59 protein-coding genes and 3 pseudogenes (1 of these 62 only partly in view) are annotated in these 55,086 nt (G+C 64.6%); 27 read left to right on the top strand and 35 right to left on the bottom strand.

All coding sequences use genetic code 11. From position 1 onward, the window contains the following. From G4G93_RS25910 to G4G93_RS25850, 13 genes are all read right to left on the bottom strand, one after another. Positions 1-259, bottom strand: the 5' portion of a protein-coding gene (locus G4G93_RS25910; protein ID WP_165088692.1) for a replication protein RepA. 785 nt of this gene lie to the left of the window's left edge; only the first 259 of its 1,044 coding nucleotides appear in the window; its start codon is at positions 257-259; its stop codon lies beyond the left edge, outside the window. Positions 260-1,190: 931 nt separating this feature from the next. After that, complete coding sequence (locus G4G93_RS25905) at positions 1,191-2,483, bottom strand: hypothetical protein (protein WP_048442894.1); 1,293 nt, start codon at positions 2,481-2,483, stop codon at positions 1,191-1,193. Between the two features lie 3 nt (positions 2,484-2,486). Next, on the bottom strand, positions 2,487-4,775 hold the full coding sequence (locus G4G93_RS25900) for a DotA/TraY family protein (RefSeq protein ID WP_048442893.1): 2,289 nt from the start codon (positions 4,773-4,775) through the stop codon (positions 2,487-2,489). Between the two features lie 9 nt (positions 4,776-4,784). After that, positions 4,785-5,780: a hypothetical protein gene (locus G4G93_RS25895; RefSeq protein ID WP_048442892.1), complete on the bottom strand. Its 996-nt coding sequence runs from the start codon at positions 5,778-5,780 to the stop codon at positions 4,785-4,787. After that, the gene (locus tag G4G93_RS25890; RefSeq protein ID WP_048442891.1) at positions 5,777-6,799 is read right to left on the bottom strand and encodes a hypothetical protein; all 1,023 of its coding nucleotides are present in this window, start codon (positions 6,797-6,799) and stop codon (positions 5,777-5,779) included. Before G4G93_RS25890 ends, G4G93_RS25895 begins: the two co-directional genes overlap by 4 nt. Continuing rightward, positions 6,796-7,560 (bottom strand): hypothetical protein, encoded by a 765-nt coding sequence (locus G4G93_RS25885; RefSeq protein WP_048442890.1) that lies wholly within the window; start codon positions 7,558-7,560, stop codon positions 6,796-6,798. The genes G4G93_RS25890 and G4G93_RS25885 overlap by 4 nt, the downstream gene beginning before the upstream one ends. Then, the gene (locus tag G4G93_RS25880) at positions 7,557-8,507 is read right to left on the bottom strand and encodes a M23 family metallopeptidase (protein WP_083469038.1); all 951 of its coding nucleotides are present in this window, start codon (positions 8,505-8,507) and stop codon (positions 7,557-7,559) included. Before G4G93_RS25880 ends, G4G93_RS25885 begins: the two co-directional genes overlap by 4 nt. Beyond that, positions 8,504-8,917, bottom strand: coding sequence for a hypothetical protein (locus G4G93_RS25875; protein ID WP_157080484.1), 414 nt, complete (start codon positions 8,915-8,917; stop codon positions 8,504-8,506). Before G4G93_RS25875 ends, G4G93_RS25880 begins: the two co-directional genes overlap by 4 nt. Next, complete coding sequence (locus G4G93_RS25870; protein ID WP_048442888.1) at positions 8,914-9,591, bottom strand: hypothetical protein; 678 nt, start codon at positions 9,589-9,591, stop codon at positions 8,914-8,916. Before G4G93_RS25870 ends, G4G93_RS25875 begins: the two co-directional genes overlap by 4 nt. Beyond that, positions 9,576-9,821, bottom strand: a complete 246-nt coding sequence (locus G4G93_RS25865) for a hypothetical protein (protein ID WP_048442887.1) — start codon at positions 9,819-9,821, stop codon at positions 9,576-9,578. The genes G4G93_RS25870 and G4G93_RS25865 overlap by 16 nt, the downstream gene beginning before the upstream one ends. Continuing rightward, positions 9,818-10,447 (bottom strand): YcbK family protein, encoded by a 630-nt coding sequence (locus G4G93_RS25860; RefSeq protein ID WP_048442886.1) that lies wholly within the window; start codon positions 10,445-10,447, stop codon positions 9,818-9,820. The genes G4G93_RS25865 and G4G93_RS25860 overlap by 4 nt, the downstream gene beginning before the upstream one ends. Continuing rightward, positions 10,428-11,609, bottom strand: a complete 1,182-nt coding sequence (locus tag G4G93_RS25855; protein ID WP_048442885.1) for a type IV pilus twitching motility protein PilT — start codon at positions 11,607-11,609, stop codon at positions 10,428-10,430. The genes G4G93_RS25860 and G4G93_RS25855 overlap by 20 nt, the downstream gene beginning before the upstream one ends. A 3-nt stretch (positions 11,610-11,612) precedes the next feature. Continuing rightward, positions 11,613-12,749 carry a type IV secretory system conjugative DNA transfer family protein gene (locus G4G93_RS25850; protein WP_048442884.1) on the bottom strand — a complete coding sequence of 379 codons (1,137 nt, stop codon included), beginning with the start codon at positions 12,747-12,749 and terminating at the stop codon, positions 11,613-11,615. A gap of 262 nt (positions 12,750-13,011) precedes the next feature. Between G4G93_RS25850 and G4G93_RS25845 the strand changes: the two genes are divergently transcribed. Then, positions 13,012-13,512: a hypothetical protein gene (locus G4G93_RS25845; RefSeq protein ID WP_232389515.1), complete on the top strand. Its 501-nt coding sequence runs from the start codon at positions 13,012-13,014 to the stop codon at positions 13,510-13,512. 56 nt (positions 13,513-13,568) lie between these two features. Here the strand turns inward: G4G93_RS25845 and G4G93_RS25840 are convergent, their stop codons facing one another. Next, the gene (locus G4G93_RS25840; RefSeq protein ID WP_232389516.1) at positions 13,569-14,135 is read right to left on the bottom strand and encodes a hypothetical protein; all 567 of its coding nucleotides are present in this window, start codon (positions 14,133-14,135) and stop codon (positions 13,569-13,571) included. Further along, positions 14,135-14,485, bottom strand: coding sequence for a hypothetical protein (locus tag G4G93_RS25835; protein ID WP_157080483.1), 351 nt, complete (start codon positions 14,483-14,485; stop codon positions 14,135-14,137). Before G4G93_RS25835 ends, G4G93_RS25840 begins: the two co-directional genes overlap by 1 nt. 485 nt (positions 14,486-14,970) lie before the next feature. Between G4G93_RS25835 and G4G93_RS36100 the strand changes: the two genes are divergently transcribed. The 9 genes from G4G93_RS36100 (at position 14,971) to G4G93_RS25790 (ending at position 22,993) form a co-directional block, all read left to right on the top strand. Continuing rightward, positions 14,971-15,486, top strand: coding sequence for a hypothetical protein (locus G4G93_RS36100; RefSeq protein WP_232389517.1), 516 nt, complete (start codon positions 14,971-14,973; stop codon positions 15,484-15,486). Positions 15,487-15,490: 4 nt separating this feature from the next. Continuing rightward, positions 15,491-15,778, top strand: coding sequence for a hypothetical protein (locus tag G4G93_RS25825; protein WP_048442881.1), 288 nt, complete (start codon positions 15,491-15,493; stop codon positions 15,776-15,778). Beyond that, complete coding sequence (locus G4G93_RS25820) at positions 15,775-16,431, top strand: DotI/IcmL family type IV secretion protein (protein ID WP_048442880.1); 657 nt, start codon at positions 15,775-15,777, stop codon at positions 16,429-16,431. Before G4G93_RS25825 ends, G4G93_RS25820 begins: the two co-directional genes overlap by 4 nt. 245 nt (positions 16,432-16,676) lie before the next feature. Continuing rightward, positions 16,677-17,537, top strand: a complete 861-nt coding sequence (locus G4G93_RS25815; RefSeq protein ID WP_232389518.1) for a DotH/IcmK family type IV secretion protein — start codon at positions 16,677-16,679, stop codon at positions 17,535-17,537. Between the two features lie 18 nt (positions 17,538-17,555). Then, entirely contained in the window at positions 17,556-18,827 is a 1,272-nt protein-coding gene (locus G4G93_RS25810) for a DotG/IcmE/VirB10 family protein (protein ID WP_232389523.1), read from the top strand. Continuing rightward, positions 18,827-19,081 (top strand): hypothetical protein, encoded by a 255-nt coding sequence (locus G4G93_RS25805; protein WP_048442877.1) that lies wholly within the window; start codon positions 18,827-18,829, stop codon positions 19,079-19,081. The genes G4G93_RS25810 and G4G93_RS25805 overlap by 1 nt, the downstream gene beginning before the upstream one ends. 10 nt (positions 19,082-19,091) lie before the next feature. Further along, on the top strand, positions 19,092-19,598 hold the full coding sequence (locus G4G93_RS25800; RefSeq protein ID WP_232389519.1) for a hypothetical protein: 507 nt from the start codon (positions 19,092-19,094) through the stop codon (positions 19,596-19,598). Then, a complete protein-coding gene (locus tag G4G93_RS25795; protein WP_048442875.1) occupies positions 19,595-22,582 on the top strand; it encodes a hypothetical protein in 2,988 nt (995 codons plus the stop codon). The genes G4G93_RS25800 and G4G93_RS25795 overlap by 4 nt, the downstream gene beginning before the upstream one ends. 60 nt (positions 22,583-22,642) lie before the next feature. Continuing rightward, entirely contained in the window at positions 22,643-22,993 is a 351-nt protein-coding gene (locus G4G93_RS25790) for a hypothetical protein (protein WP_048442900.1), read from the top strand. Between the two features lie 102 nt (positions 22,994-23,095). Here the strand turns inward: G4G93_RS25790 and G4G93_RS25785 are convergent, their stop codons facing one another. The 4 genes from G4G93_RS25785 to traA all read right to left on the bottom strand — a co-directional run bounded on the left by G4G93_RS25785 (position 23,096) and on the right by traA (position 29,548). After that, positions 23,096-24,013, bottom strand: a complete 918-nt coding sequence (locus tag G4G93_RS25785; protein ID WP_048442874.1) for a hypothetical protein — start codon at positions 24,011-24,013, stop codon at positions 23,096-23,098. After that, positions 24,010-25,314 carry a Fic/DOC family protein gene (locus G4G93_RS25780; RefSeq protein ID WP_048442873.1) on the bottom strand — a complete coding sequence of 435 codons (1,305 nt, stop codon included), beginning with the start codon at positions 25,312-25,314 and terminating at the stop codon, positions 24,010-24,012. The genes G4G93_RS25785 and G4G93_RS25780 overlap by 4 nt, the downstream gene beginning before the upstream one ends. Next, positions 25,311-25,592 (bottom strand): hypothetical protein, encoded by a 282-nt coding sequence (locus G4G93_RS25775; RefSeq protein ID WP_048442872.1) that lies wholly within the window; start codon positions 25,590-25,592, stop codon positions 25,311-25,313. Before G4G93_RS25775 ends, G4G93_RS25780 begins: the two co-directional genes overlap by 4 nt. A 149-nt stretch (positions 25,593-25,741) precedes the next feature. Beyond that, positions 25,742-29,548, bottom strand: a complete 3,807-nt coding sequence (traA, locus tag G4G93_RS25770; RefSeq protein ID WP_048442871.1) for a Ti-type conjugative transfer relaxase TraA — start codon at positions 29,546-29,548, stop codon at positions 25,742-25,744. A 516-nt stretch (positions 29,549-30,064) separates the two neighbouring features. Between traA and G4G93_RS25765 the strand changes: the two genes are divergently transcribed. From G4G93_RS25765 to G4G93_RS25755, 3 genes are read left to right on the top strand one after another with little or no spacing between them, the layout of a single operon-like run. After that, entirely contained in the window at positions 30,065-30,343 is a 279-nt protein-coding gene (locus G4G93_RS25765; RefSeq protein ID WP_083469037.1) for a TraC family protein, read from the top strand. After that, complete coding sequence (locus G4G93_RS25760) at positions 30,327-30,524, top strand: conjugal transfer protein TraD (RefSeq protein WP_048442870.1); 198 nt, start codon at positions 30,327-30,329, stop codon at positions 30,522-30,524. The genes G4G93_RS25765 and G4G93_RS25760 overlap by 17 nt, the downstream gene beginning before the upstream one ends. Next, positions 30,521-32,521: a conjugal transfer protein TraG gene (locus tag G4G93_RS25755; protein WP_048442869.1), complete on the top strand. Its 2,001-nt coding sequence runs from the start codon at positions 30,521-30,523 to the stop codon at positions 32,519-32,521. The genes G4G93_RS25760 and G4G93_RS25755 overlap by 4 nt, the downstream gene beginning before the upstream one ends. A 317-nt stretch (positions 32,522-32,838) precedes the next feature. Here G4G93_RS25755 and G4G93_RS25750 read toward each other — a convergent pair whose 3' ends face one another. The 8 genes and pseudogenes from G4G93_RS25750 to G4G93_RS25715 form a co-directional block, all read right to left on the bottom strand. Further along, positions 32,839-33,027: a hypothetical protein gene (locus G4G93_RS25750; RefSeq protein ID WP_048442868.1), complete on the bottom strand. Its 189-nt coding sequence runs from the start codon at positions 33,025-33,027 to the stop codon at positions 32,839-32,841. A 1,092-nt stretch (positions 33,028-34,119) separates the two neighbouring features. Next, on the bottom strand, positions 34,120-34,299 hold the full coding sequence (locus G4G93_RS25745; RefSeq protein ID WP_048442867.1) for a hypothetical protein: 180 nt from the start codon (positions 34,297-34,299) through the stop codon (positions 34,120-34,122). A gap of 243 nt (positions 34,300-34,542) precedes the next feature. Continuing rightward, entirely contained in the window at positions 34,543-34,797 is a 255-nt protein-coding gene (locus G4G93_RS25740) for a type II toxin-antitoxin system Phd/YefM family antitoxin (protein WP_048442866.1), read from the bottom strand. Positions 34,798-35,063: 266 nt separating this feature from the next. Then, positions 35,064-35,498, bottom strand: a pseudogene (locus G4G93_RS36095) (hypothetical protein). Positions 35,499-35,636: 138 nt separating this feature from the next. After that, complete coding sequence (locus tag G4G93_RS36800; RefSeq protein WP_409513829.1) at positions 35,637-35,939, bottom strand: GCG_CRPN prefix-to-repeats domain-containing protein; 303 nt, start codon at positions 35,937-35,939, stop codon at positions 35,637-35,639. A gap of 139 nt (positions 35,940-36,078) precedes the next feature. Further along, complete coding sequence (locus tag G4G93_RS25725; RefSeq protein WP_232389521.1) at positions 36,079-36,510, bottom strand: MliC family protein; 432 nt, start codon at positions 36,508-36,510, stop codon at positions 36,079-36,081. 8 nt (positions 36,511-36,518) lie between these two features. After that, positions 36,519-37,514 (bottom strand): alpha/beta fold hydrolase, encoded by a 996-nt coding sequence (locus G4G93_RS25720; protein ID WP_232389522.1) that lies wholly within the window; start codon positions 37,512-37,514, stop codon positions 36,519-36,521. Between the two features lie 1,241 nt (positions 37,515-38,755). After that, positions 38,756-39,223 (bottom strand): GyrI-like domain-containing protein, encoded by a 468-nt coding sequence (locus G4G93_RS25715; RefSeq protein ID WP_053080210.1) that lies wholly within the window; start codon positions 39,221-39,223, stop codon positions 38,756-38,758. Positions 39,224-39,338: 115 nt separating this feature from the next. Between G4G93_RS25715 and G4G93_RS25710 the strand changes: the two genes are divergently transcribed. Then, a complete protein-coding gene (locus G4G93_RS25710; protein ID WP_048442864.1) occupies positions 39,339-39,650 on the top strand; it encodes an ArsR/SmtB family transcription factor in 312 nt (103 codons plus the stop codon). A 41-nt stretch (positions 39,651-39,691) separates the two neighbouring features. Here G4G93_RS25710 and G4G93_RS25705 read toward each other — a convergent pair whose 3' ends face one another. Beyond that, positions 39,692-40,198: a MucR family transcriptional regulator gene (locus G4G93_RS25705; protein WP_048442863.1), complete on the bottom strand. Its 507-nt coding sequence runs from the start codon at positions 40,196-40,198 to the stop codon at positions 39,692-39,694. Between the two features lie 198 nt (positions 40,199-40,396). Then, positions 40,397-40,642 (bottom strand): hypothetical protein, encoded by a 246-nt coding sequence (locus G4G93_RS25700; protein WP_048442898.1) that lies wholly within the window; start codon positions 40,640-40,642, stop codon positions 40,397-40,399. 186 nt (positions 40,643-40,828) lie between these two features. On the opposite strand from G4G93_RS25700, the gene G4G93_RS25695 reads away from it, so the two are divergent. The 4 genes from G4G93_RS25695 to G4G93_RS25680 all read left to right on the top strand — a co-directional run bounded on the left by G4G93_RS25695 (position 40,829) and on the right by G4G93_RS25680 (position 43,439). Next, a complete protein-coding gene (locus tag G4G93_RS25695; RefSeq protein ID WP_063838464.1) occupies positions 40,829-41,248 on the top strand; it encodes a hypothetical protein in 420 nt (139 codons plus the stop codon). Between the two features lie 28 nt (positions 41,249-41,276). Continuing rightward, positions 41,277-41,732, top strand: coding sequence for a hypothetical protein (locus G4G93_RS25690; RefSeq protein ID WP_048442862.1), 456 nt, complete (start codon positions 41,277-41,279; stop codon positions 41,730-41,732). Between the two features lie 124 nt (positions 41,733-41,856). Next, the gene (locus G4G93_RS25685; protein WP_053080208.1) at positions 41,857-42,747 is read left to right on the top strand and encodes a cache domain-containing protein; all 891 of its coding nucleotides are present in this window, start codon (positions 41,857-41,859) and stop codon (positions 42,745-42,747) included. Next, positions 42,741-43,439 carry a GGDEF domain-containing protein gene (locus tag G4G93_RS25680; RefSeq protein WP_053080205.1) on the top strand — a complete coding sequence of 233 codons (699 nt, stop codon included), beginning with the start codon at positions 42,741-42,743 and terminating at the stop codon, positions 43,437-43,439. The genes G4G93_RS25685 and G4G93_RS25680 overlap by 7 nt, the downstream gene beginning before the upstream one ends. On the opposite strand, the gene G4G93_RS25675 is transcribed toward G4G93_RS25680, so the two are convergent. Genes G4G93_RS25675 through G4G93_RS25660 form a run of 4 tightly spaced genes read right to left on the bottom strand, consistent with a single transcriptional unit; the run spans position 43,383 to position 45,643 of the window. Then, positions 43,383-44,315 (bottom strand): ImmA/IrrE family metallo-endopeptidase, encoded by a 933-nt coding sequence (locus G4G93_RS25675; RefSeq protein WP_165088690.1) that lies wholly within the window; start codon positions 44,313-44,315, stop codon positions 43,383-43,385. The two genes, G4G93_RS25680 and G4G93_RS25675, sit on opposite strands and share 57 nt — an antisense overlap. Next, positions 44,312-44,782, bottom strand: coding sequence for a helix-turn-helix transcriptional regulator (locus G4G93_RS25670; RefSeq protein ID WP_083469295.1), 471 nt, complete (start codon positions 44,780-44,782; stop codon positions 44,312-44,314). Before G4G93_RS25670 ends, G4G93_RS25675 begins: the two co-directional genes overlap by 4 nt. 34 nt (positions 44,783-44,816) lie before the next feature. Beyond that, positions 44,817-45,434 (bottom strand): GNAT family N-acetyltransferase, encoded by a 618-nt coding sequence (locus G4G93_RS25665; RefSeq protein WP_048445575.1) that lies wholly within the window; start codon positions 45,432-45,434, stop codon positions 44,817-44,819. Continuing rightward, positions 45,434-45,643, bottom strand: a complete 210-nt coding sequence (locus G4G93_RS25660) for a transcriptional regulator (protein ID WP_048445576.1) — start codon at positions 45,641-45,643, stop codon at positions 45,434-45,436. The genes G4G93_RS25665 and G4G93_RS25660 overlap by 1 nt, the downstream gene beginning before the upstream one ends. Positions 45,644-45,813: 170 nt before the next feature. Here G4G93_RS25660 and G4G93_RS25655 point away from each other — a divergent pair, with 170 nt between their 5' ends. Genes G4G93_RS25655 through G4G93_RS25640 form a run of 4 tightly spaced genes read left to right on the top strand, consistent with a single transcriptional unit; the run spans position 45,814 to position 49,813 of the window. After that, entirely contained in the window at positions 45,814-46,779 is a 966-nt protein-coding gene (locus G4G93_RS25655) for a CBASS oligonucleotide cyclase (protein WP_165088688.1), read from the top strand. A gap of 8 nt (positions 46,780-46,787) precedes the next feature. Next, positions 46,788-47,303 (top strand): hypothetical protein, encoded by a 516-nt coding sequence (locus G4G93_RS25650; RefSeq protein ID WP_048445589.1) that lies wholly within the window; start codon positions 46,788-46,790, stop codon positions 47,301-47,303. After that, the gene (locus G4G93_RS25645; RefSeq protein WP_048445577.1) at positions 47,303-48,244 is read left to right on the top strand and encodes an AAA family ATPase; all 942 of its coding nucleotides are present in this window, start codon (positions 47,303-47,305) and stop codon (positions 48,242-48,244) included. The genes G4G93_RS25650 and G4G93_RS25645 overlap by 1 nt, the downstream gene beginning before the upstream one ends. 9 nt (positions 48,245-48,253) lie before the next feature. Next, complete coding sequence (locus G4G93_RS25640) at positions 48,254-49,813, top strand: SAVED domain-containing protein (RefSeq protein WP_048445578.1); 1,560 nt, start codon at positions 48,254-48,256, stop codon at positions 49,811-49,813. A 65-nt stretch (positions 49,814-49,878) separates the two neighbouring features. On the opposite strand, the gene G4G93_RS25635 is transcribed toward G4G93_RS25640, so the two are convergent. Then, the gene (locus tag G4G93_RS25635; protein WP_048445579.1) at positions 49,879-51,051 is read right to left on the bottom strand and encodes a site-specific integrase; all 1,173 of its coding nucleotides are present in this window, start codon (positions 51,049-51,051) and stop codon (positions 49,879-49,881) included. Between the two features lie 178 nt (positions 51,052-51,229). On the opposite strand from G4G93_RS25635, the gene G4G93_RS25630 reads away from it, so the two are divergent. The 4 genes and pseudogenes from G4G93_RS25630 to G4G93_RS25615 all read left to right on the top strand — a co-directional run bounded on the left by G4G93_RS25630 (position 51,230) and on the right by G4G93_RS25615 (position 54,065). Beyond that, a complete protein-coding gene (locus tag G4G93_RS25630; protein WP_048445580.1) occupies positions 51,230-52,330 on the top strand; it encodes an RHE_PE00001 family protein in 1,101 nt (366 codons plus the stop codon). 217 nt (positions 52,331-52,547) lie between these two features. Next, positions 52,548-53,084 (top strand): MucR family transcriptional regulator, encoded by a 537-nt coding sequence (locus tag G4G93_RS25625; protein ID WP_048445581.1) that lies wholly within the window; start codon positions 52,548-52,550, stop codon positions 53,082-53,084. A 343-nt stretch (positions 53,085-53,427) separates the two neighbouring features. After that, a pseudogene (locus G4G93_RS36480) lies at positions 53,428-53,604 on the top strand (methyl-accepting chemotaxis protein); the annotation flags it as partial. Between the two features lie 26 nt (positions 53,605-53,630). Beyond that, entirely contained in the window at positions 53,631-54,065 is a 435-nt protein-coding gene (locus G4G93_RS25615; RefSeq protein WP_053080425.1) for a TAXI family TRAP transporter solute-binding subunit, read from the top strand. An 85-nt stretch (positions 54,066-54,150) separates the two neighbouring features. Here G4G93_RS25615 and G4G93_RS25610 read toward each other — a convergent pair whose 3' ends face one another. Next, entirely contained in the window at positions 54,151-54,633 is a 483-nt protein-coding gene (locus tag G4G93_RS25610; RefSeq protein ID WP_048445582.1) for a hypothetical protein, read from the bottom strand. 269 nt (positions 54,634-54,902) lie between these two features. Here G4G93_RS25610 and G4G93_RS25605 point away from each other — a divergent pair. Continuing rightward, a pseudogene (locus G4G93_RS25605) lies at positions 54,903-55,086 on the top strand (IS21 family transposase); the annotation flags it as partial.

The raw sequence follows: 55,086 nt of genomic DNA, 5'->3' as shown, positions 1-55,086 counted from the left end.
CCATCTCCATCCAGCGATCGCCGGCGCTGCGCCGCGGATCACGCGCCTCGGTGGCCAACCACATCGAGAGGAGGCGGGCTTTGGGCCCGAAAGGCACCCCAACCTCGATCTGACACCCGTTGGGCAGAACGAAGCGGGCTGGCTCGACGGTCAGTGAGAACCGGCCGTCACGCCGGCTCCACGGTTCCATCGTGTTCTTTGGGCGGCGGAGCGGAAGCCCGGCGATGCAGAAGCCCTTGTGGAGGAAAGACACATCCATGCGGCCTTCGACGGCTGGGCCGACGCTCTGCCGCGACCCAGTCGTCACACTCTCAGGGTGTAGCAGGCTCTGCTCCCACAGGCTCAACTGGCGGGCTTCTGCGGCATTCATGGCCGGCCTCGATCTCCTCGTGCCAATCGAACGGCAACCTGGAGCTTATCAGGCGGGAGTCGCCGCCCATACGCAATCTTCGGTTTTCCGAATTTTGATGTGGCGAACGGGAATTTTTACAAAACTCAGCGCAGGAGCGCCATTCCCGGAGCCTGTCAGGCCTCGCCGGCATCCGTCCTTCGTGCCGAAGGTGTAAAAAATCAGCGCCTCGGGGAGCCCATTTGGCAAAACTCAGCGGGATCCGCGCCATATCGCTCCTCAAATGGGCTCCGGATCCCGCCCGATCACAGGACAATCGCTCCTGCACGCTGATTTTTGTAAGCCCCCGCAAGATCGCCGCGACGGTAGGCCTCCGGACGCGGCCGGCGCTCCGCTGAATATTTTCATCGCTGGCTCAACCGCGCTGATTTTTGTAAGTGGGCGCCCGCCAGCGCGGCCTAAGAGCGCCCCGCCCTTCGAGGTGTCGTACTTCCGACCATGAGCCGGACTCGGTTTGGTTGCTCCGCGGGTAGTTCCTACCTCAGTTAGGCTTGCATGCGGCTGTACAGGGCTGCGGTTGTCGCGACGCTGCCGAAGCAGTATCGAATAGGTAGACTGAAGGCCAGATTACCCATTCAAAGCCGATGAAACGGTACATATTCGGCCGCTACAAACATGCCTTGCTCGAAAATTAACATGTTCACGCATCTTTGATCAATTTGAGATGACAATATCTTAGATTTAACTGTATATATCTAACATTTCATTATTTTGATTTTATCAAATTTTTAAATATATTCGTACACTGTGCATAGATCATCGTTTTTTATAAATTGGCAAATTAGAGATTGGTTCCTGCTGGAAGCGTGATGTCCAACACAAATGGACAATCCTTAATTGTAGAGATGATCTTACCGGTGCTGGGCTTGGTAGCGAGCGCAGTCGGTCTCTCCTGGATGCGCAGAGCACCGATTTTCCGGGTCGCCTTGTCAATGTGACTGACCGGTCTCGCTGGGAGGGAGAGGCTGCTGATCGCGCCCGCCTTCATGGCAGCGGCCCGAAAGCGCCTTGCTGAACCACCCGACAAGGTCTCAGGATAGACCACGTGAATGAGGCTGTTCGCGCCGTGGCCTGGTCGGTCCTCCGCAAGAGCTTCAATGCAGCGCGCGATCACGAGCGCAGTGGTGAGGGGGGAGGAAGGGCGGATGCAGACCAACCCGCCGGCCGAGATAGCCGAGCGCAGCTCGAAGCCATCAGAGAGCGAAACGCTTTTGAGGCTGGCAATCTCCACCGCGTGAGCTGCGAGGGCTTTGCGCCCGACCTCACGCTTCTCCTTCACGATGTCACGGAGCGGTTTGATCGCCGCCTTGAGGGCGGCACCGTCGGCGGACGAGAGCTGCGCAGCGCTGGCCTCCCCTCGGCCGATTTCGTACTCACCTCTAACTAGACGATCGAGTGCGGCTTCGTCGACGAAGGCTGGGTAGAGCTCAAACGGGTTCTTCTTGTGGCGGGCGCCGAGCATTATGAGGATCGGCATGAGCGCCGCGTGCAGAGCGCTGGCCTCGGGCACCAGGCGCAGATCCGCGACGGCTGCAGCCAGGGTCGAGGGCGCGATCCGCAGCGGTGGGGTTGGCACGACCTTGAAGTCGATGGAGTAGATCTCGTTGTCCCGCCCGAAGGGTCTTGCCACGTCGGCAAGTTGGCCAGATAGCATCTCCTCGTCCTCGGTGTCATGCTGAATGATGATGGCGCCAATGCAATTGGCACAGGCGCCGAAGACGAGGCTGCTGATCGCCATCTTGTGCCAAGTCGGGGTATTGCCTTCTAAGGACAGGCCCTGAACGAGGTCTTGGCGTCGAAGCCAAACCTGGCCCGTGGCAGCAAGGCCAATCGGCCAGGTGGCGTCGCCGCGCAGACGCGTGGTGTCGTCGCGGTAGCCACGTCGTCCAAGATGGAGAGGCACGCGTGCCGGCGCCCGCCAAGTGCGCCAGCCATAGGTGAAGTGGTGCAAGAAGCGGTATCCGGCGTAGGCCAGGATCACTTCGGGCACGAACGGGGCGGCGATCGCCGACAGGGAGAGGGCAGTCGCAATCCCGAAATGCGTCGCGACTTCTTTAGGTGTAGCATCGTTCATCGATTACAATCCCTTACCCTTGTCCTGGCCGCGTATCAGCGAAAGCATGGTCTTGCCGGACTGGCGCGAGCCTAACATTGTGCCAGAGACCAAGGCGCCAGCTGTTCTGCTCGCGTTTCTGCTTAGGATCTGGTTGGGCGAGGTCGGCATGAAGATGCCGGCCGCGGCCATCGCAGTCGTGTTCCCTGTGCGGCGTTCGATCTGCGCACCGACCCATGACAACACGGTCTCAGGCAACGCGCTGATCTGGCCGGCGGACAGCATTACAATCGAGAACAGGATGACGGCGTAGACGAACAGCCCAGCGGTCCCGACCATCGCGTAGGCGATAGTGCCGTCGGGCGAGATCATCGCGAGCGCCCCTCGGAAGAAGATGTTGGTGATGTCGATGCCTACCCGCATCAGCAGGAGTGAAACGAGCAGACCGATCACAATGAGGGGTGGACGGAGCAGGATGCCGAGGAAGAATATGTAGCCCTGACCGCTGTTGCCGACGAAGCTATCGGAGCGGGCCGGCATGAACTTGGTGAGGAGCCAGATCGGTACGGCGATCATCGCCTCAGCAACAACGAGAAACCAGTTGAAGGTCGCCATTAGAAAATGGACGATGACGACGAATGGTACGAGGCCGACCAGCATGAAAGCGGCCGCGAACAGGATAGTAGCTAGAAAATATAAGAAGCCAGAAGCCCTCTCGAGTCCTTGTTGCGTTACGTGTGCAACCGGGTGTTTCAGTAACCCCAAACCCCACCCGACAAAGTCGGATCCGGCACCTGCCCCCGTCGCTGCGAGACCCCAATTCGCAATGCTCTGGCCGATCTCCTGCACCTCGAGGATTGGATCTTTCCACGACCCGCTCTCGGGCCTGCTGATGACGCTGAGCACGCCCGAGTAGATGGCCGAGAGTGCCCTCGCGAACTGGCTGGGCGGGTCTGCTTGCGCGGCCGGATCATCGCTGGTGATGCGCGCGACGCTGCCTGAGCCCTGCGCGGCGATGTAACCGCTGAACGTCCCGACGTAAGTGACGTTGCGCTGCGCCTCCTCGACGAGCGGCCAGTAGGCGCTGTGGCCGAGAGAGGGCATGTAGGTGGTGATACTGGCCGGGGGCACTGCCCTTACGGAGGCGCTCGGACCGGCGGAGGCGGCCAAGAGCTTGGCTTGAACGAGGCTCATCGAGCGCTGCCACATTGCGGCAGAGAGCCAGCCGTTCTCTGTGGAGTTCGAAAGGTAGTTGCGAAGCGCTTGGTTTAGTTGATTGTTGCTACTCTGAGTCAAGATTTGGTTGACGCTGCTATATGCTGAGTCGACCGCCTCCTTGATACGGTTTTTGATTGACTCGTCGTCGCGGCTGCCGGACATGATGGTCGTGGCGATCCCGCTCGCGGCCCTGTCGAGGCCGCCGATCGCCGCCTGAAACGCGCGCTGACTCTGTTGCTCAGCCAGAGCGATCAGGGTTGCTGTCGTGCTGGCGTCATTAGCGTCGTCGAAGTTCACACTGATCTTCTGGTGCTCGTAGATCACAGACCCACAGAGGTTGTTTGATCTGCGGAAATACCCGTTAGAATCAGCAAAATAGTAGGTTGTCGTTTGCGGGCTCCACGATCCGAAACTTCCTCTATCGACGATGGTTCGGGAGACGATCGACGCGGCATTGTTCCGACCTGAGACGTTGTTGGCATATTGCTGCAACGATTGGGCACAGACGTGGCCATAGAGGCGTCCTTCCAGCACCTTGGCGAGGTTGCCGCGCAGAGCGAAGTCGCCGAGCGCCTGGGCCGGCTGGGTGAGCGTGCCGTACATGCCGGTGAGCTGGGTCCCAGCGACTCGGGTCCAGAGGGTGTCGCCAAAGCCCGAGCCCCAGACCGCGATCTGCACTACCAAGATCTGTACGAGTGACAATCCGGACTTGATCGGCAGGCTGAGGATCGCGCCGGTCATAACCCGCAGGAGGGTGTACTTGGTGCTCGATTGCCGCCCGAATGCCTGGCCGTCGTTTGCCGTGTCGGCGACCATCGAGTAGAGCAGGTAGCAGCCAAGGATCGTCGAGAGGATCAGGCAGCCAACGTTGAAGTACCCCAAGGCGACGGTGAGCGGCCGGTCGTCGGTGCAGGTGGCGGCGGTCCACACGCCATCGACCACGCAGCCAAGGAGCTTGCGCAGGTTGATGAGCGCCAGGTCGTTCTGGACCGGCGTGAACATCTCCTTGCCCGTTGTCTGGCTCTGGGCGGCCGTCGCGGCCGCAAGAAGGCCGAAGCTGCCAGCGCTGGTGGCGGTGGCGGTCCTGCGAAGCATGGGAGTTCCCTACAGGTTGCCGCCTGCTTGAGTGGCCAGGATGGTGCCAAACACCGCCGAGGTGCGGGCCTGCTGCTCGATGAGCTGCTGGCGCAGCGCCAGCGACATCGAACGCATGCGCGTGAGCTCGATCAGGAGCCCATGTTCGGACTGGCCGGCGAGCCCGGCCGACCACGCCTCGTACTGAGGCCCGCCGCCGTACTGGCTAATGAGCATGTCGAGCTGCGCGAGGGGGGAGGGGGTGGCACTGCCGACTTCGTGACCCTCGGCGATCGACATCGCCCGCACGGCACTGAGCGAGACGAGGGCGGGCGAGCGCAGGGCCTCGACCCGGCGCGCGCGCAGCATCATCAGGTCGGCCTCGGAGCCCGGCATCGCGGCGGTGGGCTTGGGCATCGGCAGGCCGGCCATCGCCTGGATGACGCTCTTGCGGTCGTCGTCGCTGGCGGAGGGATCGAGGAGCACGGTGGCGTCGGTCTTGGTCGGATCCTGTAAGCGGTCGCGGGTCGCCTGCTGGACCGGAACGTTCTTGCCCGGCGCCACGTCGAGGCCGCGGTAGGTCTCTCGGCCAATCATGATGACGTTGCCCATGGCGCGGTTGGTCGAGTTCATCAGGTCGATCGAGCCGCAGGCGTTCACGCCCTGACCGGTATCGATCGAGTATTGCTCGCGGGCATCCACCAGGGCGCGGCGTTGGGCGACCTGGGACAGGCTGGCGGCGACGGCCTGCTGGGTGTTGCTGACGAGGTTCACCTCGCGCTCGCCGTTGGTTGAGGTCTGCGCCGTCTGGACCTTCATGGCCGAGAGAAGCATTTCGAGGGTGAGGCTGCGTTGCGTGGCGATGTTGGTGCCCATCGTGGCCACTCGGGTGGTCAGGGTGGCGGTGGCGCTGTTGTGGCCCGCGATCCAGATCGGGTCGGCCACAAAGCAGGTCTGCGCCGTTGCCGACGCGGCGAGGGCGCAAGTGAGGGCGGCGACGGACGCGGCGATGAGAAGCTGCTTCATGGCGTCTGGAAGCTCGCTGGGCTGGCGGACCCGCGGCCAGGCGCGGCGACGCTGTTCGAGATGCGGGCGTTGACCATGGCGAGCAGCAGCGCTGCGGCGGTGGCCTCGGTGCGCATCCCACGCTTGATCTGGTGGGCGACGAGGGCGAGGTTGGCCGCCTCCATCCGCACCGCGTCCTGGATGATGCCGCGGTCGTGCTGGCCGGCCACACCCGCCGCCCACGCCGCACCGCCGTCGTTGCCCTGCCAGTGGCTCGAGAGGGTCCGGGCCTGCGCGATCGGGCCGTCGGTCCGGTAATCGGCGGCAATGTCGGCGAGCACGCTGGCCGTCATCGAGCGATAGGTATCGCGGCCGGTCTTCTCCAGCCGGGCAAGGTCGTTGGTGGCGCTCGCGCCGGAGTTGCGCGGCTGCGGGTCGGGCGGGCCGACGATCGCGTTGATGAACCGCGAGGCTGCCGCGGTGTCGCCACTGTAGAGGGAGGCACCGTCGGGGGCGTCGCCGCTCTTCACGTCGGCGACCCAGTCCTTCGGATCGGCGTAACGGCCGGGCTGGGACCGGACCGGCGCGACGATCTGCTGGCGGATGGCCGTGGAACCCATCATCGCTGTAAAGAGGGCCTGGGCCTTAATATTCGACCCGCACGGATCGTAGCCGATGGAGCCGTAGCGGTGGGCGGCGAACGCTACGGCCTGGCGCTGCTCCTGAGTGACAACGGTAGTGGCGAGCGCCTCGCTGGATGCCCGGAAGCCATTCGAGACCTGGTCGGATCCGGCCGCCGACTGCGCAGTCAGGACCTTGACGGCGGACAGAAGGCGAGCCCGCTCAGCGATCTCTTGGGCGACCAGGGCGGCCTCGGTAGTGGTGATCGCGCCGGTGATGGCTGTGGTGAGGGCCGAGGTGGCAACGTTGACGCGCGCTTCGACCCCGAAGCAGGTCTGAGCCTTGGCCGGGGCGACGACACTGATCGCCACAATGACGGCGTTTAAGCCCCCGACCGCAGGCAGGCGAAACCGGGTCATGGCGTGCCTCCCTGGCGGCTGTCACCGCCCATGCCGCCTACGATCACGCCAACGAGGCTGGCCCGGGCGCTACTCATGATCGCGCCATGGCGAAGAGCACGGACGAGGGCGGCATCCTCCTCAGCGGTGGCAGGGTTGGGCTTTACCGTGGGCAGGGGGGCGACGACATCGAGGTAGTCGGCCGCGGTCATCACCTCCTCGCCGCCGTAGTCGCGATTGAACAGCCAGGGCGCGGCGTCCGAGTCGCCGGCGCCAAAGCCTCCTGGCTTGGCGCCGGTGCACCAGCCGGTGTCCTGCTCGGAGGGCGAACAGTAGAAGGTGCGGCGCTGCTCGAGGGTGGCGCCCGTGCGCTCGGCGGCGTCACCGCCGTTGGTCATCCAGCGCTGGTCGGCCGAGCGGAAGGCTTGGCGGACCTTCGTCGCGGAAGCAGCGCTATCACGCTCCTGCGAGAGACCGAGAGCGAGCGTGCAGGCGGCATAGCCCGTGCCGGTATCGTAGCCGTACTGGTGCTGGGCCCGGGCAAGGCGCAGGGCGTTGTCCTGGCTCACCAGGGTCGAGGCAGTGGCCTCGGCTGCCGCCTTGTGGCCGTTGGTGGTCTGGAGCGCAGTGGCGCTCGATTGCACGCCGGACACCTTCATGCCGGACAAAAGGCGCTGCAGGGAGATCTCCCATTGCGGGAGAATCCCCTGTGCCTGGACCGGGGACGCGAGGGCAGCGGCGAGGACGGCGCTCGCCGGAAGGAGGAGGTGCAGCCGCGTCACGGTTTGCTCTCCATGGACCGGGCATCCAGGGCGTAGAGAGCGACGAGCTGGGCGAGCGCGGCATCCATCTGCGCATCGTAGTCGAGGGTATTGGCGGTCAGCTCGACCGCGTTGATCCGGGCGAGTTCGATGTAGAGGCTGCGGTTCGGCTGGTTGGCGACTTTGACCGCGTGGTCCTCGGATCCACTGGCCTTCTCGGCCGCGCTGGCGATAGCTTTCTGCTGAGATTGGGTGTCGGACCGCGACACGGTCTCGCTGACGGCGCCCTCGTTGGCGCCGGGCGAGCAGGTCTTGGGCAGAGTCGTGTCGCGTGGCCCGCCCGCCATGTCTGGGTATTTGTTGGAGATTGGGAGCTGGCGGGGCAGGAATGGCTCAGGATTGACGTAGTACCAAGCATCCGGGACAGCAGATTTTATCGCATCGGCGGTGAGAGGACTGGCGCCCTTGCCAGAATACATCTTCCAGACGCGACCGTTGGTACTGGTTGTTGAGATGGCGCTACCCTTGAGGAGCGTGCCGAGATGGAGATGGGGGGCACATTGCTTCATGCCCTTGCACCCCATCGTGCCGACCTGATCGCCGGCGGCAACCTGACCAGATTGTCCTTCTTTAAGCGTTGTCGTGTTCATATGTAAATAAAGAAACCGCGTATCTCCAGAAACAACATCAGCGATGATGCCGCCGCCTCCGAAATGATGGTACAAAATACTTCCGGCCGATCCGGAATGAATTGGGGTCCCCGCACCTTCACTGTTTACGATGTCCATACCTTGGTGATAACCGGCCGAAGCACCTGGCCGGCCGGATCTATTGACCCCGTAAGGCGAAGAAACCCGCTGACCTGACGGCTTCATGATGTCGGCCGAGAGGCAGGTGCCGGCCCATGCCGTACCCTGCGAGAGGCCAAGCGCGATCAACGCGAAAGCTAGTGCGGCAGCGCGGATCATCGACCACCCTCCGACTTACGCGCGCAAAGCTCGTGTTCGCTGTTGTTGAACAGTATCTTCTTCGGGCTGATGAATTTGAGAGAAAATGAATCATCATTTTCGTTATCTGGACTCTCGCGCATTCCTTGAGGAATGTGAGCATCCCAGTCGCATTTGGTGTCGATAAAAACTATACCCCTGCCCTGTCGTCTGATTTTGAGAATTTTGCATCTGGCTTCGCCGCGAATAGCCTCTTGGTCGATGCGTTGGATCAGCCGATCTTTCTCGATTGTAAGCGACGGCCTCTTGCAGCCCGTTGGAGAGACAGGTGAGTATGCCCAGTCGCCGACTGGAAGAGAGAGTTTCTCGGCCCGCGCAGAGCCAACGGCAGTCAGGAACAGGGTTGCGGAGAGGAAAGCCGCACGGATCATTGGAACATGCCTCCGAAATTGTCCCTAGACGGCGCCGGGGCCGAGATGACCGGAGCGGCAGCCGGAACTGAAGCGCCTTGCTGCACTACGACGGGAGACGCACTCTGCGGTGTCTGGCTCAAGTTGAGCGCCGAGCCGAACGCCGAGTTCTGAATGAGATTGTACGACCCGATGCCGCTGATGTTCGGAATGGCGATCGGCGAGATCGAGCCGTTGAGCTGCCGGAACAAGTCGCCGGTGATCGAGCTCTGGAAGCTCGTCATCTGTTGGTTAATGCTGCGGATCGTGTCCCGGAGTTGATCGTCGAGGATCTGGCACACCTGCCGCTTGGCCGCGTCGATCACGGACGAGATCAGGCTCGTCGCCGCCGAGGTGAGGAACCCCGACAGGTCGGGGATCAGGTTCGACAGGTCGAACCGCTTGAGCAGGTCCCCGGCGATACAGCTGTTCGGGCCGTTGAAGAAGCTCGACGGATTGACCTTGGCGGCGTCGATCAGGGCGATCTGGCGCTGTACGGCGGCGTCGGCCGCCTGCCGCACCAGGCAATTATTGCCGGTTGACTGAGCTGCGGCCGGGGCAGCACCGGCGAGCGCGAGCCCGCCGAGGAGGACGGCGAGGCGCAGCGAGGTCCGCATCCGGATCCGGAGCGGGGTCGGTTCTAGAAAGCGGGCCATTTGCCACCCTCGATAAATTTCGACCAGATATACTTGAGGAACCGCATCGGCCCCATCTTGCGATGATTGCAATACGCAAGGAACGCGGCGTACAAAGCCATGGCGATGAACGTGTAGCGGCTCAAGCCCGTTACGATCAGCAGGGGGAAGAAAGCCGCGATGCTGCCGTGCATTCCAAAGAACCGCAGCGGCACGGCTGACCACCGCCACGGGAGATGGCGATCACTCATGCGGGCTCCTCAGGCTTGGTGATCGGCGTGCCTGGCACCGCCTGCGCGGCTGGCGGCGCCTTGCGTCCGCCGGCCCAAGCGCGCGCCTGGCCGATGTCGAGGTGGCAGAACGAGGGGTAGATCCCGACGCCGCCGCGACCGCACAGCGCGCCGGCGAGGGCGACCGCGTCCGGGCCGTAGCCAGGCGCTTTCAGGTCGACCGCACGGCCGGCCAGATGCAGCGAGCCTCGGGCGGCGCCCTCGAGGCCGGCGTTGTGCTGGGGCGTGCGATAGCCCGAGGTGACGATCAGCGGCACCACGGCGCCGTGGACCGCGCTCATCGCGCCCTGGACCGCAGCGAGGAGGTCGAACAGGCGCGGGTCGATCCAGACCGCCGCGCTGGCGTCCCGGACATCGCGCAGGAGCCAGGACAGCAGCAGGAGGTCGCGCGCGTTGTAGCCATCTGGCGTCCGGACGATTGCGCTCACTTCCTCGCCGGTTCCCTCGCGCCGCAGCCACAGCCGCACGGGCAGCGGGAATGCGGCCGAACCGACAAGCGCTGAGGCGTAGGCCCGGTCGAGCCCGCAGGCGGGCAGGGCAGCGAGTGCCGCGAGGCCGGTAAGGAGGCTACGCCGCGAGACGGGCATCGCGGTATCCGTAGCGGTCGAGAACGCGGCGGGCGGTCTTGACATCGATCGCGCCCTGCTCGACGGCTGCCATGACGGTGACCCGCATCGAGCGGCCGTCCTCGCCGCGCCCGATGATCGTGCGCAAGGTATCGACGGCGTCGGCCATACCGCCGCGCGCCACCTCGCGGCGGACCCGGTCGGTGAGAACCTGCCATTCGCGCAGGCAGACACGGCCGCCGCCGACCCGCGGGACCAGGAGTTGCGAAACGAGGAGGTGGGTGCTGGCCAGGACGTCGTGGAAAGCCTGGACCTGGAGGTCGGCTGGGAACTTCAACGTCAAGCGCCTCAGGATGTGGGCGACATCGTTGGCATGGGTGGTGGTATAGATCGGGTGGCCGGTCTGGGCCGCCTCGACGCTGGCCAGGATCGTGTCCATGTCGCGCAGCTCGCCCACCATGATGAGGGCGGGCTTGCGGCGCAGCGAGTTGCGCACGCCGGCGGCGAACGAGGGCAGGTGCAGGCCGATCTCGTGCTGCATGACGGTGCAGGTCGCCGACGGCACGTTTTCGAACACGAACTCGACCGGGGCTTCATAAGTCAGCACGTTGCCGTGGATCGGCGTCTCCTCCTCGAGGATCCGTCGCAACAGGGCGGCAAGGGTCGTGGTCTTCCCCGAGCCGGTCTCGCCGGCGACGATCACGGCGCCTTGGGCAGGCGTCGACTCGGCGACGACGTCGCCGTCGATCTCGAGACCGGCAACGGTCGGCGGCTCGGCCGGGATGTGGCGGCACACGATCTGCACGCCGACGTCGCCTTCGTAGTAGCCGGCAGTCACGTTGATGCGGAACCGGTGCCGGATCGGCTCGCCGTCTCGGCCGGCGCCAGCCCGGTCCTCAATGGTGATGGCGCGATCGAAGTCCTGGCCCGAGTAAAGCTTCGACATGATCGAGTCGGTCGAGGTCAGCTCGGTCGCGATCCGCGCCAGCGTCGACGGCTGGAGCCAGACCCGGGTCAACGCGCAGAGGTGGCCGTGGACGGACGCCAGCGCTGGCCGGCCGGACTGGAAAATCACGTCGCTGGCGTCGATCGCGACGGCATGGACGAGGAGGCGGCACACATCATCTCGGCCGTGCACGATGATGTTGTCCTCAGGGTAGCGGGTGGCGCCAGTCCAGAGCATGGCTCACTCAGCAGCAGAAGCGGCCGCGGCGGCCGCGGTGCGCTGGAATTTTGGGGCGACGACAATCTTTAGGAGCCGCGGCTCGACTGCGGCCGACCGGCCGTCTCGGCCGACCTTGAGGGAGGTGGCGCGGGCTTTGAGGATCGGCAGGCTGACCGCGCCCTGCGCGGCGAGATCGTGGTAGCGGCGCATGCCGGAGAAATCCCGCTCGAGCCGCGCCAAGCCGTCGTCGAAGGCGGCCCGGGCCTGCGCTACGCCGACCTCTAGCCCGCCCTTGTAGCCGACGTCCCAATTAGCCTGCTCCACATCCCCTCTGGGTGGCGTCCAGGTAGTCTTGGCCTCCGGAGGCGGTGTCACGGTGAGGTAGTCGCGCCAGTTCGGCGGCTGCACCGTGACCCGCGCGTCGCGCAGGATCTCGAAGCTCCCGAGCGTGGTGACGAGGAGGGAGCGGGTCAGGGTCTGGCGCGCCTCGCGCAACTCCGACATCACCGGAGCGACGATGTCGGGCCCGACCATCACCGTCGGGAAGGGGTAGCGGGCGTCGAGGCGGGCGGAGATCTCGGGCGTGTCGAGGTAGGCGGCGATGCGCCTTGACTCGTCGCGGTAGCCGTCCTGGATCCCGGCCGTGCGTGCCGTGCGCTGGACCACCTTGGTCGGGCGGTTGGCGTCGCCGAAGACTCCGGCCGAGTAGCGGCTGAAGTCGGAATTGGCCGGGTGTGGCGGCGCGGGCGCCGGCTGGTTGTCGCCGACGTTGGACGGGAAGGGCTGGCTGTCCCCCCCGGGCAGGTACCGCGGACCATTGGCAATGGCGCTGAGGGCGTTGGCCTGGGCGATGCCGGCGGGGCCGTAGTAGCCCAGGGGCGGATACCCACCGTAGCCGGGAGCAGCGTAGCCGCCATAGCCAGAAGCTCCATAGCCCCCGTAACCGCCATATCCAGGAGCAGAGTAGCCGGGCCCGTAGCCGCCGTAGACCGGGGCCGCGTAGCCGCCATAGGCACCCCCGTACCCCGCACCGTAGCCGGTCACGACCGGAGCGCAGGCGGCCGGGTTCTGGGCACAGAACGTGTTGGCGATTTGGGCCGCGGCCGGTTGAGCTGCGAGGCACAGGGCGGTGGAGAGGAACCATCCCTTCAGGCGCATGGCGTTAGATCTCGTGCTCGCGTAGCTTGGCATCGACATGGTCCGAGGTACTGTTGCCCGCACTGACGCACGCTTGAAGTGTAGCTGACATTCCTACCAGCATTATAATCAATCGAACAAGAGATATGATGCGATAACGATCCATAATAGCACCCATAATGTTTTTATTTATGTTGATTCTGCCGCAGCGGCCCGTATTGTCCCGCAAGACAGGACGCAGAAACATCCTGGACGAGTGGGAGCCATGGGGATCAGGTCGTTTATGAGTGAACGGCTCGCGCGCAGGGTCGGGCCGGAGCACCGAAGCTTCGCGAGCATCACCGGAATGGTCCTCGGCGGCACCCGCGCCATCTGCCCGGACTGCCGGCGCGGCCAGCTCGTGGGCGTTCCCGACGGGCTCGACCTGCGCAGATGCGACAACCCGAAATGCGGCGCCGAATACTCGCTGGCCGAGCTCGGCCGTACCTTCGCCCTGGAGGGCGCCGACATGCGCGAGTTGGCGGCTCATGAGCGCCAGCAGGCCTTCACGCTGTTCGTGGGAGCCGAAGTTATCGGCGTGGCGGCAGCCGCCTGGGCGGTCTACGCGCATTCCTGGCTTACGCTGCTTGGTGCGCTGCTCCTGTGTATCGTGATCTGCGCCGCAGCGATGGTATCGCGCTACCGGGCCTGGCAGCTCGAGCAGGGAAGGATGTTCGAAGCGCGGGCCCCGCTTGGCGCCTTTCTGGCCGCCGAACTCGGCGGCCGTTTTCGCCGCAGCCGTTGAGACCCGGACCAAGTGGTCTGGTACCAGCATCAGCAGAGCAGGGAGCAGGGGCATCCTCAGCCCCCGATCATCGTGCAGACGTTCGAGAACGACACGTCCATCTTGATCGTGTTGCTCACGAGCTGCGCTACGTCGTTCACGAAAAATGCCAGCGTGCCTCCGACGAGATAGAGGAACGCCGAGTCCGGGCCGCCGTGCTGGCCACTCGTAGCGTGGTAGAGCTTTAAGCCGGCGATGAGCCAGGCGAGCGCGCCGAGGCACATGAAGAAGTAGGTAATGGCGAGCTTGATCTGCTCGCAGATCGGGCCGCGCGGCGACGCGCCGTAATTGAACATGCTGAAAGTGACATCGCCGCCCAGAACGAAGCTATTAGCGAACTTCCAGAGCAGAACCGGCGCGACGATCATCGCGCTTCCCAGCGCGAGCTTGCCAACGGCCGCGTCAACCGTCACCGGCCGGTTGGAGAATTTGTATTCGCCGGCTGCCACATTGTAGAGGGCGTAGAGACCGGACGTGCCATACCAGATACCGAGCAGGGAGATGCTCAGGAATATTAGGTTGACAACGAGGGGGAACACCTCGCTCAACGAAACAAGCAAACTGCCGAGATCTGGAATGTTCATTAATGCACCTTTTTAGAACCGTTCGATAGATATTCCAACCGCTCCAACCGTTCTTCCAAGGCGTTCAAACGCTCCCTCAACTCCTCCATTTTCAGATTTGTAGGATCGATATCGAGATCCGGATGTCGATAAGGACGTCTCTCATCAGCTCTCCCATCATGATACTCGAATTTCGATCTGCTCTTCTTCTGATGTTCAGGCGCTGCCGGCTGAGAGGCAGCTTGTTGCGGCGCAAAAAGAAGCCCCAACTCAAGCAGCAGCGCAACGGTTGTGCTTGCCAACCAACGATTGAATTCTCTTTTCTGATTCGTTTCTACTATCTCCCGCTCACACTGCTGCCCACATTTCATGACATTTTCTCTAACATGTTTGATCGTATATCGTCTAATACACGACATATAAGCGCGTATTTGCCGACTTGATTAAATATATATTCCATAGTGTGACGCGTATTTGACGTCATAATGACTCCGATTTTCGCCGCTTAAAGTCGATGATTCCAGCACTCATTGACATGCCGCGCGCATTTTCGCAATAAGTGCCTTGCGTACGAGTTCATCGACTCTCATAAGGCATCCACAGCATGGAGACCGCTGCAAAACACTTGGCATGGGCCGGATCGTTGGTTGCATGTGTCTATCTTGCCACAAGCCATAACTGGGTTCCGGTCCAGATCCAGATCTCTGCAAATGCGCCTAATCAACCTGTGGCAGGACCTGCACCCGCAGTCCCTGCGGCGCTCCCTGCAACCTTGCCGACTGGTCAGTTAGTTCTTGCCTCGCCGGCGGTGGGCTCTGCCTCCCCGCAGGCTGTGCAGCCCTCCAATCAGTCTGCCGTGAACGCGGCCTACGCCACGATTGAGGACGCGAAGGTCGCCCGGCAGGTGATGGAGTCACTGGGCAAGCTCGACGCCGTCACGGACATCCCGGCCGGGACGCCGGTGGGACAGGTCGCGACGATCTTCTTCGATCCCCGCTGCCCGTACTGCCATGCCGCGTTCACCGCCCTGCACGGGCGGATCGCGGCGCGGTGGGTGCCGATCGTCGTCTTGGGCGAGCCCGAGGCCGGCAACCGCATGGCGGCTGCGATCCTCTCCAGCCCTGATCGGGTGGCGGCGCTCAAGAACGCCTTTGCCACCAAGATCGCGCCGGCCGAGGCAGCCAGCCCCGAGACCACCGCTAAGCTCGCCGAGAACAAGGAGGCCTTCGCGGCGATCTTTGCCGCGGCGCCGCAGTTGCGACCCGGAGTTCCAACCATGTTCGTGCCACGGCCGGACGGGCGGCTCGCGATCATGGTGGGGTACGAGGCGGGCGACGATGCCAAGCTGCGCTCGGTCCTGACCGGAAGCTGAGCCGATGGCCCGCCGCGCATCGATCGGGGCATTCAGCTTGCCCTCGGCCCAAGGATGCTTGTCGCCCTCGGCGTTGGCCGACCGTCTGACCAGCTACGCGCGTGCCTCGGCGTTCCTCGCGGGTGCCGTGTTCGCCTCGCTGATGGCGATGATGTGGCTGACCTACGTGTGTCTCAAACGGGCCGACGTGATCCCCTACGTCGCCGACGGCGGGGTTTTCGGCTGCGAGGTGAGGACCGTGGTCGCTCCTCGACCTCTTTTGCTGGAGCAAACTGGACAGTCCGAGCCATGAAGTCGGCCGAGCGTATCTCCCGCGAGGTCGATGCCGGCCGGATGATGCTGCGGAATCAGTGGTACTGGATCCTGCTGCTCTCCATGTTCCTGTGCCTGTCCCTCGTCGTTAATCTGCTGCTGTTCTACAACGCGTTCTACCGCTACCCGATCAAGCAGTTCATTTGGACGTCTGACGCCCAAGCCGTCTGCGAAGCGATCCCGCTCTCCGAGCCCAACATCAGCCAGGCACGGCTGAAGGAATTCGCGGTCTCCTCGGCCGTCGAGCTGAACTCCTACGACTATGCCAACTGGCGCGCGCTCATCAACAACGCTCTCAGCCAATCGTTCACCCCCAAAGGACGCGACCGCTACCGCGCCGCCCTCCAAGAGAGCGGGATCATTCAGAAGGTCGTTCTCGGCTACCAAACCGTGTCGGCCGTCACCACGGATCCGGCCAACATCGCCGAAGAAGGCAAAACATCCGGTCGTTACTACTGGCGCGTCGAGGTTCCACTGCAAATATTCTATCGTACCAACGTCGAGACCAAGGTCGAGCGGCGTGTGCTCGAGATGACGATCGTGCGGATCGATCCCTCGCCAATCAACCCGAACGGCATCGCGGTCGACTCGGTGATCTCGACACAGCAACTGACCAACCAGGTAGGGCCATGATGCGAGTGTGGGCCTCGGGCTGCCTGGTCGCGGCTGCCGTCTGGGCGGTTCCCGCCGCACACGCGCAGGAAGTCGGACCGCCGGCGGGGTCGGCCGGAGGACCCGGTGTGCGGCGCCCGGCCGGCGTGCCTCCGGCAGGTCTTTCGCCAGCCAGCGCTCCGCCCGTGGGAGCGGCGACGGCGCAGGCGCCCCCTCCTGCCCCTCGGCCATTGACGCCAGCCGAACTCGAAGAGTTGCGCCAGCGCATGCTGGGCAGCACGAAGGGCGTGATCCTGAAACCCGGCGAAATCTCGGAGATCCGCCGCGCGGTGCAGGACGCGCAGGGAGCCGGGACCTTCCCGGGCCGCGACGGGCGGATGCCGCGGCCCGAGCCCCGGCTGCTGAACGTGACGCAGGAGGTCAGCCGGGCGGCGCCGGAGACGCTGCACCTCGCCTACGGGGTAGTCTCGCCGATCACCTTCGTCGACACCAAGGGCGCGCCCTGGCCGATCGCGTCGGTCGCCTACGATCCACGCCTGTTCGCGCAGGACGGGACCGGGTGCGGCCAGGATACCGCGATGGGCGCGACGCAGGTCGCGCCCGCGGCGGGCGCGGACCGGCCCACCTCGATCAACCTGATGCCGTGCCGGTTCGACACCTGGGGCAACATCCTGATCCGGCTGGAGAACATCTCATATCCGATCCCCCTGATGATCCTCTCCGGGTCGAGCGAGACGGTGGACATCCCCGTCACCGTGCGGGTCGCCGGCACCTCACCGCTTGTGCTGGTCAAGGTGGCGTCTGCCAGCCCCGGCCAGGCCCGCAAGGGCGGAGGGCGGCCTGCGGGTCCGGCCGCCGGACCACCCGACACGACGGCGTTGCTGCACCTGTTCGGCGCCGGCACGCCCCCGGCCGGGGCGCAGGCTCTCGTGGCCAACGGGGCCCAGGCCTGGCTCTACCGCGAGCGGATGTACGTGCGCGTCCAGGGCACGCTGGTGAGCCCGCAGCCGGTCGCCTCGGCCGAGGCTGCAGCGGGGTTCCGCGTCTACGAGTTCCTGCGTCCGGCCTCGCGCCTCGTCGCCGAGCGGGGCGACGGCGCCGAGACCGCCATCAGCATCGAGTTCTAGGAGGTGGCCTTGCTCGATATGAAGACGTCAGCTGCGCTCGGTGGCGTCGTCCTGGTGGTGGCACTCGGGTCGGCGGCGTTCATCCTCTCCGACGCGCCGGGGATCGACCGGGGTGCCGGCGGCGCCTCCGAAATCCGGGGCCAGACCCCAACCCCTCAGAACGACATGATGAAGCCTGTCGGCAAGGCCGAAGCCGACCGCCGCGCCGGCGTCAACCGGCAGGCGGCCGACGACAAGGCCAGCGCCGGCAAGCACTACGTGGCCCCGGCCGTGGTCGCCGAGAGCCGGGGCGCGCAGCTCGGCGAGATGCCGGACGCGAACCCGGAACCGAAACCCGCCGAGCCGTCCCCGCCCCCACCACAGCCCCAGATCGTCTACGTCGACCGCGACGTGGTTCACACCGTCTACAAGGATGCGCCGGTTCAGGCGACAGCCGACCCTGCGCAGGTCGCGGCGATCAACGAGCAAATCCAGGCGCTCTTAAAGCCGAGCCCGGGTGGGTTCCTGGTGCGGAGCTTCGCCAAGGGCGAGCGGCCCAAGCCCCCTGAGCCGCGGGCTGCCGCGGCGCCGGTGGTGACCGGCCCGTTCGGGTCTGGCATCCGGCATGCGACCGTGGCGCGCGCCGGCGACGTCGCCTACGCGGTGCTCGATAGAGGCTTCAACAGCGACGATCCGGGCGCGCCGATCTTTGCCACCATCGTCGATCTCGACGAGCGTCAGCAGCCTGGGCCCCTCAACGGCATCAGGCTGATGGGTCAGATCGTCTACTCGCAGACGCAGGCCGCGATCCGCTTCACCACCATGATCCTGCAGGACGGCCGCCAGGGGCCGATGCAGGCGATCGCGATCACCGTCGACCAGGCGCGCACCGGCGTGGCAGAGGACGTCGACACTCACGTTCTTGAGCGCTACGGCGGCCTCGTCATCGCTGGTCTGCTTCAGGGCGTGGGCCAGGTCGGCCAGCAGCTCACCCAGCTCAACACCCAGACGGTGGTGGGCAACGGCTTTGCCGTTCAGTCGGGCCGCAACATCGACTGGCTGACCGCCGGCATGGGCGCGGCCTTGCCGGTGGGACAAGCCATGACCTCCGCCGCAGCGCGGTCGTTCAGCCGTCCCCCAACCCTGTCCTCACCAATCAACTTCCCCGTAGGCATCGTGTTCTTGCAGCCGGTTGTGGTGCCGCTCGATGCTGCCCGGGTCGCGGCCGGCAGCGGGTTCGGGTCCGAACCCGCCCTCAGCGCAGGCTATCGGCCGGAGAGCCTGTCGGTCTCCAACGTTAGGAGGCCGTGATGGGCGGATCCAAGGGTATCGCCGACGTGCTGCGCGGGCTGATCGAGCTCATGCCGGTCCTGGCCTGGCTCCTGATCGTCCTGGCTGCCATCACCGGCATCTTCCTCTCCGGATACGCCCTGGTGCGGGTCTACCAAGCGAACACGTCGGCCGACGGCACGGCAGGAAACTGGATCGTTGCGGCGATCATCGGCAGCGCGATGACCTGCGTCACAGTCGTGATCGCCCAGCTTTCCTTTTACTTCACCGACTGATTGCGCAGCCTTGACCTCGGAACTCAGCGCGATGAAAGACGGAATTCGGCACCTGCTCGACAGGCTCACGGCCAACGCCGCCCTCTATCTTGTCGATCACCCCGTGGTGAGCCAGGCGGCAATCGCTCTCACGCTCGCCATCGGCTGCTTCGTCGTCTTTGCGGCGCCGGGTTGGGCCCGCCTCGTCTGCACCGATCCGAGCTTGCGCCGGGTGCTGCATGTCAGCGGGTTAAGTGCGGGCGGATGCCTCATCCTGACCGGCCTGTTTTACGACAGTCTTCTTAGAGGGCTCGGCGGTGCGATCACGTCTCGTCCGCTGATGTACGTCTACTATCCGGCCTGCATGATGCTGTCGTGCGGCGCGATGGTGTTTGCCGGGTTCCAGCTCTTCTGTGCGCTGCACGTCCGTCCGACTCCTCTGCTGCGCGCCGCCATTCCAGGTCTGCTCGGCGCCTGGCTCTTCGCCCTGTCGGTGCCGGTTTACCAGTTTGCCGTTATCCTGGGACTTAATCGATGAGGACGGCCGACAAGTTCTGCGATCTCGCAGGCTTCGATCCGGAGCGCGAGGAAGCGGTCGTCTACGCCCATGACGGCTCGCAGCTCACCCTGATCGAGATCGACGGCACCCGCTCGATCATCTCGGGCGAGGACTACCTCATCAACGTGGTCGAGCGCTTCGCCGGCGGGGTCGCCCAGATCCTGAAGCGACCGGGCCACCAGATCACGATCTCCTACGAGTCCTCGCTCAACACCGCCCGGATCCTCGACCCCTTCGTCGCGCAGCAGGGCCGGCGCGCCCGCCAGAAGGGCCTGTCGGTCGAGGCCCTGATCGAGGAGGGCCGCACGGTGCTCGAGGGCCGGGCGCGGGCCGAGACGATCCTGCTCGCCGCCTGGACCCGGCCGACCGCCGGGACGCCCGACGAGGTCCGAAAGGAGCAGCGCGAGAACCGCCGGGCCTGGCAGGCACTGCCCCCGGCCCGGGACGCCCAGAACCCCTACCTGCATCTCGGCTCGATCGCGGGGCCGCATGGCGCCTTCGTGCGCCGGATCATGGAGGCGCTGGGCGAGGCGCGCCTGCAAGGACGCATCCTCTCGCCCGATGGCCAGCGGCGCCGGCGCGATCTGGAGCAGATCCGGGCGGCGGTGCTCTACCACGAGACCCCGGACGGCTGGACCCCCTACGGACCGGGGACACGACGTTATCCAGGAGCAAAGGAGCAGCACGACGACGACGTCTCGGAGTTCTTCACCCCGACGGTCGCCCGGCAGATCATGACGTCGAACGCCGAGGCCACCAACAACATGCGCGCCCTCGACATGGGCGGACGCCGCTATGCGCTCGCGGTCATGCGGATGTTCCCCTCGACCATCCTGCCGTTCAACCGGCTGCTCGAGACGCTGCTGGAGAGCGCATCGAAAACAGCCGACATGCCGTTCAGGGTGTGCTTCCACCTCGAGGCGCTGCGCGACGCCGATATCGGTTTCCGGCTCAAGAAGGTGGTGGCGGGGCTCCTCGCTTTCGCATCTCCCACCAACAAGAACCTGTTCCGAGCGCTGCGCGAACTCGAAGACGTCGTCGACAAGGATGGCGAGGCCATCGTTAAGGGCCGCGTCATCGCTACGACCTGGACCGAGCCGGGCGAGGATCCGGGGCTCCTGGAACGGCGGCGCTCCTACTTGATGAGCGGGATGATGACTTGGGGCGAGGCCGTGATCTCCGACGCCCCCCACAATCCATTACGCGCGCTCTGCGAGACTGTCCCGGGCATGACGGTGAAGGCCGAGGTGCCGCCGGGCTCGATCGCGCCGCTGGGTGATCTTGCCGCCATGCTGCCGTTCCACCGCACCGCGGGGGTGTTCAAGCAGGGCCAGAGCATGCTGCTGACGCCCGACGGCAAGCCGGTGCCCTACGAGGCGCTCTCGGCCGAGCAGCTGTTCTGGCTCACCCTCATCTACGCCACGCCGGGTTCGGGCAAGTCGGTGTTGATGAACCGGCTCAACGTCGAGTTCACGGCCTTCAGCGCCGGCGCCGCGCTGCCGTACCTCGCCGTGATCGACGTTGGCGTCAGCTCCAGCGGTTTCATCGAGCTGGTGCGCAACGCGCTGCCGCCCGAGCGGCGACACGAGGCGTACTACGTGCGCCTCCTCAACACCGCGGACTACGCCGTCAACCCGTTCGACCTCGGTCTCGGCCGGCGCACGCCGCTCGAGCGCGAGCGGACCTTCATCGAGAACTTCCTGGCGACGCTCCTCAATGTGTCGAGCGCGGAAGTTGCACTCCTGATCCCGCGCCTCATTTCGCGCCTCTACCAGCTCAAGAGCGACCTCGAATTCTCGTCCTCCCCTTCGGTCTACCAGCCGAACGTCGATCCGGAGCTCGACCGCATCATCGCGCACGACCGGATCGAGGTGAGCGGACGGACGCGCTGGTGGCGCGTCGTCGACGCCCTGATGGAGCGCCGACTCTACGCGGCAGCCCAGCGCGCGCAGCGTCATGCGATGCCGGTGCTGGAGGATCTCGCTCGGGTGCTCGGCGAGCCGATCATGGCGCAGGACTTCACGCCCGAGCTGATCCGCTCGGTGCAGCGCTCTCTCGAGGCGGCAATCGAGAAGTTCCCGATCTTCGCCCGCCCGACCCGGCTCGACCTCGGCGAAGCCAGGGTGGTATCGATCGACCTTCAGGACGTTGCCCTGCGCCACAAATCGCTCGAGGCCGAGCGCAACAACGCGCTGATGTTCATGATCGCGCGGCACGTCTATCTGTCGAAGATTTCCGGATTTGCCGACGAGATCCCGAAGATGGATTTTCCCGCGGATGATGCGATCCGCGCGGAATACGTACGGTACTGGGAAGCGCGCTACCATCAGGTGGCCGAGACGCCTAAGCGCCTGTGCATGGACGAGTACCACCTGACTGGTGGGGTCGAGACGATCGCCAAGCAGGTGAAGTCCGACGCCCGCGAGGGCCGCAAATGGGGTCTGGAACTGATCTTGGTCAGCCAACTCCTGGCGGATTTCGACACGCTCGCAGACATGGCCTCAACGGTCTTGGTGCTTAACGCCGACTCGAACGAGATCCGCGAGCAGGCTCGCAAGACCTTCGGCTTCGATGTGGCGGTGAAATCCGCGCTTGAGCGTCAGGTGCACGGCCCGCAGGGCCGGCGCGGCGCCAATCTGCTCGCTCGGTTCAAGCTCCGCGAGGAGGAGCGCTGGATTGTACTCAACAATTCGCTCGGGCCCCGAATGCTGTGGGCCCTGACCACCAAGGCAGAGGATCGCTTGGTGCGAGACGAACTGTACCGTCGGATGGCGGTCAACGAGGCGCTGCGCATCCTGGCTGTCCGTTTTCCTGATGGTACCGCCATCGAGACATGGGGCCGGGTGGCCGCGTTGGCGCGGTTCGGTGAGGACCGGATCGCCAAGACGATCGTCGATCAAGTGCTGGGGGAGATCATGAGCGAGGCTCAGACCCCGATCGACAGATCCAGAACCGCTTCATGACAATGGAGGCTTTTTGTGAATTACAAGCATGTCCAGTATCGGGTGCTCGCGAGCGCTACCATGCTGACCATGAGCGCGATGTCGGCTTTGGGTCAGGGCACCACCGGCGATCCATCGGCACCGCTGGATATTCTCAAGACGGCGCGGCAGAAGGCACAATCGTCTCAGCTCAACGCGTCCAGCATCGCGCAGGGCGGCAACAACGCCGGCATCGTCTTCACGATCCTGTTTGCGGTGGTCGGCATCGGGCTTGCCGGCATTTCCGGCGTGAAGCTTTACAAGAGTTCGCAGGACGACAACGCTCGCGAGGACGTCGGCCGGTCGCTGATGGGGCTTATCGTCGGCTCAGGCATCACCATCCTGGGCGTGATCATCGGGGTCGTGACGACTTACATGACCGGTAATACCTGACACGGAGAACCGACGCCAAGCAGAGGCTGCGTGACGAACCCTCTGCTCGGCAATCCACACGATTATGGCGCTGTATTTATGCCAATCCGGCCGTCGTGAGCTTCACCCGTAGTCGGTAATCCGTGACTGCAGGCTCGGGTCGACGTGACGAAGCCAAGCATAATCCGGGAAGAACAAGCGGTTTACCGCAAGCGCCATGGCGGCCAGTGCCGCAATGGCATCCGCCAGGTCTTCGGTGCTGCCGAGCATCCCATGGACCTGGTTGAGCGCTCGCATGTCCCGTCCGGCCTGATCGGTGAGCGCGACCAGCATATGGCCGTGCAGAACCGACACGATGCTTGCCGGCACCTCGGCTTTCGGATCTCCAGCATAGCCGTTAGCTGCGATCCTGGCGGCTTTGAGGACGGCGTTACGGACCTCGCGGTCCCTGAGTGGCGCCGCCGCGTCGATCGTCAGGAAGAGCACGGCAGCCAGATGCCAGGGGACGTCATCAACGATCGTTTCCACCGCTCGGGCGTCGCGTAGGTCGCGCAGCGCCGTGAATGGATTGGCCGCCGGCGCGAGGACCGAGTTGACCGGCTCCCGTTCCGCGACGGGTGGCCTCACCAGGCGATCGGCCGGAACGAACCGCTGGCTGATCGCGTCGTGCGCGAAGCCGTCGCGGGGCGCCATGATGATGACCTCGATGTGCTCCCGGCTGCGCTTGCGCCAGGCGAGATAGCCGATGAGCGCCGTGAGCAGGGACGCCACCAAGCCGAAGCTGACGCTCGATTTGTAGATCGACACGAATGCGAAGGGCTGGCCGGCCGGCATGGTGGTGAAGTACCGACCCCATTCCGTGAACCGCCACAGGGTGGCCGTCTCGGCAAGGCGAATGCCGGCGTAGACGCGCCCGAGGATCGGCGAGAGGCTCCACCAGACGAGGCCGAGCATGGCCAGTGTGGCCATGCCGAGCACGCCGGCACCGACGATCCTGCCGGCGCTTCCAGTCGCCGCTGGCTTGCGATGCAGCGCGGTCATACCGAGCGTCCGAGCTGCGGCTCGTCGCGGCCGAGCGTCTCCTGCTGGGCGAGCGCCATCTGCAGCCGGTCGTCCGCGACCACGGCCTTGAACAGCGGTTGGAGCACGGCGCGGATTTCCGCCAGGTCCTGGTTGGGAGGCAGCAGGCTCCTGGCTTCGCCAACACTGCCCTCGACCAGCAGGGCCGAGCCCTGGTGGCCGAACCGCTCGATCAGGCTCTGGTCGATCCGGCGCACCTCGGCGACCAGCTGTGGCTCGGCGGCGATCTCCCTGGGCGCACGGGTCTGCAAGGCCTCCGCCAGGGTGTCGCTCGGACCGGGGATCTCGATCCGGTTGCGTGCCGCATCCTCCGGTCCCTGACCGGCGAGCAGCAGGTAGGTCGCCGGTATCAGGACGCGGCTGGTGACCTGAATTCGCACTGCCTCCTCGCGCGACTGGGTGCGATCAAGGCGCTCGCCTTCGGCGAGTACGCGTACGTCGACGCGCTGGTTGTTCTCCGGCATCGTGTGGAAGGAGTGCAGCGGCACCGCCGAGATCTGGCGTGCCTCGCGCACGAGGGCGTGGCGGTAGCTCGTCCCAACCACCTGTCCGCGGACCTGGGTACCGGGCTCGGGCAGGACGATGCGCGGAGCGCCCATCAGGCGCGTTGCCTCGAACGCCTCGGCGGAGAGGCGCCCGAGCACCGGGTGGGCGCGCTGCTCCTCCGAATACCTCGCATTGCGGACCATCTCGGAGAAGGTCCGGATCTGGCCGCGGGTGGCGAGCACCAGGGCGTCGCGGGTCTCGCGCGGCACCCGATTGATGAGGGCTTGGTCGAGAGGCTGATTGTGGTGCCGGGCGTACTGCTCCATGAACGCCAGCAGGGTGCGAGTATTGCCCTTACGGAAGGGGTGAGCTTGCCAGAGCGCCGCCATGGTCTGGGCGAAGCGGATCGCCGGCCGGCTCTCCTTGAGGTTCCCCGGCTCCTCCCGCTTCAGGCTGGCCAGGGCAACCGTCATATGCTGCTCGATCGCGGCCGGCGGACTGTAGGCGACGCTGCGGCCGTTGAGAGCGGCCTCCGGCTCTCGCAGCTCGACCATGCGAGTCTCGCCCGCCCAAGGATAGATCTCGCCAAATAGCCGCTTGTGAACGGCCGCGAAGTGCGCCTGGTCGAAGTTGCCCAGGGCGGGCTCCTTCTGCATCTGGCGCAGCGCCCGGAACGAGACGAACTGCTCGCGCTCGGCCAGGGCCTCCGGATCCCGGATCTCGGCCCGGTTACGCAGGACGTTGGTGCCGTCGTAGACGTAGGGATCGGCGCTCATGCGGCCGCTCCGCGAGTGCGACGCGCGTCGAGGGCTTGGAACGCCTCGTCCCCAGTCACCAGCCCAGCCTCCGCCAGCAGGGCTCCGAGCTGCACGCGCAAGGGCATCTCGTTGCCCGAGCCACGCATGATCGCGACAGCCTGCTCGTCCTCGGCGGTGGTGAGAGCGGTGACGAAGGGGCTAAGCTCACGCTCGTCGACGCCCGCGGCGATGGCCTGAAGCAGGGTCACGGCGTCCTCGCGCTGGGTCACGAGCGCCGGCAGGTCGGATAAGCGCATGGTGTCGTTCCTTCAAAAACAGCCCGGCCGCATCCGGCTTCGGGCAAGGCCTCTCGATCCAGCTTCCGACGGCCCAAAACTCGGATGTCCTCCTGCCTACCCTTACCCATCGTTGCTCCGGCGCCAATACGACCACCGTGGCGTCCGCATCACAGCGACAGGCCGAGGTCCTGTCCCCTGTCAAGATCCTGACGCTGGCTCTCGGCCTGCTGCAGGTCCTGGGTCTGCTGCTGGAGCTGCGCTCGAAGCACGAGTTCATCCAGGGTGCCGTCCTTGACGTAGCTGGCGACGTATCCGCCGCCGCTGAGGATCTCGCGCTCCTCGGGCGTGAGCCACTGATCCGGGCCAAGTCCCTCCGCCGGCGAATGGCCGATCGCGCCATTCGCGCCGAAGCGGCGCCCGACTGCCTCGGCGAAGGCGAGCACCTCGGCCCGCAGCTCGGGGGTCGCGACCGCTTCCACGACCGCATCGTCGAGCGCTTTCGTCGCCGGCATGCGACTGACCTTGGCCAGCGCGGCGGCCGCGATCGGAGACACGCCCGGCACCTCGATCAGCAGGCGTTTGCGGTACTGCATCTCCGCCGCACGGCCCTTCTCGGCCGAAGTCTCGAACTGCCCCTTGAGGTTGTTGGCTGCCGTCAGGGCTTGCGCGAAGGCGGCCTCGGCTTTCGCCCGTTCCTCCTTGTCCGCCTTCGGAATGAACCAGCCCTTTCGCCCGCGTAAGCCCCCATGCGGTTCGGGGTCGGACAGCAGGGCCTCGACCCGTGCGGAATAGACCTCCCAGGGCTGGCGCAGCTCGGCGACGATCGCCTTGTAGAGCGGACCAGGGTTCACGACCGCCATCTTCAGGCGGCGTTGCAGCGCATCCAGCGTCAGCTTCAGATGCGTGTTTGGATCGACACGGTCGTAGAGGGCCTGCCGGATGGTCTTCTCGTCGAAGGAAACGGCGGCGAGGAACGGCTTGAGTGATGCCGGTAGGCCCGTTCTTGAGGGGGCTTCCGGTGCAGCATTCACCGCAGCAGCGACAGCCTCCGATGCGGCCTTGACGGCGGCGGACGGACGAGCGGCGGCCAAGGTATTCCAGGCCGCAGTAAGGCGTGTCGCGAGGCCGTAGAGCCGGCGCCACTGTGTCTCGGCCTTGCGCACCATCTCTCGGGCACGCTTCACCAGAGCAGGCGTGAGGGCGGCGTGACCATTGAGGCCGCGCCGCTCGGCGAAAGCCGATGCCAGAGCCCGCAGATCCTGCGGACGGACCCGATCGGCGGTCTCGGTCTCAGACCGCTCCAGTCGCCTCAGGGCGACCTCGATCGCTGCCAGTGCCGGGGACACGGACACGTCGATGGTGGGCTGTTTTGCCGACGCGTCGCGCTCGGCCGCGTGCGGAGCAGCTCCGACCTCGACGACCGCAGATCCCGAACTCTCTCTGGTCAGCGCCTCGGCTTCGAGCCGGTTTGCCAGCGCCGCGATCCCAGCCGCCATCCGGCCGGCATCGAGCACCGGCGCTGCCCGCTCGCGATCTCGGACGGTCTCGCCGTCCATCGCTTCCGGCGGCTGGGTCAACGACACCGCAGCCTCGCGGAACGCGGCCTCGCTGGCGTGATCCAGTGTCGAGGCTTTCGAGCCGTCCCGCGACAGCCGTCGCGCCAAGCCGTCGAGGGCAGCCGCGTCGAGAACGTCCGTTGACGGTGCGACGCCGAACTTGGCACGACGCCAGTCCGGCACGAAGTCGGCGTGCGCGCCGTGCAGGACCACGCTGTGGCGGTGGCGCGTCATCGCGACGTAGCCGAGGTGCCGATCCATGCCGGGGGTGACGAGCACATGCACCCGGTCGAGCGTCGCGCCCTGGGATTTATGCACGGTCGCAGCGTAGCCGTGGTCGAGGTTGCGATAGGCCTCAGCCCGCACCTCGATCCGCTCACCGTCGCCAGTCCCATTCCGATCGAGCTTGACCACCAGCCGGCCGCTCGACGCCGTCTCGACGGTGGCCAGCATGCCGTTCTTCACGCCGAGCGAGCGGTCGTTCTCCAAGAACAGCACCCGGTCGCCGGGAGCGAACATCCGCTCGCCGCGCGCCGTGACGAACCGGGCCTCGTCGGCCAGCATCCCGTCGGCTTTGAGGGCCGATCGGGCCATGGTGTTGAGGGCGAGGACGTCGGCGTTGGTCTGGGCCAGGATCAGCGTTTCGCTCGTTCCTCCGTCCGGCTTCCGGCCGAGGTAGTCCGGTTTCCAGGCCGCGATCAGGGCCTCGCGCGCACCCTCGCGATTGGGCGAGAACCGGATCATCCCAGCCTCGCGATAGACGCCGAGCGCTGCTGCCGCCTCGCCGCGGGCGAAGGCCACGCTTGCGCGCCGCATGGCCGGAGACACCTGGCGCCAGATCTCGGACAGCTCGGCGTAGCCGATCGTCTCCGTGATCGCCCTAAACCCGGCGCCGGCCTCGATCGGCTGGAGCTGCATGGCGTCGCCCACCAGCACCAGTTTGGCCCCGCGCCGCTCGACCTCCTGGACGATCCGCGAGAGCTGCTCGGAGGCGACCATGCCGGCCTCGTCGAGCACGAAGACGTCACCGGGTCTCAGCAGGTCACGGTCGTTCTTCCAGGCGAGCTCCCACGAGGCGAGCGTGCGGCTCGCGATACCGGCGCTGCGCTCCAAACCCTCCGCTGCCTTGCCGGCAAGAGCCCCACCGATGACGCGGTAGCCGGCACCGATCCAGGCGGCGCGTGCGACGCCGAGCATGGTCGACTTGCCCGCGCCGGCAAAACCCACCACCGCCGCGATCCGGTCCGGCGTCGTGACGTGGCGGACCGCCTCGCGCTGCTCCTCGGACAGCTCCGGGCGGGTGGCGAAGGCACGCGCCAGTGCGGGCTGGGCCACGTGATGGCCCTGGTCGGCGTAGAGCCGGCCGGTCGCGGCCTGCATCAGGACCTCGGCACGCAGGAGCGCCCGCGTGGTCCAGCGGGCCGGCGACACCACCCGGCCGCTCTCGGGATCGAACACCTCCTCTGCCACCGCAACGAGTTCAGACGATTGACCGAGCCTGAGGCGGACCGCATCGAACGCCACCGGATCGTCGATGTAGCGGAACACTGCCCGCGCGAGATCGCGTTCATCGAACACACTCTTCTCGCGAGTCAGGATCGGCAGCAGGGTCGAGGGATCCTCGATGATGGCCTGCGCATTGCGGCGGCGCTTCTGCTTCTCCGCCTCGACACGGTCGGAGACCTTGCCGAGCGCGGCCATGTTCACCGCGTGGACGCCGATGTGCTCGGTCGGCTCGATGCGGATCCCGGCCTCGACGTGCGAGCGGTGGTCGATGCGCCGATCAAGCCCGGCGGCCGCAAGGTGCAGGTTCGTCGTCTCCGCCCACGATCGGCGCCAGTCGACGAGGTGCTTCATCGGCCCGGCCAGCCGTTCGTAGCGGGGCTTGCCGTCCTCGCGGTAGAGGACGTTGCCGTCGCGGTCACGGGCGAAGTCAAACTTAGCCGCGAAGCCGTCATCGGTCAGCTTCCTGAGCGGGACCATGACGTGGATGTGCGGGTTGTCCGGTGCATCGTGCAGGGCCCAATCGGCGACCATGCCGTTCTGGGTGATCGCGTTCTCGATCCAGTCGCGGGCGAGTGCCACGTTCTGCTCGACCGTCAGCTCGAGTGGCAGCGCGATGTTCATCTCCATCGCGAAGCCGGTGCCCTTCTGCCCCTCCTTCCGCTCGACGGCGTTCCACAGAAAGGCCGAGGCACCGTTCTCGCTGCGCCCGTCAATGGCTGTTTGAAACCAAGCCGGAACCCGGGCCGGCAAGCTCAATTCGGTGTGGGTGACGTGCTGCTTGCCCTCGTAGGAGATGACCTTGCCGTCGCTCTCGCGGGTCATGGTCGCGGCGCGCCGGTAGGCGGCTGAGGCGACGGCGCTCTTGCCGGCGCCACTGCTGATGACCTGAGCCGAGAGGTGATAGATGGCCAAGTGCGGATTTCCTGAGCTTGGCCATTAGCAGCTTGCGAGGGGAAATGCAAATTTCCCCATAAGTGCGCCCCTTCGTAAAACTCAGGCGACTTTGCGGAGGCGCTGCGCGCCGCAGCTCCGGCTCAAAGAGGCCCCTTTGGGGCCAGTCCATCCGACCGGCGAAGCCGAGCAGTGCGGCTGTCTTACCGGACCTGCCTCGGGGAGATGGGATGTGCGGCGGTGAGGGTGCGAAAGGATCGATTTCCATCAGAACGCCGGGCTCTGCAGCTGGCCCAAGTGCTCCTCCGACCACGGGCGAGGCGACGGATATCAGCGGGCCGGCGCCGGAAGGCAGGGGCTTGATGGTCGACTGAGAGCCCAGCCTTTGCCACGAGGAGCGCGCTCGTTGGTGTGATACCAGAACCACGGGTAGTGTCTCACAACCTCGGATGGTATCGCATCCTTTCACGTTGCGGTTGCTGATCTGCGTGCCGGTGTTAACCGTCACCTCTTCAACCGAGAGGGAAGAGTGTATCCATGGCTCGATCCAAGTCGCGCGAGACGATCGTCAACGAGATTGCGGCGCTTCAAGCCAAACTCAAAGCTCACGACAAGGCCGAGTGCGAGCGGATCGGACAGCTGGCGATCAAGGCCGGCATCGGCTCGATCGACATCTCGGACGAGGCCCTGACACAGGAGTTCCAAACCATCGTCACCCGATTTCGTGCGGCAAACCCGGAGGTGGCGCAGCCAAAGGCAAAGGGACGTCGAGGCTCTGGACACACTGAAGAGGGAGCTGATGACCAAGCGGCATGACGAGCGGAAGGCTGACGCCTACCGCAAGATCCTGCTCGGCGGCCTCGTCATCAAAGCCGGTCTCGCTGACCTGCCGAGCAACGTCCTGCTCGGCCTCCTGATCGAGGGTCGTGAGCGCACGCGCGACCCCGACGTCGTCGAGCAATTCGCTCAGCGAGGGGACAAGGAGTTCAAGAAATGAAGTGGGTTTACGCCACCCTCATCGTCGCGATCGGGCTCGCGCTGCATATCGGGATCAGCCTGTTCCTCGCGCCGCTCGTAGGGGCGATCTACGTGGTGGAGCCGGGGCACTCGATGATGCTCCATGCCATGCGCGTGGCCGCGGTGGCGTTGCCCGCACTCGTCCTGTTCGCCGCCGCCGGCCTTACCCGACCGGGCGATAGTGGGCGCGTCGTTGCCGCGTGCGTGTCCCTGTTCCTGATCGGCTTGTGCGCCTGGACGGTACGCGAGGAGATCGCCCGGCTGACCGCTCTCAACCCCGGCGCAGATGCCCGCGCCTTGATGCGTCGAGCCGACGTTCCGTTGTTCTGCGCTGTCATGTTCGCGGGCTTTGTCGCCTTCATCACGCCGCTCGTGTCCCTGGTCCGGGTCAAGAAAACCACGCGCGGCTACAACAAGCCGATCCGCTCGAAATCCGCTGCCTACGGCGACGCGGAATGGGCGACGATGAAGCTCGCCGGCGAGCTGTTTCCCGAGGACGGCGACCTGGTGCTCGGCGAGCGCTATCGCCCCGATCTTGACCAGAAGAGCACGTCTCGGGTGTTCAAGCCGAACGACCCTAAGACCTGGGGCTCGGGGGGCAGGATGCCGATGATGGGCTTCAACTGCGATATCGGCTCGACCCACGGTCTCGTGTTCTCCGGATCGGGCGGGTTCAAAACCACCGGCACGGTCATTCCGATGCTGCTGTCGTGGCCGGGAAATGCGGTGGTGCTCGACCCCTCGACCGAGCTGCACCCGATGCTCGCGGAATACCGGGGAAATTTCCGTGGTGCGGGCGTCGAACGCCGCGTTCATTGCATCACGCCCAAGAACCCGATGAGCGGCTTTAACGTGCTCGACTGGATCGGCCGGGGCGAGACCTCGGCCGAGAACGACATCTCAGCCGTGGTCGGCTGGATCGCCACCGGACCGGTCAAACGGGACGATCCGAAGGACTTCTTCCGCAACTCGGCCTTGCAGCTCCTACGCGGAGTCCTCGCCTACATCTGCCTCAACCGATCGTTCAACGAAAAGCCACGCACGCTGCGCACCCTGCGCGAGCTGATCTCCGAGCCCGAACCGGACTTCCTGGAGCGGTTGAGCAAGATCTTGCGGGCCGAGGACGACGGCTCGTTCGCCAAGCTGGCGCTCGGGCCTTTCAAGAGCATGACGCCGCAGACGTTCTCGGGTGTCTATGCCACGGCAGCCGACCTGACGAACTGGCTTAGCTTCAAGGAATATGCCGCGATCGTATCGGACGGGGAGTTCTCCAGCCTCGATCTCGTCGACGACGATATCGACGTTTTCATCGCGATCGACCTCCAGACGCTGCAGAATTTTGCGGGCTTGGCGCGGGTCATCATCGGCGGGCTGATGAACGCGCTCTATCACGCCAATGGCGAGATCAAGGACCGGGTCGCCTTCCTCCTCGACGAGGCGGCACGGCTCGGGAACATGAGCCTGATCGAGGTCGCCCGCGACGCTGGCCGCAAGTACGGCATCACGCTCGTGATGGTGTACCAATCGCTCGGCCAGCTGCGGCAGCAATGGGGGGGCGACAAGGACGCCGTGTCCGCCTGGTTCGAGTCGACCGCGTGGCAGAGCTTCTCCGCGATCACCGACATCGACACCGCCAAATGGCTATCCGAGCGCTGCGGGTATTACACCCAGGAGCTCATCTCCTACAGCCAGCAGGCGCGCACCGGCGGCAAGGGCTCGGGTGGGATGAGCCTGTCGGCATCGACGTCGCTCCAGAAGCGGGCGCTCATCATGCCCGACGAGATCATCACGATGCGGCGCGACGAGCAGATCCTGCTCGTCGGTGGCGTTGAGCCGATCCGGTGCGGGCGAGCGATTTACTTCCGGCGCGCCGACATGAGGAAGCTGGTTGGTGCGAACCGCTTCCATACTCGCGACGCGCAGGACGAAACTGATGCCGAAAGCGAGATTGGGCTGGAGGAAAGGGAAGCAGCCTGATGGCCGCTCGCAGCAGCGCGAGCTGCGGTGAAACCCGTCCGCGCGGACGGTTCGGCGGCCGCTCGCATGGGGGCTGACGAAGGCTTTTTCACGCGCGGCACGAACCAGGGTGATGCTTAGCCTCGACCGACGAGTTGAAGGCCGCCAGTTAAGCGGCCCAGGGGGTCTAGCCCTCTGGAGTGTGGGTCGGCACAGGCCGGCGATCCGGCCGAGTATGGCAGGGCGGGCGGCCGGGATCACGGCCTTGGCGCGGACCGCTGGCCAGAACCGGCGTAGAAACAGTATCTGGGCGATCTCGCAGGCCTCGTAGGCGTCCTTCACAGCCAGAGGCCGTCGGCGTCGCTGCCGCCGCAGGCCGCCGTCATGGCCTGGCGCAAGGCAGTCGCCTCAATCGCACGGCCTTCCGCGAGAAGCTCGGCGAGATGCATCCCGGCCTGGAGGATCGCGGCCGGGCCCGGGATAGGATCGAGGGCGATGAAGTGCTTGGTGATGATCGAGACGTCCACGGGACGGCCTGTCGGGCTCACGCCGGACCGCAAGGCTCTCTCTCGCGCTCGCGCCGGCTCAATCCCTGCCGGCCTTTTCTGCCTCTCGATCCCCGCTCGGATATGCTGAGGCAGAGTGTTGGAGACACAACCGCCAAATCGCTCACGTTCAGAACAGGTGAGGGGAATTTTAGGTCGTCGGAATATTTAATAATGTTACAAAGTCATATTATTAATATCAGAAATCGAAACCGTGTCGCACTCTGATCAACGGATCTGCACAGGCATCGAGCAGATGCTCGCCCTCACCCTATTGGATCCACTAACCTCGACAATGATCCACTTTAGTGGAAGATGATCAGATCTCGTGTATCTAATTCTATGGTCCAAGCTTGGTGAACTCAATCCAAACTGGCGGCGCAAACGCCCTTTGAAGCGTTGAGGCCACCGGCAGCCCAGCGCCAGACGATCGGGTTGAAGCTAAGGCCTTGCTGCCTTGAGTCCGGTTTTTACGGCGGGCCACCAAGTCATCTTGACTGCAGGCGACCGTGCATCGCGTCAGCGACCGTTACCCAAAGGGACGAAACCGCGCAGCGGGTTCGGGGAGCTGCCGCAGGCGGCGAGTAGGGCGCGGCCCGTAGGGGACGCCCTTCTGGAACTCAAAACTCTATGAGCCCGACGACGCAACGTCTTCGGCAGTGTAGCCCGCTTCGTCCCGAGAAGTTTCGATGCAGTCGCATCTTAGAGCTACACAAGGGCCGTCTATCGGTAGCGCATGCCATGGGTCCCCTCAGCGTGGTGCTCCCGGGATGCCAACTCTGCCCGATCGCCAGCGGGTCGAGCTCGCGATCCCGGCCTACCTCCTCCACGCGCTCACCGCCGCGCCTGGCGTGTTCGTCCGACCGACCCGGATCTGGTAGCGAGAGCTGAGGCTGACCACTATCGGGGTTGCTGCGGGAGAGCGGGTCGTCCACCACCGGCCGGGCACATATCGGTAGAATATCAATTTCAGAGCGATCTGCGGTCGCATGGTCCGGCCGCTTCGGTCCTGCACTGCCACTGACGGCGGGCAGATCGCAGGACAGAGCTTCGATCCTGGCAGAGCCTGAGGCTTCAGCGCTCGCGCTGAACCATTCGCACTTGGCGGGCACGGATCAGCTCGGCCATGGTCTGCAGCACCACCCGCATGAAGGCTGGGCTGAACCGGCCGTAGGCATAGCGCAGGGGATATGTCTCCAGCGGCACGAGGTGGAACGAGCCCGGCATGACGTCGCTGTTGGCCTCGTCGAGCATGATCCAGCAGGGACGATCGCCCGTAAGCTTAAGCCGGCGTCGCTCGATCTCCGGCACCGCGACCGCGGTCCGACAGGCGTGGGCTTCTGGGTGGTAGTCGGGAAGACCACCGCGGCCCCGGGGCCGACATTGACCGGCACAACGAGGCAGACGGGCCGGTCCTTGCGCCCCTCCCGCTCGCCGCGGTCGTGCTCGCGGGGTCAGAGGAAGCTGTAGCGGACGACGAGTCCGGTTTCCGGAGGTTCAGTCGTCGCCGCCGTGCTCCCGCTCGTAGGCCTCCGCAGCTTGCAAGAGGCCGTCGCGAAGGTCATCGGGCATGGTAGCGAGGGTGAAGGCGCGGCGCGGGTCGCTCGGGCCACGCAGGGCCTCGTAATGCTCCAGGCTCATCAGCACGAACCGGGGCTTGCTGCGCCGAGTGATGACTACGGGTGCGCGCTGAGCGGCGTCAGTGACTTCGCCCACCTGCTTATTGAGATCCGCGGTCGTGAACGAACGCATGTGATTGCCTCCTGATCCCTGAAATCCATATATCATGGAAAGTATGGACCATAATACCGGATGGTGTCCGGAGGGGACGCCCCTCTGGAGGGGGTGGGTCGGCGTGTCTTTCTTGTTGCCCTGCCAAACGATGCGGCCGCCCTGTCAAATCGCCACGAATCCGCCGTCCTTCGGCATTGGCAGCCTTGAACGGGGACGCGTCCTAGATCGCCTACCACGAGCGTAGGGCAGCCTCTTAACTCGGGACAGGTGTGCCACGACGCACCTCAGTTCGCGGGATACGGCCCGTGAAAGAGATCTCCCATCGCCTTACGCCGAAACAGAGTGCGCCAGCGCCGCCGTTGATGCTCGTCGCGATCGTGGAGCATGTGACAGCGCTGGCAGAAGGCCGCGAGGTTGGCGTCCTCGTTGTTCGTGGTGTCGTGGTCGCGATGGGCAGCGGCCAGCACCACCTTGGTAATGCGAACGTGGCCGAGCAGGTCCTCGTTGCGCAGCCGCTGCCGGAGCTTGCGACCCTGGCCGTCACGCCAACTCGCAATCTCAGGATCCCACCAGCGACCGTCACCGAGGTGAAAGACCCGCTGAAGATGTGGCCGGCCGCACTCATCACACCGGCCCTACGCTCGGCGGAAGCGGATGACCGCCGAGAGCTGGGGCCAGTCGATAGGATAGAAGAAGCGGTGCTCCCGCCGGATCGGCATCCCTGCTCCTCGGCCAGAGCGCTGCAGTCGAGCCGGAGAGTAGCCGAACAAATAGTTAAGCCAAGCTTGCCACGAATTGCTAAGCGAGAAAATGCTCGGGTGAGTGCTGCCTTCACCGACCCGAGCCGGTGATCCCGCTTACTGCCACAGACCGTCCGGTAGGCGGCCATGGTAGGGCGTGTCACGACAATGACCCCAGGGACCGCGCCAGGAGCCTGCAGGGCAGCCGTTGCCCGGGTTCACCGGCAGTGGGCCAACATACGGCGTCGTGCGGCAGTGTCCCCAGGGACCGCGCCACGCACCCGGACCGCATCCGTCGGCAACGAGCGTGATCTGCGGCGAAACCGCAAGATCTTGCGCAATCGGCATGGCTTGCGCGCTGGCGAGGGGCAGGACGGCGAGCGCGACGCTGGCCGCGAGCATGGAGGTGAACCGTGTCATGGAAGCGTCCCCCTGTGTCGAAGCACTTCATCAGCTTCGAGAACAGTTATAGAACGCCGCAACTCCAATCTTGGCTGCGTTACATTTCTGCAATGCTCGGCTCATGTTCTGACCATGTCAGAGCCACTGTGTTCGATAATTACTTGCCAGATTTGGAACCCTGCTCGGTGCAGGTGGGTGGAGGCTGGTTACGATCCGTCCAAGTAACCTCGCGCCCTTTGCCCTGCAGCTCGTGCTGGTCATCCCCATACCGGAAGCCGGATCCGCTCAGTTGGGCGGGGAGGGTGATGGCTGGGCCTTGAGCAGGGTGGACGATCACCGGCTGACCGGGATCCGTGACCGCGAACTCGACACGAAGCTGCACACCACCAGGGCAGGCGAACACGACCCGTCGTCGCGCCGCTTGTGCCTGTGCAACCTGCGTCCTCTCGCCCGCCTCGGCGGAGCCGGAGCTGAGGAGGGCGGCGAGCAGAACACCAATGGCCGAAGAGGGGCCAACGACCTGTGATGCGACATGAAACTTCTCCTTCGGCCGTTCGATCACGCGCCTCAGCAGGAAGTCACCACTCACCAAGTGGGTCACTCCTGCCCGCAATTGCTCGGGGCAGGCGCACCCGCGAAGCGCTCACCGATCCACTCGATCGCGGCAGGGGCGGCGTCACGCGCCACGAACAGGTGTCCAACACCCGGCACGAGGTCGAACTCGACCCGGCTACCTGCCTGGCAGAGACGCGCCCGGTAGTCCTGAGTCACACGCGGCAGCACGAGGGTGTCGGTGCTGCCCTGGGCCAGGAAGATCGGGATGTCGCGCGGGAGTGTGCCGGGCGTGTTGCGGGCCAGGAGACCGCGCCACGGCTGCCGGTCGGCGAGGTTGTTGACGGCCAGGAAGCTGCGGTCGAGCTCCCGTGAAGGTCTACGGCGCTCCAGCACGTCGAAGATGGTCTCGATGCAGTCGTTGGCGAGCTCGTTGATCACCGGCAGCGCGGCGGGTGTGACCACCTTGGTGATCGAAGCACCGTAGACACGTGACCACGACCACAGGGTCATGGCCGTGAGGTTCTTGCCGCCCGAAGTGTCGAGGTCGGCCATCATCAGCGTGGCGAGTTCCGTCGCTGGGGCAGCCGCTGCGACGCCGACCAGCGTCAGGTCGGGCGCGTAGCGCCGGGCCAGAAGGCCAGTGAACAGCGCCGCCTGGCCGCCCTGCGAGTGGCCCCACACCGCGAAGGCGCGCGTGGTTCCACCTGGACCCGCGAGTTGGCGCGCCGCGCGCACCGAGTCAAGGACCGCCCGTCCTTCACTGTCGCCTACGAGGTAGGGGTGAGCACCGGGCGTGCCTAGCCCGGGGTAATCCGTGGCGGCGACGACGTACCCGCCCTCCAGCATCTCGCGCAGGCCCTGGATGGAGCGGAACAGGCCGCGGGCGAGCGAAGGAGCACACTTGTCGACTACACCCGTGGTTGGGTGTGCCCAAGCAACGATCGGCCGCCCGCCGAGCGGGACAGGACCAGCGGGCACAATGACGGCTCCTGAGACCGCGATTGGCTCACCGCGCATGCCGGTGGAGCGGTAGAGCACGCGGTAGGCTGCCGCTCCGTCTGGCGCTCCTGGGATCGGCTGCCAATCGAGGAGGGTTCCGGGTGACGAGCGGACGCTCGTCGCCTGGCGCGTACCACTACTGGTCTGGGCATAGACCGCGGAGCTTGCCCCAACCGCGAGGTAGGCTGCGCAGGCAAGCATCCGTCCAAAATGGCGGGAGATGCTGAGGACAGTTCGTACCTGGCTCGGCGGGCGGCTCGTCGGCGTGCTCAAAGCAATCCTCCGCATCACGAGATCTCGGCCGATCCCCGAGGCATACTGCCAAGCTTACGGGGCCTGGATCAAGGGAGACACGCTCGAAAACCTTTCTGCTTCATTTCCAAGAGGCCCGTTCGGCGGTCGCCTCCAAGCCCCCGATACCTGATTAGCTCACGTGACTGGGCCTGAAGGTCGTCGAGCTTTCGACGATCGCATCAGAGAGGGACAGCGGCGCACAAATGTCCCTCCTGCAGCACCATCGAAAATACTCGCACAATTTTATAAAGCTGAGACGATTTTCTTCGTGTGTAACATAACGACGCCTCGCTACGTAGTGCGCCGATTTGATTTCCTCATGGGTCTGGAAAGATAAAAATACTTTTCCGGATGGTAGAAGACATCTTTCAATTTCCAAAAAGATCCTTCAGAGAGGCAACGCCATCCTATCCAGGGCTGGACACTGCGCGTTCTGGCGCGGCTCGATCAGGGTGGTGCTCGCGGCCTTGTGGCCGATTTCACCTTCGCAGACGCACTGAGGCGACAGGCGCAACTGCGCTGCCGACAGTTGGCGGAGCGTGAGCAGAGGGAAAATTCGTGAACTGCCGCGCTCGCGCTCTACCCAGCAGGCTGGATCGCAGGAACGCCTGCAAGCACACAAAACGTGCATCCGGCACCGGACTGTGTCGCAGATTTGCGCTTGGCAGATGCTGCAGTGCAGCGTAGAACGCAGATGCACGGCCGCGACGAGGTCGCGGTCGTGCAGCCCTCTTTGGGCGTTTCCTCCCTAGACTTCGGGCCGCTCGCTAGGGCGGCCCTTTTCTTTGCGCGAAGCATTTGCCCGGACGGCTATGTGCGTCAAGCAAGATGGTTCTGCCGCACGCTAGATGCAGGTTATATCATGCTGAAAGCTGGTTGTTCGGGAGAAGGAAGGTCGTAGCGGGAGGTGCTTCCGACCCTCGCTGCTCGCGATCGCAACCCCCAAGCAGGCGTGATCTCTCGGCAGCCTCAGTTACCCGCCATCGTCAGCGCGCCGTGAGCAACGTGTAGAGATTGGTGACCGGCACAGACGGGTCGCCGTATGTCTCCCAGCTCAGGCCAGCGGGTTCATGGTCGTCTTCCACGACCCAGGCTGCCAGCGCTCGCCAGGCGTCGGGGAGCAGCGCATAGGACCCTTCCAGGCGCAGGTGCGCCGCACGACCAGCGGGGATCTCCTGCACGGTCACGCCGCCGACGGCCTTGAAGCCTCCGGCAATGGTCGAACCCGCAGCGATGCGAATGTGGCCGCCGGAGGGCGAGAGGGAGAACGTCACCTCAGGGCCAACCTTCACGACGCCCTGAGCCGCGAGCGCCGCATTGACACGCGCGCGAGCCTCGCGCTGGAACTGCGGGATGGCGGCGAAGGCCACCTCTGCCCATTCGACGGCGCAGATGCTCGGGGAGACCAACACGATCTCCGGCGCGCTCATGCCGTCCAGCACCCGATCTGCCATCCTATTCTCCCAGGCTCGCTTATGGCCCGTTCATGAAGCTGCAAGGAACAACGAGCGCCCGGCACCGCGATGATCAGGTTATAGCCATTGGGTTAGCCACGGCTTACAGTAAGCCATGGCTAACACACAGGCCTCTCTCGCGATCGCAGCGCTCGGCGATCCGACTCGGCGGCAGATCTTCGAGCGTCTCGCACGCGGTCCCAGCCCTGTCGGCGAGCTCGCCAACACTATGGCGGTCACTCGGCCCGCCGTCTCCCAGCACCTGCGCATCCTCAAAGAGGCTGGTCTGGTGATCGAGACCGCAGAGGGAACACGCCGGATCTACCAGCTCGATCATCGCGGGATCAGCGCCATCCACGCTTGGCTTGACGAGAGGTGGGCCGAAGCGCTCAGCGCAGCGGGATCCACTCCCGATCCAGACTTCTGATCGTACCCCTTCAGGCATTCAGCCCGTCGCGATGCAGACGATTAAGCCTCGACCGGCGCCTTCGTCCTGCGTGACCGCCCACGGCTCGCCGCCTTGTCAGTGACCTTCGCGTCAGGCGCGGCAGCCTTGCTGAGAGCGGAACGACCCGCCCTGTGCTGGCCGAGCCCAGAGTTCTTCGCGAGCACGGATCGCTGGCTGGCGTAGTTAGCCGCTACCATCGGGTAGTCGCGAGGCAAGCCCCATTTCTCGCGGTACTGCTCTGGGGTGAGGCCTCGCCCGGAGAGGTGACGCTTGAGCGTCTTGTACGGCTTGCCGTCCTCCAGCGAGATGATGTGGTCCGGCGTCACTGTCCTGCGAATGGGAATTGGCGGCGTCGGCTTTTCGGGCTCGGCAGGAGTCGGGTTGTTGAGGCTCTGCAGGGCAGCATGCACCGACGCAATCAACTCGGGCAGGGCTGAGGGCTGAACCACGTTGTGAGCCACGTAGGCCGAGATGATGTCACTGGTGCGCTCGACTGGATCCACCGCGGGGATGTCGGTTTCGCTCATTTGCCTTCTCCCGCTCGAGAAGCCCGATTGGGATCAGAGATCTTGAACAGCGTCAATATCGTAAGCGATGCACATTGCGATTAAATCGAATGTCGATCAGCACGCTCGCGGCACTGTCAGTCGGCAAATTTTGCAGGCTTCGTGCCGATCTGCGGGTTCGGTGCGCCTCGATTACGGCGCCGTTGCGGTTGAGCATCCTTATTCACTCAACGTAACTTCCTTCACGCCGAGCCAGCTCACGGCCTCCTCAAAGCTCAGAAACGTATGGGTCTGATCCGTGAACGGGGCCGGCCGCTTCGCACGCGGGGTCGCTTCAAGCAACTCGACGTGCCACCTCAAGGGTGAGCGGCCTCGCCTGGGCTCGAGCACCAGGCTGGCGACGATGCTGCCATCCAGGTCGACGTCATAGCTCCCGGAGGCGAGACGCACGAGCGTATAGGGCATCAGGATCTCCCATTGATGGGGCCTGCCCCACCTCATCGCGGTCCGCTGCTGCGAGCCAGTGGGCCCGTGATCCGGTCGCTGCAGGCGTCGCCGCCACATGGTTAACGCTTCATTGTCGTTCACGGCCCGTTCCCATTGTGGAAAACCCGCGAAGCAGCCACTGCTACGCTTGGAGCGAGGCCAACCATGCAAGTACGAGCGGGAGAGCGGCTGCGCCTGACGTTGTCGGGCGCAGGGTGCCGCGCTGTGGTCAGTCTGAACACTTACGCGGTCACGCAAGCGGCGGTCGAGGGCCTCGACCCCTCTGAGGACGGCTTCAGCTACGATGTAACACCCTGGCTGCAGCCCGGCCGCAATGTCGTGACCGTCGTGCTGATTGGACTTGCCGCGGAGCACCCGTTCCGGCTGATGGCAGAGCGGGGCGGGCAAGCTCAACTTCTGTTGGACGAGGCGGAGCTCCTGCCGGTGCCTGCTCCCTGGCGGCTCTGGACCACGACCATCGAGCTGACCTCGTCAGTGCACCCGTCGATAATGGCCGAGGAGCGGGATCTCGCATGGCCGAGCCGAACCCGAGATGCCGATCTCAGCGACATCCTGGTCGCATGATCGGGACGCAGTGAGAGCCAACGAGACAATGCCCGTGAACAAGCGCCAGCTTGCCGGTGCCCTTTTAACGGCCAGTCACATCGCCGAGCGCGACCGGCTGGCGGCATTCATCGGTGACGAGATGACGGCGTTCGCCGCCAACCCGTTCCCGTCGACAACCGCCGGCGCTGCTCGCCAACGCTGGGGGATGCGCGAGATCGAGTTCCGCGCCATGGATATTGCTGCGGCAGGGTTGTCCTGCCTCCTCGCGGCCTTGGCACGCCTGCCGACCAGCGAGCCGCTGTGCCAGGAGATCCTGCGGGCCGGCACCCACAGCCTGTACCTCCTCCATTATGGTGACGGCTGTCGGATCGTCGGAGCCGTGCTGCACGGAAAGCCGCGCCAGGAGCTGCCTCAGCTCAGACCTCTCCCAAAGCCGCGCGGGCGGCCGCGGCGCTTGCCGAGCACTCAGCAGCTCGACCTGTTCGGGATGCAGAGCGCCTGAAGCACCCCGTGTCCATGCCTGCAAAGCGCTGTAAATAGTAGAGATAAAGACAACCGCATCTTAAGCATTGGCGATGCTAGATAGCGCTAGAGCAGGGGCGCATCCACTCGTGCGCGGAGCACCGATGCGCGGCCATTTCTATTCCTTGCAGCATCTCACCCGGCGAAAGCTCGCAGCTCTGAGCGTCGTCGCCACGCTCGCCCTCGGCACCATCACGACCGTGATGGTGCTGCAGATGCGCCAAAGCGCCTGGGACCAGGTCTCCCGGACCTCGCAGAACCTGCTCGAGATCACCGAGAGCGCGATCGACCGCAACATCGAGCTCTACGACCTCTCCCTGCAGGCGGTGGTCGAGGGCCTGCAGAACCCGAAGATCGAGGGGGTCGCGCCCGATCTGCGTCACCTCATCCTGTTCGACCGCTCCTCGACTGCGAACGGCCTCGGCTCGATCCTCGCGGTAGATGCCCAGGGCAGCGTGTTCATGGACTCGGGCTCGCAGGTGCCGCGACGCCTGCAACTCGAGGACCGCGACTTCTTTCGGGTGCACAAAGAGCGGCCGGATGTCGGCCTCTACATCGGCGAGCCCACCCGTACCCAGAAGGGTGGCCGGCTGGTTATCCCGTTCAGCCGCCGTTTGGCCTACGCGGATGGGACGTTCGCGGGTGTGGTCGTCGGCGCGATGGACGTCTCCTACCTCGACGGGCTGCTGCGGCGTCTCAGCATCGATCAGGGCAGCAGCGTCGCGCTGTTCCGTACCGATGGTGTGATGCTTGCCCGCAACCCCTCCGACCAGAAAACTATAGGACGCAACATCGCTGGATCAGCGCATTTCCACCACTACCTGGAGCACGATGCTGGGCAGTTCGTCGCCACGGCGAAGTTGGACAACATCGAGCGGTTCTACACCTTCAGCCACGTCGGCTTGCGGCCGCTCATCATCAACGTGAACGTCTCCGTGGCGGCAATCCGAGCGATCTGGCGACCGAAGGCGATTGGCATCAGGCCGTTGTGCTGATCCTGTGCCTAGGCCTTACCAGCCTCACCCTGCTGCTGCAGCGTGAGCTCGAACGGCGGGCCCAGGCCGAGCGCGCTGCGCTCGATGCGAACAAGGCGCTTGCCGAACTCGCGGCGACCGACGGCCTCACCGGCCTGCCGAACCGGCGCCACTTCGATGCCGTGTTCGACGGGTTGCAGCGCCAGGCAGAGCGTACCGGCGAGAACCTGTCGCTGCTGCTGATCGATGCAGATCAGTTCAAGCGCTACAATGACACCTACGGCCATCTTGCCGGCGACGAGGTGCTGCGGACCATCGCGCGCTGTCTCAAGCGGCAGGTGAGCGGACCTGACGAGGTGGCTTGCCGGATCGGCGGCGAGGAGTTCGGTGTCCTGTTGCTGGGGCCGGCCGGTCGCGAGGTGGCGTTCCGGGCCGAACACATCCGCCAAGCGGTTGCCCGCACTCAGATCCCGCACAGCGGTCAGGAAGGCGGGTTCATAACCGTGAGCATCGGCGTGGCCTGCCTCACGCTGGGTTCGGGCGTGACGCAGACGGAGTGTTTCGCGGCGGCAGATGCCGCGCTTTACGAGGCCAAGCGACGGGGCCGCAATCGCGTGATAGCGCAGCTCGGTCAGAGTGGCGGCATTACCGACAGATCATGCTCGGCGCGGAGCGACAGTCGGCTGAGGTCGAAGCCAAAAGCCCAACGTTAGGGCTTCGTATCGATTAAAGAAGGTTTCGAACGCGAATACATGCGGTTCACCGTTGCAATCTCGCAAAGCAACTTCAGCCTGACCGAGGCTTCCTCCAGTTTGAGCACCACAATAGCCAACGATAACCTGAAATAAGTCCAACTCAGTCAAGTTAGCGAAGCGCTCGCGGAATGGCGGAGACTCGATGCAGTAGCGGCATGGGCGAGCTGGATCGAAGTCTACTTTTCGCTTGGTGGGGTGAGGGTGACCTGTCACCAGCGCGACCATAGGCCGACCGCCATGACCCTGCTCGGCGAAGCGCCAAAGGGTCGAGGTCATTGTGTTGCCGAACCCTTTGCTCAGCGTCCGAACGAGTTCAAGGCTCGGAGTGGACGCCTCGGCCTCGGCGCGAAAGCGATCGCCTAGGAAGAGTATTCGGCCCGCAGCGTAGTTCGCCTCGGCCTCCATGATCTCGTGGCAGGCTGGGGTCAGTGTCTGCTCGGTATCCCCGAGCATCATGCCTGCGTGCCATGGGATTAGGTCGTGCCCGATTTCGTGTGCCTCGTTCCACCGATGCTTCAGAGGGGGGAGGCTCCGATCGAGCAGGATGCGCTTCTGGTCGGGTAGATAGAGTGCCTTCAGGCTCAGCGTTCGAACTGCGTCGGCCAGCAGCGTAGGGCGCATCAGCACCTGCTTGCCACCGACCTTCAAGCGCGAGAACATCTCCTTGAGAAGGCTGTCGTCTGTGGTGCTGTAGTAGCCCCGGTCGAGTTTCAGCAGGTCCCGAACGATGTGCAGGTTGATCGGCGGCTCGGGGCTTCCAAGACCCCGTAGAACCTTAGCAACCTGCCCGTCGATGTCGGCGACCGTTCGCTTCCCAAGATTGACGTTTCTCACTTCACCCGTTTCAACTCCTGCTCGCTCAGCACGGCGACGAATGCCTCCAAGGCTGAGCTCTCGTCCGGTGTCAGCTTCTCTACCGCCTCTGACCGGGCGGCAAATCGTACGGCTTCTTCACGAAAGCCAGCATCGTTCGCTGCGGACAACCCCGCCAACTGCATCAATCTGCGTTGCGATACGTCGAATGTCTGAGCAAGCCTGAAGACTGTTCGTGGCTCTGGCACATAGTGAACGTCGGCCTCGATAACGAGCAATTCGCTCGCCTCAAGTTCGGCCGCCTCCGCCAACTGCTCCATCGAGAAGCCGCGATGGCGGCGCATGAGATGCACGAACTTGCCAAAGGCGATGCGCGACTCGTCACTCGCACCTGCCTGAGCGCTCGATGGGCGCGCTTCTGGCGCCGGATCGAGCGCAAGCAGGCCGGCGCTGACGGCGGCGTCACCTTCGCGGCGCACCCGAGCCATCCACCACTCCTTACTGCGCTCCAACCTCATGGCCTTACTCCTCGTCGAGGAACGCGCGAGCCTGCGCGGCGGTCATCTCGAAATACCTCAAATTCTGGTACGATGGGTCCTGGCCGAAATCCGTCATGCCGCAACGCCGATAAAAGTCATCGGCTTGAGGCAAGGAATGCAGGCCGATGCGCCCCTTGAAGCCCTCGTCCACGTTCTGTGCAACAGCAGCGGTGATCAGTGCTGTTCCCACCCCGCGTAGCCGTGGCTTTGAGCCCAGTTCAGGTCGGTTCCACGGAGCTGCCTCGAGATAATCGAGATAGACCAGCGGCTTTCCAGACTCTCTGGGATCGCGGGTCGATTTCGTCAGATCGATCTGTGCCAGTCCCTGCGTCACGCCCTGCGCAACGACACTGAACCCTTTGAACGCCAGCATCCCTTGTACTTGAGCAGCCTTCTGCTTCCAATTCCAGTGCCAGCTTTGTGGCCATTGAGTGGGCGGCACACCCGTTCGGGAGAGCTCCTGCAGCACTGCGAATAGTTCCGGCTGCCACTTCGTGTACCAGTCATCGAGCTGCGCTTGCTCGATAGCATCGCGCAACTCGCCCTCAACGCTGTCACCGGTTGCGACGTCGAGAAGGTAGATGGTCGAAACGTCGGCCATTACAGGAACATCAGCTCCGCCTTTTCCTTGGTCGCCTCGTTCTCGAACAAGAGCTTGTCGCCCTTCTCAACCCGAGCTTCGACCGTTTGATACAGGCGCAAGGCCTGCCGGAGCACGGCGGTCTTGGTGAGATCCTTGCGCGCCGACAGATCATCGAGCACGCGCATCTCGGCGTCGGTGAGGTTCAGCGTCATCGTGCGCTTCGTCATCTCATCCTCCGTCGGTCGTTGGGCATATAGCGGACCGTCCCCGATCTGTCAACGAGAGATAGCTAAAAATCACCACTTGAATAGCTATTTTATGGCTATTATCTCCACAGTCGGCGCCGCTGGTCCTGTCGACCCGAGGCGATTTGGTCCTCGGCGTGGAGAGACAGAGCATGGGACGACAGCACGTTGGACACGGCGAGATCGCCGCATTCGCGCAGGACAGGGTAAACTTACCCAAAGAGAAGGCCGATGAGTACCGGGCGCAGGCGAACCGGCTTCGCGAGAAATTGGAGGGTTATCTTCGCGAGCACCCGGATTTCACGCTTAAAAAGATGCTGTTGTCCGGCAGTCTTGCCAAAGGGACAGCGCTTCGATCGCTTAATGATATTGATGTCGCCTGCTACATCAGTGGTGCCGATGCGCCATCCGATGTTCAGGAACTCCTTGACTATTTGGCAGCGCGGCTTCGCAAAGCCTTTCCCAACTTCAGTCCCGATCAGGTGAAACCGCAAACCTACTCAGTGACGGTTTCGTTTCGAGGTAGCGGTCTCGACGTCGACGTGGTGCCGATCCTCTATAGCGGAGATCCTAACTGGTACGGCAACCTCGTCAGCCAGGACGATGGATCTTTCTTGAAGACAAGCATTCCGCTCCACATCGCCTTCGCGGCCAAGCGTAAGAAAGCTCAAGAGAAACATTTCGCGCAAGTCGTTCGGCTGGTAAAATTCTGGGCCCGTCGCATGAAGGCAGAGCATGACGGCTTTCGTTTTAAGTCGTTCATGATCGAGATGGTCCTTGCCAAGCTCTGTGACGATGGCTTGAACTTTGCGGACTATCCCGAGGCGCTCCAGAATTTCTTTACCTATCTGGCGAAGAGCGAAGTGCGAGAACGGATCGTGTTCTCCGACTACTATAATCCCTTGACAGTCGGCACCCTCTTCGACGAAGTGCAGATTATCGATCCGGTTAACTCAGCAAACAACGTTGCCCGACTCTACACCGCAGCCAACGCGGACGCAATCACAGAGGCGGCGTACGATGCTGGCGACGCCATCGACGCGGCCCTTGCCGCTCCCACGAAGCAGTTGACCGTCGCCTACTGGCAGAAGGTCTTTGGATCGTCGTTTCAGGCCTGATGGTAGTCATGTCCTATAGCTATAGCTTTTCCGAAAGCGCGACCTTCACCATTACCCATGCCCGCCACATGGCAGCCAAGGTCGCAACTGACTTGAAGCGCATGCAGCGCTTTTACGGCTCCCCCTCGGACGCTGAGATCGCAGACTATGAAGCAGAAGTGACGGAGTTTTTGAAGGCTGGCTATCTCGGCACGGTCACCTATGGGTTCCGTCGCAATGGGAACTGGATTGAGCCGACGCTGCGCTACACCGCGCGCGACCTCGCCGGCGGTTCCGCCAACGATGACGATCCCGGGCGTGTGCGCGCCAACGCCGATGTGAGTGGCGCCACCTTCTACAGCTATCTGACCTACAGCCTGGCATGGGAACAGCTCACCCACGCGGCCAAGGATGCGTTCAAGACGCAGCTGCCCTTCCAGCGCAGCGGTGCCCCTGAACCTGGGATCACCGGCTACCTGTCCGACGATCGAACCTATTCCTCGGGCGGTCGCGCCCTCAACCGTGCCAGCGTCCGGAGCTACTGATGAACGCCAGCCCTTCCATCGACGATCTGTTCGAGCGACGCATCACCTACCCCGATTTTGAGCCGCAGGGTCGGCTCGCACGCTTGGTCGGGCTCGACGAGTACAAGACGCGCCTGACCAAAATATTGGGTCTTCTGATCAACCCGGCAGGTTTGGAGGCATGGGCGAAGCGCCATCATCCCAAGGCCGATGCTCTGCTCGACATCGTCCTGCGCCGGCCCCCTCTCGTGGTTCTGGCTGGTGATGTCGGTTCAGGCAAGACCGAGTTGGCGGAGACGATCGGCGACGCCGTTGCGCGCCAGGAAGGGATCGAGATCACGCTGCTCCCCCTGAGCCTTTCGACGCGCGGACAGGGTCGCGTCGGAGAGATGACCCAGCTGCTGTCGGCTGCCTTCGACCACACCGTCTCCGAAGCGGCCCGGTTGAAGTCGGCCTCTGGCCGCGCGCGTGGAGGCGTCATCCTTCTTGTCGACGAAGCCGACGCGCTGGCCCAGTCGCGCGAGGCCGCCCAGATGCATCATGAGGACCGGGCCGGCGTCAACGCCTTCATTCGCGGGATCGACCGCCTCGCCAACGGTAAGCTTCCCGCAGCGGTCATCATGTGCACCAATCGCTTAAGCGCGCTCGACCCGGCGGTTCGGCGTCGAGCGGCCGAGTTGATGAGCTTCACCCGCCCGAACGACGAGCAGCGGCGCTTCCTGCTTTCGTCTCGGCTTGAAGCACTAGGTTTGGAGCGCCAGCACATCGACGCTCTGGTTGCAGCCACTGGACCGCAGCGTAGCAGCCGCGATTACGGCTTCACCTTCTCGGATCTGACTCAGCGACTCCTGCCATCCATCGTTCTCGACGCCTATCCCTCGCGAGCGGTTGATGGTGCCCGAGCCGTCGAGATAGCTCGATCCCTGGCGCCCACGCCTCCGTTCCGCGACACCGTCGCCTGAGCTGCAATCATGACCCAGGCCGTTACCGTTCGTCGCGATGGTGATACCTTTCAGGCGCGCTTGTTCTGGCGCTACGCAGCGCGTCTCCTCGATCCGGTTAGTCCAATCGTCAAGGTTGGTTTCGAGCAAGGACCGAAAAGCTTCGATGACATTTGGGTGGAGTACGATCCCTCGAGAAGCGCCCAAGACCAATATGGCGAGCCGCTTCGCCGCGAGCACATCCAATGTAAGTGGCACGTTGCACCCGACAGCTACGGCTACGCCCAACTGGTCGATCCCGAGTTCATCAACGCCAACGCGCGCTCCCTGCTGCAGCGCGCCCGGGAGGCGCAAGTCGCCTACGCTCCTGACGGCCTCGGCGTCCGCTTCAAGCTCCTGACCAATTGGCGACTCGATCGGGCGGATCCCTTACGTGAGATGATCGGTAACCGTTCAGGTGCCATTCGCCTAGATCGGCTCTATGGCTCGGTCACCGACAAGAGTCGAGCCGGATCGGTCCGTAAGACATGGCGCGAGCACCTCGCCATCGATGAGGACGAATTGCGCGTCCTCGCTCGAACGCTCGCCTTTGGCGAGGCAAACGATAGCCTAGATGGATTACGTGACGACCTCGACATGCTATTCGCATACGTCGGGTTGTGGCGAGTGCCGTGGAACCAGAGCGTCTTTCCCTACGATGACCTCGTGTTCCAATGGATGGCACAGGGTCGATTAGAGTTCGACTGCACCAGCTTCCATGCGATCTGCACCCGCGAGGGACTCATTGGGCATGGAGAAGGTCGACCGCGCGTTTATGGCGTGAAGTCATTCGAGCACTCGATGGACCGCCTGGAGGAACGCTGCCTGCACGTGCTCGATCTCGTTCCAGCCTTCGATGAGCGCTACATCCGCAGCGAAACGGACTGGGCTGACACCCTCTATCCGTCCTTGAAGACATTTCTGCTGTCGGCTGCGAAAGCCGAGCTTCGGCTCCGTCTCGCCCTTGATGCCCACATTACCCTGGCATTTGCCGCAGGCTCCGTCCTCAACATCAAATCCGGCCGGATCGTCGAGCTGGAGCAGCGGACAACCGGGCGCCAGGTATGGTCGGCTGAAGATGCGCCTACCGATCCAAGCTGGCCAACCCTAGGCGGCGAAATCGTCGAGATCGGGTCAGGTGGCCCCGATTTGGCGGTCGCTATCAGCCTTACACACGACGTCGTCGCTGACGTCGAGCGCTACCTTCTGCGAGCCCATCCGGCTGTGGGACGGCTTCTGTCCTTGCGACCCGCCGGAGTGATCGGAGCGACATCGGTCGCATGTGGCCGGCACGCCTTTGAGCTTGCCGAGGCGGCCACACGCCTGATCCGTGAGAAGCGAGGTCCCGATCCGGCGACCAGACTGCATCTCTTCATCGCGGCTCCGAACGGCTTCACCTTCTTCCTCGGGCAGCGCCAGCCCGTGATCGGGAGGGTGACACTCTATGAGTTCGATTTCGAGGGTGGGCGAGATCGTTCCTATGCCCCGGCCCTGACCCTCCCCACAGTCGCGGCATCCGCAGCCGACAGGACGCCACGCCAGCCTACGTGAGCTGGTTAAGGTCGCGTTATGGATCGACTTCGAAGTGGGGTCCCGGACCCATGTTGTTGCTCACCTCATCCGATCAGCCGGACGGCCTTGCCTTTGTCGATCTCGGCCTCGTTGTAGTAGCGTGCCGCCTGCTGCACCGAGCGGTGCTGCGACAGTTGCATTGCCTCGGGCAGCGGCACGCCCTGCTTTCCAGCCTCGGTCATGAAGCCTGAGCGCAATCCGTGCGCCGAGAACAGCACGGGGTCGAGTCCGGCCCGGGCGCAGCGCGCCTTCAGGATCGCGTTCACGCTCTGCGGATCGAGCGCCGCCGATCCGACGCGGCCCCAGCGGTCGATGCGCCGGAATACCGCCCCACTCTCGATCTTCGCGAGCGCCAGCCAATCGAGCAGAGCCGTTGCGGCACGCCCGATCACCACCACGCGGGCATCGTCCTCGGCCGTCGTGGTCTTGGTGCGGCCGAGCCGGATCGTAATCTTCGACACCTTCGCACTGTCTGGATCGGCAGGATCGAGCGGCACGGGTGCATCGCGCACGAGGTCCTCGACCCGCAAGCCCGCGACCTCGGCCCGACGTCGACCTCCTGAGGCGAAGGCGACCAGCAGCAGCGCACGATCGCGCACGTCGACCAGGCGGTGCTCGTAGAGACAGGTGGCTAGCAGTTTTTCGATGACCGCGGCGGTGACCGCCCGTGCGCTCTTGCGGGTGCGGGGTCGCCGGTTGGCACGGACGGCAAGCGAGAGGGCGGTACGCAGGCGCGGCGCTTTGAACGGTCCTTCGACGCCGCGGAAGCGGTGCAAGGTCGACCAGTGGGCGAGGCGCCGGCGCACGGTCGAGACCGCGTGCGGACCGGCGACCCGGAGCAGGCCGCGGGCCCGCAGGTCATCCTCGACGGCGCTGGGCATGCCGTGGCGGGGATCGCTCTCGCGCTCGGCCGGATCCCAGAGGTGATGAGCGACAAACTTCAGCGCCAGGGCCTCGGTCGCCGGCCAGGGCAGGGGATGGCCGATGGCAGCCAAGCACCAGGCCTCGAGGTAGCCGAGGTCGGAGGCGAGGGCCCGAAGGGTGTTGGCGCCCATGCCGGAGCGGGCCAGGTGTTTGAGGGTGGCGGCATCCTCGTCGGTGAGGAGGAGGGCGAGGCGCTCGCGAGCATCAAACGGCAGGAGACCGGCGAGGGCATCGAGATCGCATTCCCGGGCGAGGGTGCGATCTGGGAGGCGGGCAGGGATGGGATCGGACATCGCGGATGGGTGCTGGAGAAGGGGCCCAGCCGCATCCAAACCGATTTCCGCTCCCTCGTCCATCACCATCGATAAGGGGACATTATCAATGGTCAGAACACCGATCGCGCGCCCATCCAGGTGCGCGAAGCGAACGACCTTGTCGCTTCCGTGACGGCGCGCTGATACATGAAAGACAATGGTTTACCGCCTGATCGAGCCGCTCCCCTGGCCCACCCTCGCCACGCCGCTCGCCGCCGCCGAGGATGCCCTCGCTCGCCTCGACCAGCGCCTCGCCACCGGCCCCCTCCGCCACGGCTGGTGTGCCCGCGCCGACTTCGCCGACGCCTGCGCCAGCCTCGCCCTCCAGGGCGACCTCGTCCTCCTCGAAGACCTCGTCCTCCACGACGCCGGTCGCGACCGGCACGCCCCCTCGCAGGAGCTCACCCGCGCCCACACTGTCCTGCGCACCCGCCGCCGCATCGCCGCCTCCGACCCTGGCTGGGCCACCAGCCCCGCCGGCCTTGCCGCCCTGTGTGAGGATCCGGATGCGGCAGGCGATCAGGACGCGGTCCCAGTGCCAGCCGCGCCGCCGATCGACGGTGCGGACGGGGAGGGGGATCTCGAGGAGCTCAACGATGCTTTCTCAGCCGAGCTCGCCGGCATCGACGCCCTGATCGCCCGCTCCAGTCGCCTTCTCGCTGACACCGGCCCGGCGAGGAAGAAGTCGCCGCTCGTCTACGATCCGGCCTGGGGCGAGAGCGACCGCCTCGCCGCCTGGCGCCAGGCCGTCGCCGATACTCGGACCTTGCCGCCGGTCCTCGCCGCCACCATCGCGGTCGATGCCTGGACCGTCCTTGAGCCGCTCCAGCACCGCGCCTGGCTCGGACCCCTGCTCGCCGCCGACCTCCTGCGCGCCCGTGACAAGGCCCGACACCATCTGCCCGCGCTCGCCAGCGCCCTGCGCCGCGTGCCCCGCGACCGCTGGCTCGTGCGCGATCCGCTGACCCGCTGGCTCGCGGTCCTCGGTGCCGTCGCCGTGGGTGCCGAGCAGGGCATGAGGGATCACGACCGCTGGATGCTCGCGCGCGAGGGGCTGCTGCTCAAGGTGCGGGGGAGAAGGGGGAGTTCCAGCCTGCCCCGCCTCATCGAGCTCGTTCTCGCCCGGCCCCTGGTCTCGGCCACCATCATCGCGGACGAGCTGGGTGTCACCCCGCGCGCCGCCCAGATCCTCGTGGCCGAGCTCGGCCTGCGCGAGTTCACCGGCCGAGAACGCTTCCGGGCTTGGGGGATCTTGTAAGCTGCTCGCGCTCAGTGGGTCTGAAATCGTGAGAGCGCTGAGCTCAAAAATGGTTTCTGCAAGATGGTGACTGCGTGCGCCAGATTGCTGATGAGCCGGCCTATTCCGTCGATAGTTGGGGATTGGCCGCTGGCAGGCACTTGCTTGACGCACGTGAACCTTCATAGAGCTTTTCGTGTTCGGATCTGGATGGATCCTCGTATCAGGAAGAACTGACGTGTCGGACGAGACTCAAGCCCAAGAGCCTGAATTCATCAACCTCGCGGTTGATATCGTGTCGGCCTATGTGAGCAAGAACAACGTTCCCGTCGCCGAACTCCCGAACCTGATCGCTTCCGTTTACGCCTCGATGAGCAGCCTCGGCCAACCCGCCGCAACCCCGATCGAGGACCACAAGGTCACGCCAGCCCAGATCCGCAAGTCCGTCACTCCGGACACCATCACCAGCTTCATCGATGGCAAGCCTTACAAGTCGCTCAAGCGGCACCTGACCTCGAATGCCCTGACCCCCGACGAGTACCGGCAGAAATACGGTCTGCCCCGCGACTACCCGATGGTCGCCGCGAACTACGCCGCCAAGCGCTCCGAGCTCGCCAAGAGCCTCGGCCTTGGCCAGCTCCGGCGCGATCGGGCTGCAGCCAAGAAGGCGGCTGAGAAGCGGGCCAAACCCGATCCCGTCGTTACCGCCCCGTTAGATGCCAAGCCTGTACGTCGCGGCCGGCCGAAGAAGGCTGAAGCCAACGCGGCCGAGTGACGTGGATCCGGCAAACCCGTGGCGACGACAGCGTGCCCGACGCACGCTGTCGCTCTCGGGTGTGCTCCTCGTTGCGGTAGGTGTCGCAGTAGCTCTCATCGGCATCTACCTCGCCGCAGAAGACATCATCCGCTCATGGATCGAGACAGCGCCGACCTAGCCAGTTCCCCGGTCATACGACTGAGCGTCAGAAACGGTTCTGAAATCCTGTTTGGCGGCACAGGCAAGTCACCTGGAGCAGTTCACGCTTTCGCGACGTTGTTGCCATTTTGGCTAATAACGCGGTTTTTGGGGTTGTGCGCCGCAACATGCTGCCCGATATGGCACTTCTGCTCGCTCTCGAGTGAACGCCACGATTGAGGCGGCACGCGCGGGCGAGGCCGGGCGCGGCTTCGCCGTGGTGACGCAGGAGGTCAAGCAGCTCGCCGAGCAGACCAGCAAGGCGACCGATCAGATCCGCCAGCAAATTGGCGCGACACAAGGGGCGATCCAGCAGGCGGTAGACGCGATCGGCACGATCCACCACGGGACGATGAGGCGCTGGCAATGCTCGCTGACGGCAGGGCCGCAGCACTGTGGGGAGGTGGGATCGGCTGGCCCGCCTTCGAGGATCTCGCGAGGAGCGCGACAGGCGCACGTTTCGTCGTGCCGAACGAAGCGGAGAGCGCAGCCATCGTCAGCAAGGTACCGTTCCTGAAGCGACTGACCGTTCCGGCTGGAACCTACAGCGGCCAGACGGAGCCGATCCACTCGGTCGGGAGCTGGTCGGTCGTGCTGGGCCGCAGTGACATGCCCGAGAGGGTCGCCTATGCGATGGCTCGCGCCCTGCACGAAGGCGAGGCGGACATGGCCAGACGTGTTCCGTCCGGGCGTGAGACGACAGCAGCAAACACCTGGGTCGCCGCGCCGCGCGCTGAGTTCATCCATCCTGGGGTCAGGCGGTACTTGACGGAAGCAGCAATCAAAGCACCTATCAGGTGACCGAACCTTCGCTCCGTCGCATGGACCAGCAGCGTTGGCTTGCGAACGTTCTAATGGGTAAAGCGCGTACCACACACGATAAGGCTCAGCCGTATAGCCCCTCGGCCTGCAGCTGTGAGAGCAACCGGTGAGCCTGCATCTGGGCCGCGCTGTCACGCTTCTGCTCATCGAAGCCGTGCGCAAACATCGGCAGGAGTTTGCTCGTCGCCTGCTCCATGGCCGAGCCCTCCCACAGGATCAGGACCTCCCGATCGGTGAGATCCTTCAGGAAGTACCAGAGTGTCAGCATGACGCTGAGGGCTGACCGCTTGGTCCATCCATTGATCACGCCCTTCCCGATGCGCTCGACCCGGCGCAGAAGGGCATTCTGCTTCTTGGCGGGCAGGTCAGCTAAGGGCTCGAAGCAAGCGGCTTGGAGGTTGGCGCGCAAAGCAGCGATGTCGGCTTCAGCTCTCGCTGCCAAATCCGGGTTGGCCGGGATGAACACGCCCGGTGCGGCGGTCAGGATGTAGAGGAGATAGGCCGGAATTGCGAGTTCGAGGCGCTGACGGTCAGACAGTGGGGACATCAAGAGCTTATGTGACTGAGAGCAAAATCATATTGGGCGATAGGGAACCAATCTAGAGCACGACCGCTGAAATTACAGCCTCTAGATAACTGCTTATAACCTGTAAAATATAAACCGCTGCGGCTGGTGAAGCGTCACTGTACATCTGCTGCCATGTGATTAGGCGTGGAATAAGGACCCCGTTTCCGGGGTGATCGGCGTCCAAACGGGCCCCCCAGGATACTTCATCCAGACTGCCTCCCGCACTCGGAACGGGAGGCTCGCGGAGGATGTTGGTCGTGGAGACGGTCGCGAAGATCCGCCGCGCGTACTTCGTGCAGCATAAGCCGATCAAGCAGATCTGCCGGGAGCTGAAGCTCTCCCGCAAGGTCGTCAGGAAGGTGATCCGCTCGGAGGCAACCGCCTTCCGCTACACCCGCAGCGTCCAGCCTGCACCCAAGCTCGGGCCCTGGC

It is taken from the genome of Methylobacterium sp. DB0501 (assembly GCF_011043735.1).
GTDB classification, from domain to species: Bacteria; Pseudomonadota; Alphaproteobacteria; order Rhizobiales; family Beijerinckiaceae; genus Methylobacterium; species Methylobacterium alsaeris.
The sequence above is the reverse complement of the archived record's forward strand: the minus strand, read 5'-3'. Positions and strand labels throughout refer to the sequence as shown.

Coding starts and splice junctions, on each gene's coding strand:
- G4G93_RS25795 (WP_048442875.1), top strand. CDS start 19,595: ATGAGGACGGCCGACAAGTTCTGCGATCTCGCAGGCTTCGATCCGGAG.
- G4G93_RS25835 (WP_157080483.1), bottom strand. CDS start 14,485: ATGAAATGTGGGCAGCAGTGTGAGCGGGAGATAGTAGAAACGAATCAG.
- G4G93_RS25670 (WP_083469295.1), bottom strand. CDS start 44,782: ATGGCTCGGGTGCGCCGCGAAGGTGACGCCGCCGTCAGCGCCGGCCTG.
- G4G93_RS25630 (WP_048445580.1), top strand. CDS start 51,230: ATGGTTTACCGCCTGATCGAGCCGCTCCCCTGGCCCACCCTCGCCACG.
- G4G93_RS25905 (WP_048442894.1), bottom strand. CDS start 2,483: ATGAACGATGCTACACCTAAAGAAGTCGCGACGCATTTCGGGATTGCG.
- G4G93_RS25745 (WP_048442867.1), bottom strand. CDS start 34,299: ATGCTCGACGAGGCCAACAGCGACGTCATGCCGGGCTCGTTCCACCTC.
- G4G93_RS25610 (WP_048445582.1), bottom strand. CDS start 54,633: ATGTCCCCACTGTCTGACCGTCAGCGCCTCGAACTCGCAATTCCGGCC.
- G4G93_RS25890 (WP_048442891.1), bottom strand. CDS start 6,799: ATGACCCGGTTTCGCCTGCCTGCGGTCGGGGGCTTAAACGCCGTCATT.
- G4G93_RS25775 (WP_048442872.1), bottom strand. CDS start 25,592: ATGCGCTTATCCGACCTGCCGGCGCTCGTGACCCAGCGCGAGGACGCC.
- G4G93_RS25695 (WP_063838464.1), top strand. CDS start 40,829: ATGCAAGTACGAGCGGGAGAGCGGCTGCGCCTGACGTTGTCGGGCGCA.
- G4G93_RS25850 (WP_048442884.1), bottom strand. CDS start 12,749: ATGCGCCTGAAGGGATGGTTCCTCTCCACCGCCCTGTGCCTCGCAGCT.
- G4G93_RS36800 (WP_409513829.1), bottom strand. CDS start 35,939: ATGACACGGTTCACCTCCATGCTCGCGGCCAGCGTCGCGCTCGCCGTC.
- G4G93_RS25840 (WP_232389516.1), bottom strand. CDS start 14,135: ATGAACATTCCAGATCTCGGCAGTTTGCTTGTTTCGTTGAGCGAGGTG.
- G4G93_RS25855 (WP_048442885.1), bottom strand. CDS start 11,609: ATGCTCTGGACTGGCGCCACCCGCTACCCTGAGGACAACATCATCGTG.
- G4G93_RS25820 (WP_048442880.1), top strand. CDS start 15,775: ATGAAGTCGGCCGAGCGTATCTCCCGCGAGGTCGATGCCGGCCGGATG.
- G4G93_RS25895 (WP_048442892.1), bottom strand. CDS start 5,780: ATGAAGCAGCTTCTCATCGCCGCGTCCGTCGCCGCCCTCACTTGCGCC.
- G4G93_RS25900 (WP_048442893.1), bottom strand. CDS start 4,775: ATGCTTCGCAGGACCGCCACCGCCACCAGCGCTGGCAGCTTCGGCCTT.
- G4G93_RS25665 (WP_048445575.1), bottom strand. CDS start 45,434: ATGGCCGACGTTTCGACCATCTACCTTCTCGACGTCGCAACCGGTGAC.
- G4G93_RS25865 (WP_048442887.1), bottom strand. CDS start 9,821: ATGAGTGATCGCCATCTCCCGTGGCGGTGGTCAGCCGTGCCGCTGCGG.
- G4G93_RS25815 (WP_232389518.1), top strand. CDS start 16,677: ATGCTGGGCAGCACGAAGGGCGTGATCCTGAAACCCGGCGAAATCTCG.
- G4G93_RS25635 (WP_048445579.1), bottom strand. CDS start 51,051: ATGTCCGATCCCATCCCTGCCCGCCTCCCAGATCGCACCCTCGCCCGG.
- G4G93_RS25650 (WP_048445589.1), top strand. CDS start 46,788: ATGTCCTATAGCTATAGCTTTTCCGAAAGCGCGACCTTCACCATTACC.
- G4G93_RS25805 (WP_048442877.1), top strand. CDS start 18,827: ATGGGCGGATCCAAGGGTATCGCCGACGTGCTGCGCGGGCTGATCGAG.
- G4G93_RS25765 (WP_083469037.1), top strand. CDS start 30,065: ATGGCTCGATCCAAGTCGCGCGAGACGATCGTCAACGAGATTGCGGCG.
- G4G93_RS25740 (WP_048442866.1), bottom strand. CDS start 34,797: ATGCGTTCGTTCACGACCGCGGATCTCAATAAGCAGGTGGGCGAAGTC.
- G4G93_RS25860 (WP_048442886.1), bottom strand. CDS start 10,447: ATGCCCGTCTCGCGGCGTAGCCTCCTTACCGGCCTCGCGGCACTCGCT.
- G4G93_RS25710 (WP_048442864.1), top strand. CDS start 39,339: ATGGCTAACACACAGGCCTCTCTCGCGATCGCAGCGCTCGGCGATCCG.
- G4G93_RS25700 (WP_048442898.1), bottom strand. CDS start 40,642: ATGCCCTATACGCTCGTGCGTCTCGCCTCCGGGAGCTATGACGTCGAC.
- G4G93_RS25880 (WP_083469038.1), bottom strand. CDS start 8,507: ATGATCCGCGCTGCCGCACTAGCTTTCGCGTTGATCGCGCTTGGCCTC.
- G4G93_RS25645 (WP_048445577.1), top strand. CDS start 47,303: ATGAACGCCAGCCCTTCCATCGACGATCTGTTCGAGCGACGCATCACC.
- G4G93_RS25705 (WP_048442863.1), bottom strand. CDS start 40,198: ATGAGCGAAACCGACATCCCCGCGGTGGATCCAGTCGAGCGCACCAGT.
- G4G93_RS25685 (WP_053080208.1), top strand. CDS start 41,857: ATGCGCGGCCATTTCTATTCCTTGCAGCATCTCACCCGGCGAAAGCTC.
- G4G93_RS25660 (WP_048445576.1), bottom strand. CDS start 45,643: ATGACGAAGCGCACGATGACGCTGAACCTCACCGACGCCGAGATGCGC.
- G4G93_RS25755 (WP_048442869.1), top strand. CDS start 30,521: ATGAAGTGGGTTTACGCCACCCTCATCGTCGCGATCGGGCTCGCGCTG.
- G4G93_RS25655 (WP_165088688.1), top strand. CDS start 45,814: ATGGGACGACAGCACGTTGGACACGGCGAGATCGCCGCATTCGCGCAG.
- G4G93_RS25760 (WP_048442870.1), top strand. CDS start 30,327: ATGACCAAGCGGCATGACGAGCGGAAGGCTGACGCCTACCGCAAGATC.
- G4G93_RS25780 (WP_048442873.1), bottom strand. CDS start 25,314: ATGAGCGCCGATCCCTACGTCTACGACGGCACCAACGTCCTGCGTAAC.
- G4G93_RS25845 (WP_232389515.1), top strand. CDS start 13,012: ATGAGTGAACGGCTCGCGCGCAGGGTCGGGCCGGAGCACCGAAGCTTC.
- G4G93_RS25690 (WP_048442862.1), top strand. CDS start 41,277: ATGCCCGTGAACAAGCGCCAGCTTGCCGGTGCCCTTTTAACGGCCAGT.
- G4G93_RS25825 (WP_048442881.1), top strand. CDS start 15,491: ATGGCCCGCCGCGCATCGATCGGGGCATTCAGCTTGCCCTCGGCCCAA.
- G4G93_RS25615 (WP_053080425.1), top strand. CDS start 53,631: ATGCTCGCTGACGGCAGGGCCGCAGCACTGTGGGGAGGTGGGATCGGC.
- G4G93_RS25790 (WP_048442900.1), top strand. CDS start 22,643: ATGCTGACCATGAGCGCGATGTCGGCTTTGGGTCAGGGCACCACCGGC.
- G4G93_RS25785 (WP_048442874.1), bottom strand. CDS start 24,013: ATGACCGCGCTGCATCGCAAGCCAGCGGCGACTGGAAGCGCCGGCAGG.
- G4G93_RS25875 (WP_157080484.1), bottom strand. CDS start 8,917: ATGATCCGTGCGGCTTTCCTCTCCGCAACCCTGTTCCTGACTGCCGTT.
- G4G93_RS25870 (WP_048442888.1), bottom strand. CDS start 9,591: ATGGCCCGCTTTCTAGAACCGACCCCGCTCCGGATCCGGATGCGGACC.
- G4G93_RS25640 (WP_048445578.1), top strand. CDS start 48,254: ATGACCCAGGCCGTTACCGTTCGTCGCGATGGTGATACCTTTCAGGCG.
- G4G93_RS25715 (WP_053080210.1), bottom strand. CDS start 39,223: ATGGCAGATCGGGTGCTGGACGGCATGAGCGCGCCGGAGATCGTGTTG.
- G4G93_RS25810 (WP_232389523.1), top strand. CDS start 17,556: ATGAAGACGTCAGCTGCGCTCGGTGGCGTCGTCCTGGTGGTGGCACTC.